This window comes from Kitasatospora sp. NPDC127111 (genome assembly GCF_042677465.1).
GTDB lineage: Bacteria > Actinomycetota > Actinomycetes > Streptomycetales > Streptomycetaceae > Kitasatospora.
Window position 1 is genome coordinate 56,784 of sequence record NZ_JBHXTG010000018.1, and the last position, 54,440, is coordinate 111,223.

Here is a 54,440-nt window from a genome sequence, read left to right on the forward strand (position 1 = left end):
ATCAGCGCCGTCGGCAGGGTGACCACGAGCTGCAGGACGGCGGCTCCGTCCGCACCCCGTTGACGCGCCTTGAGGTGCTTGCGGCCCGACTGCAGGACCAGGTCGTCCTGGTGGGAAGGTACCTCCGCTCGCCCGGGCGGCAGTCGGGGCGGATCCGGCGGGAGCAGGGGCGGCTCCGGGGCGGCCGGGACCGGCGGCGGCGACGGCTCCGCAGGGGCAGCCCGACCGGGCTGCGGAGGCGGACCGGCCTGCGGCGGCGGGACCGGCAGCACGGGTACCGGCCCGGAGTGCGCGGGCGGGGCGCCCTCCGGGACGGCCCCCGAAGCGGTCACCGCGGGCGGCGCGGGGTACGGCGGCGGCTCGGTCATCGGTCGCGGCGGCGGAAGCGGCAGCGGCGGCGGGACGGCCACCGGCGGTCCCGGCTCTGCCGCCGGCTCCGGTCCACCCGGGTACGCCGGCGGCGCACCCTCCGGCCACGACGACACCGGTCCACCCGGGTACGCCGGCGGCTCGTCGGGATACGCCGGGATCGGGCGGCCGGGCTGGCCCGGCGCAGCGTCGCCGGGATACGCCGGGGCGGAGTCGCCCGGGTAGGCCGGGGCAGGGTCACCCGGATACGCCGGGGCGGAGTCGCCCGGATAGGCCGGGGCAAGGTCCCCCGGGGGCGACGCCGGCTCGCCGGGATACGCGGGCGGCGGCTCGTGGTCCCCACTCGGCGGCTGGGGCGGGTACGGCTCGCGGACGGGCATGACGGGCACCTCTGTTGCGGAGCGATCGGATGAGGGAATGCCACGGACGGGCGGGCGGCATCAGCCGGCGAGGAGTGCGGCCGGCAGCAGGACCAGGGCGGCCGTGAAGGAGGCCATGCCCGTCCGCAGCCACCGGTACTTGCCCGCGACGATCCGGCTGTTCTCGGCGAGCGCGGAAAGGGCGGCGGCGAGCGGCGCCCGGTCGGTTTCGTGGAGGGCCTGCTCCAGTGCCGCCGTACCCTGGCCGGCCGCGCTGCGGATGTCGGCGAAGTGGGTGAGGGGCATGCCGGGCCGCCAGACGCGAGTCCGGTAGCGCGGCATCACCGCCATGAGCAGGGCGCCCATCGAGCCCAGGAAGCACCCCACCCCCGCCCACCAGAGCAGGCGTCCGGTGGGTGCCAGGTCAGCCGGGTCCCAGCCGCGCGCGGTGAGGACACCCACGAAGGCCGCTGCGGCCATCCCCTGGGCACCCACCAGCACGGAGCCCTTGGTGTCCGCCCGGGCCGTCTCCTGGCGGAGGTCGGCGAGGAGCCGCTCGGCCGTGCGGGTGGCACCGGCCCGGGCGGTGGCCGACGAGTCCGGCCCCGGCCCCACCGGCGTCACGACCGGCCCCGGCCCCACGGCCACCGGCGTCACGACCGGCGCCGACCCCACGGCCACCGGCGTCACGACCGGCCCCGGCCCCACGGCCGCCGGCGTCACGACCGGCTCCGGATCCACGGCCGTCACGGGGCGGTCGGCGGGTTGGGCACGCGGTAGCCGAACACGGGTCCGGCGTCCGCGGACTCCGCCCCTCCGCCCCCGGTGCCCGGATCGGCCTCGGCGGCGGGGGAAGCGGGCTGCGGCGGCAGGAGCGGGAAGTCCGCGCCGTCGGCGGCGGCGTGCGCCCGGTGGGGCGTGCCCTCCACCTCGGGCCGGTCGACCGCGGCCGCCGGGGCGAGCTTCGCGCTCAGGACCTCGCGGATCACGTTGGCCGCCAACCGCCGCGGCTCGTCCAGCTGGTGCTCCTCCAGCCCGCCGGGGCCGCCGCCGAGCGCCTGCATCGCGACCTGCAACTGGTTCTGCATGGCGCGGAGTTGGTCCTCACGGAGGTTCTCCATGATCAGCCGCGCGTCCTCCGGGTGGCGGGCCAGCTGGAACGCCATCGCCCCCGGCCCGCCGCGCTCCAGCCAGTACGCGTAGTACTCGATCTTCTTCACCTCGATCTCCTGCAGCTCCAGCTCCTGCCGACCGCGGGCCAGCTGCCGTTCGTGGCCGAGGTCCTGGTTCTGCGACGCGATCCAGTGCTGGTGGCGCCCTTGGGCGAGTGCCCGTTCGGCGGCCAACTCGTCCTCCCGCATCCGCAGTTCGTGCTGCGGGTCGAGCTTCTGCCGCGCGTACTCGAGCTCGCGCAGCTCCCGCGCGTGGTTCAACGCGGCCTCGTCCCGGCGGATCTGGACGGTGCAGCGCACGTGCAGTCCGGCCGCCGCACCGAGCGGGCCGGACGCCGCGAGCAGCTCCTGCACCGCCTTCTCGGCGACGGCGCTGTCCTCCATCGCGTACCCGCGCAGCACCGGTCGCATCAGGGTGTCGCAGATCCGCTGCACCATCGCCGGCACGTCCCGCTCACCGCTGGCGACGAAGGCGGCCGGGTCCGCGACCTGCCAGCTGAAGTTCAGCAGCACGTCGAAGAGGAAGGCCTCGTTGCTGCTGGGGAGTTCGACGACGGCGGCCACCTCGTGCAGGCCCATGTCCAGCTCGTACACGCTCGTCCACCGCTTGGTGGCCAGTTCGGTGCGGCTGGGGCGGCGGGGTGGGAGGAAGGTGTCCAGGCCTCCCTGCGCGGTCGTGAACACCAGGGCGTAGTCGATGCGGGTGGTGCGCAGCGGCTTGAAGCGGGACAACTCCTGGATCGTCACGACCGGGTCGACCAGCTGCGTGCCGCGATTCGCGTTCTGCTGCCACTGCGGTGGCTGGCTCATCATGGTGTTGCTCTCCATCGGACGGTCCGGACGGCGGGCGGGCGGTGAGAGGCACGCGCCGCGTCGCGGAGGGGGCAGGGCACCGCCGGCCCGGTGACCTGGTCGGGCTCCGGGCCGGGGCGTGGGTGGAACGGCGGTAGGGGTCGGCGGCTAGCGCTGCGGTGTCGGGACCTGCGCGGGCCGCGGGGCGGACGCCGCCCCCGCCGCCGGGGCGGGGCCGGGCAGGGTCGCGCGCAGCCGGAGGGCCACCGCCGGCGGCGCCGGATCGGACGGTCCGCCGCGCAGGTTCTCCAGCAGGTAGGCGAGTCGCTTGGTGTCCTCGACCGAGACGGCCAGCATCGGCAGCAGGTCCGCGAGGGCCTGTTCGGCGTCCGGGTCGGCGTCCGCGGCCGTGACCCACGTGCGCAGGGCGACCAGCCCGGAGGCCGAGCACGTCGGGTCGTTCAGGACGGCACGCCAGAGGGCGGCGAGCGACTGCCGCAGGAGGGCGCCCGCGGTTCCGGGTGCGCGCTCGGCCCGGGCGAAGTGGTCGAGGAGCAGCGGACGCCCGGTGCCGGGTTCGCCGTCGGCGGGGCCGCACGCGTAGACCATCGTGCGCAGGACGAAGTCCCGGCGCAGGCCTCGCGGCGGCAGCGGCAGCAGTGCCGGCCAGAGTCCGACGGCGGTGTCGGCCGCGGCGGCCGATACCGGCACCGCACCGGGCCTGTCCACCCCACCGCCGTCCACCCCACCGCCGTCCACCCGGACGGTGTCCGAACCGGTACCCTCCGAGCCGGTGCCGAACCGGCCGGGGGCGTCCTGCCCGGCGGCGAGCAGCAGGGCCGCGGCGGACTCCGCGAGCTCGTCCAGCTCCTCGGGCCACCCGGGCGTCGGCTTCCCGCGCTTCTCCATCTTCCGGACCGCGGCCACCAGGGCGCTCACGGCCTCGCCCGGGAAGGAGTCCCCGACCAGGGCGTAGGTGCGGACGGCGGTCCGGCGCAGCCGGTGGTCGTCGGCGGTGCACCAGTCCCGCAGGATCCGGGGCACGTGCGGGGTGTCCAGGTGGTGGGCCAGGGCCAGGGCGTTGGCGGCGGCGAGCCGGGCGCGGAACCGCCGGTCCGCGGCCCACGGGCGCACGAGGAGCGCCATGGCCGACGGGAGGTCGGTCCGGGCCAGCACGGCGGCCGTCGAGGCGGCCCGGGTCCGGACCAGCGGACGCGGGTCGGCGGCCAGCCCGCGGAGCCAGGTCACCAGCGCCGGGCGGGCCGACGGGTGACCGATCCAGACCTCACGGAGCAGCGTGAGGGCGGTCCGCCGGTCACGGAACTGGATCTTCGTCTGGAGCACCGGGCCCCACTCCGTCTCCTCGGCCTCCTCGTACCGGTCGGCCTGGGCCCGCTCGACCCGCTGGGCGCTCGACGTACCGAAGACGGGGATGCGGGCCGGCTCCGTCGGGTCCTCGATCCGCTGCAGCAGCCCGAAGAGGACGTCGCCCAGCTCGGCCGTGAGCGGGTACGGGGCCTCGTCGAAGGCGGCCAGTGCGATCAGGAACGCCTTGTCGTGCAGGGACTGTTCGGCGCTGTCGAACCACTCCCGCACCTGTTGCTCGGCCGCGTAGTGGCCGAACCCGGCGAGGTCCCGCAGGGTGAGCGTGCCGCGCGCGAACTCGGCGATCCGCTCGGCGAAGACGGCCAGTTCGGCCACCGGCCGCCGGTGACCGAGGACGGAGCGGACCTGGGGCAGGTCGAGGAGCTCCTCGATCCCGTGGCCGGCGAGGTCCCGTCCCCGCAGGTGCCCGCGCACCAGCCGTCCCGGCTCGGGCGGCAGCCAGGGAACGTGCCCGATGCCGCCGTGCAGCACGGGGTGCGGCCCGACCACGATGACGAGGTGACCGTCGACCGCGCGCAACTTCTCGCTCAGACCGCGCAGATGGTGCTCGCGCAGCGGCCGCTCGGGGCTGGTGGCGAAGTCGGCGAGCAGGTGGCCGCAGCCCTCGCGCAGCTCCCCGGCCAGCCTGCCGGGCGGGAGTGCCGGGTCGAGTGCCCGGTACGAGGTGGAACCGACGGTGCGCAGCAGCATCAGGGCGGCGGAGCGGCGGCCGGTGGTCGCCGGACCGGAGATGACGGCGACGCGGTGTTCCTCCAGCTGGGCGAGGGCCGTGCCGAAGGGGCTGCCGGGCGACCAGGCGTCGAGGCCGACGTCCTCGGCGGGGCCCGCTCCGAGCAGCCGACGGGTGCCGTCACCGGGCTCGTCCTGCGGGCCGGCCGAGGTGTGCCCCGGACCGGCGGACGCGTCCCCCGGACCGGCCGGCTCGTCCTGCGGGCCGGCCGGGTGGACGAAGTGCGCGGCGAGCGCCTCCACCTCGGCGGCGGGGATCTCACCGGACCGTTCCTCGCCGTCCGCGCCCAGGTGGTACTCCACCTTGCTGCCGCCGAGGATGACGTCGCCGGTGACGTACCCGCCGCTCACCCCGTGCTGGTCACCACCGACCAGCGAGCCGCCGAGGCGGGCGGAGTGGCCGAGCAGGATGCCCGGGGTGTGCCGGTACAGGTCGCGCCGCGAGTCCCAGGCGTGCTCCTCGGAGGCCTCGGCGCCGCCGTCGGGATCGTCCGGTCCGGCCAGCGGTCCCGCCGCCGGCCCGCCGGACGCCGGGGCGCCGTCGGGGTACGGAACCGCGCTGTCGGCGGGGGCGGCGGGCTGCCCGTGGACGGGGTTCACGACGCGCTCCCGGCAGCCTCGGGGCCGTCCTGGCGGGCGTTCCCGCGGAGCGTTCCGCCGAGGACCACGTCCCCGGTGACCTGGCCGCCGCTCACGCCGTGCTGGTCCCCGCCGACGAGGGACCCGTGCACGACCGGCGCGCCGTGGAAGTGGAACACCGCCCCGGGTCGTTCCGCTCCCCCGGACCGGGGCGGAGGGGGCGCCACCGCCGGCCCGCCGGAGGGACCCGCCGCCGCGGCCCGGACTCCGTCGGCCGGCCCTGGCGGGGCCGGCGCCTCCGCCTCGCCGTCGCCGGGCACCTCCGGTCGCTCACCGCCGCCGCGGTGCAGCCAGCCGGCGAGGACGCCGTCCTTGACCGTGACCTCGGTCCGCCGGAAGTGCTCGGGCCGGACCCCTCGGTGGCCGTGCCGCACGACGCCCTCGTACACCACGGGGCTCACCATCAGCACGCACTCGTCCTCGGCCCGCTCCGCCAGGGCGGCACGCAGGGCGTCGGAGTCGAGCAACCGGAAGGACTGGTTGAGGTCGTGACCGACGACCCCGCCCGCGGTACCGGCCTGCGGGTCGTGGGCGATCTCGCCGGCCGCCAGCACCATCCGCAGCCGCATCTGCGCGCCGCGCGAGGCGAGGCGGTTGTGGTCGTGCAGGAGTTCGGGCGTGACCGTCAGGAGCGACCGCAGGACGGCCGTCTTGGCCACCTCGCCGCCGAGCAGCACGATCAGACCGTCGCCGCGGTCCTCGCGGTACTGCTGGGTGACCTCGACCCCGGCGGCCAGCAGCGTCTCGTCCACGACCGACTTGAGGGTTCGCCGCAGGACCGCCTGCACGACGTCGTCACGGCGGCTGAACCGCTCGATGTCGAGGAGCAGGATGGTCCGGTTGACAGGCTCGGGCAATTTGCTGCCTTCCACTGGGAACACGGGGCCGCACACGGGCCCGTCTGAACACCCAAAAGGTGTCAGGGGAACGGAGTGTGAGGCGACGGAACCTAGCACACTCGCAATGTGACCACGTACACAGAGCACACTTGGGAACAGGCGTCCGACGGCTGATCAGCGATTTCCCTGACGGGCCATCATCCGCAGGGCCTCCGGCCGGATCACCACGAGACCGCGCCGCTCGGTGCGCACGATCCCGCGGTCGCGCAGCCCCTTCAGCAGCCGCGCCACCGCCTCCCGCGAGGCGCCCACCGAGCCGGCCAGCTCGCTCTGCGTGAGCCCCGGCGTCAGGTGAACCCCGTCCGGCGTCTCCTGGCCGTGGGTACGGATCAGTTCGAGCAGCAGGAGGGCCAACCGCGCCTGGACGTTCAGCGCCGCGTACTGCACCCGGCGCCGGTCGCTGTCGCGCATCCGGTCGGCGGTCAGCGCGAGCAGTCTCCTGGAGATGGCGGGCCGTTCGTCGAGCAGGGCGCCGAACCGGTCCGCGTCGACGGCCAGTGCCTCCACCCGGCCGAGTGCCGTGACCGTGGCCGATCGCTGCCGGCCGCTCAACGCCGCACCCTCGCCGACGATGTCACCGGGCCCGCGCAGGGCCAGCAGCGCCTCGTAGCCGTTGGCGGCCGCCGAGGTCACCTTCGTCCAGCCCGACAGCAGGATCAGGACGTGCGCCGACGGCTCGTGCTCTCGCAGCAGTACGTGCCGGACCGGGAAGACGAGCGGAGCGCCGCACGCGAACAGCGCCTGCCGGTCCTCGGCCTCCAGCCGGACCACGAACGGAACCCTGTCCTCGAAATCCATCGGCTTTCCCTCTCCCCGCTGCAGATCCACTACCTGGTCAACTATGGGACACCGGACAGGTTTCGGTGGACGGGTCGGCGAACGGGGACCGGCGCCGAGGGGCTGGAGCGGACCGGGCCTCGCCGGCCGGTGCTCGCACCCCCGGCGGGGCCCGATCAGTGCCGGTGGTGGTTGTCCGGCTGGGCGGGGTCGCCGGGGTGTTCCAGGCCCTCGACCAGGGTGAGGCGGCGGGCGCGCTCGTGGTCCAGCCAGCGGACGAAGGCGGCGCGGCGGGCGGCCTCCGTGAGGGCCGGGACGGGGTCGGGGGCGTCGGTGGCGTCGGTGGCGGTACGGGACGAGCGGAGGGCGGCCTTCCAGGGGCCGGCGGTGACCCACTCCCCCGGTGGGGCCGCGCGGAGGGCCTCGGTGAGGGCCAGTGGGAGGGTGTCGGGGTCGGCCTCGAACTCGCCGTCGGGGACGGCGAGTTGCCACACGACCTCGGGCGGGCGCGTCATGGCGGCGCGGTAGTGGGCGACTTCGGAGGCGGACGGTTCGACGTCGGCGGTGACGGCGTCGTAGACGGCGCGGACGGCCGGGCTGCCCTCGTAGGCCGCGGCGGTGATGGAGCCGAGCTCGACGGCGGCCCGCTGGTCGAGGCGGGCGGGACCGGACGGAGCGACCGGCAGACCGCGTTCGGCGGCCACCACCTCGCAGAGGGCTTCCGTCAGCAGCACCTGGGCGACCCACCGCGTCAGCTGGCGGTCCTCCGAACCGCCGGGCTGCGGCAGGGCGCCGGCGCGCGGGCCGGTGCGCAGGGCGGCGAGGCGGCGGTCCAGGGCCGTCCGCGGGAGCGGGTGTCCGTCGAGCAGGCCGAGGGTCATGCCTCCACCACCAGGGCGACGGTGGGCGCGTACTGGCAGCGGCCGAACCACATGACCTTGGCGAGGGCCCAGGACGAGCCGGCGTCGGTGGATTCGGGGGCGGTGATCTCGAAGTCCACGACCGAGGACTCGCCGGCGGGGACGGTGAAGCCGCGGACCGGCGCGGCGATCGCCTCCCAGGTGCCCCAGGGCGCGACCAGCTGCAGCTCACCGCGGATCTCGCCGCGGGTGCGGTTGGTGAGGGTGAGGCCGAGGGTGGTGCGGCCGCCGGGGGCGACGCGCAGGGTCTCCGCGGAGACGGTGACGGTGAGCCCGGTGTCCCGGCCCTCGGGGGACGTGGTTCCCTGGGCGGCGGTCCAGTCCTCCGGGGCGTCGCCGGGGACGGGCAACAAACCGGGCAGGTCGCCGACGGCGAGGGTGACCACGTCCTCGATCTCCTGGCCGTCGTGCGCGATCCGGACGGCGGCGAAGGACAGCCCGGGTTCGACCCCGGCCGGCGGGGTGAGCGTGACCGGGAAGCGCAGGTGCCCGCCCGGCTCCAGCCGGTAGGGGCGGGCGCCGAGGCTCGCCGTCCACCCCTCGGGCGGCAGCACGAGCGCCGTCCCCTCGACCGCCGCGTCCCGCAGCTGCGACGACAGGGCGACGGAGAGCGTGACCGGCTCACCCGCCGTCCTCAGCAGGCCGGGCGAGGTGCCGACCGACACCGGGAGGTAGCCGAGCGGCGCCGGGCCCCGGTTGTGCAGCCAGTAGCGGGCGTGGACGGGCCGGGCCGCCTCGGCGACCGCCCCGAGCACGGGGCCGCCCGGGGCGGAGGCCTCGCCCGGCCGGGCGAGCACGGTGGCGATCTGCGAGCCGGCGAGGTCGAGGTCGGCCGGGCCGAGCGGCCGTTCCAGCAGGTCGGCGCGGCGCAGGTCGGTGAGCCCGAGCGCGCCGCCGAGGACGGCGGTCCGCCCGAGGCCGGTGGACTCGACCAGCCGCAGGGTGAGTTCACCGCCGTCCGGCCGGGCGGCGGAGCCGCGCGCGATCGGGTTCCCGGCCGGCTTGAGCGCGCCGAGCAGCACCTCCCGCGGCGGTTCGACCCGCAGCCAGGACAGGGTGGCCGGCAGCGGGCCGTGCTGGGCGGGGGTGCGCCGGGCGTACAGCGGGTGGGTGAACTCCTGGCCCCGCGCGGGCAGCCCGAGGGCCCGCCAGTCGCCCGCGCCGCCGACCAGCGCGTAGCCGAACTCGTGTGTCCAGTGTTGGAGTTGGAAGGAGGCGCCGTCCGGCAGGGTGCGCCGGGGCGGGTCGATCCAGACCCCGGAGGGCCAGCCGGTGCAGGAGCGCATCAGCGACAGGTGCAGCGCGCCGGTGGCGTCGACGGCGAATCCCGGCAGGCCGAAGCTGAGCAATCCGACGGTGTGGTCGGCGAGTTGCTCCGACGGATGGACGGGGCCCGGGCAGACGGCGGTGATCCGGGCGTCCGCGAGGTCGTCCACCAGCGGGGCCGGGTCGGTGACGACCAGCGCCGGCAGCGCCCGCAGGTCGCGCAGGTCCGCGCCGGGCCGCCACACCTCGGCGAGCGGGGTGAGCGCGGGCACCCAGACGGCACCGCGGTCCTTCAGGACGGCCGCGTACTCCTCCCCCGAGCGCTCGATCAACTCCCGGGCCACAGCGTTGACTTCGGGTCCGCCGACGACGATCCGGAAGTCCGGCAGGTTGGAGTCCACGTCCAGCCAGCCGTAGCGCGCCCAGTCGGCGGCGGAGGTGGTGGCGGTGACGCCGACCCGGGCCAGCGCGACCACCAGGGCCCGGGCGTCGGCCGCGGCGTCCAGATCGGGGACGACCACCTCGGCCACGCCCAGCGCCCGTTCGCCCAGCGCCTCGCCCGCGAGCCCGGTGAGCGCCACCCGCGCCGTGCAGCCCAGGCCGAACCAGGTGTTGGCCGGGTTGTCGAGGGTCCAGGGCGCCTCGGCGGAGTCGACGTCGGGCATCGCGAAGCCGCGCCCGACCACCGCGTCCGCGACCTCGCTGACGGGCAGCGCGCCGGGCAGGTCGACCGGGAAGCGCAGCCGCAGCAGCCGGTCGGCGCCGGAGTGGTCGACCACCCGGGTACGGCAGTCGACGCGGTCGACGCCGTGCCACAGGGTGACGGTCTGCTCGTAGCGGACGCCGTCGACCGTGCCGCCGATCACCAGCCGTTCGCCGAGCGGACCGGTCTCGCGGCGGACGTCGGCCGGCCGCTCGCCGGAGCCGAGGACCGGCCCCTTGGGGACGAGGTGCCAGGGGCCCTCGCCGAAGTCGGGGTGCTGCGGGTACTCCTCGTACACCCGCAGCTCGTTGCCGACCAGCCCCGGCCGGATCAACTCCCGTCCGTGCAAGACGTCCTGGACGGAGCTCAGGCCGCCGCCGCGCGCCGGGTCGGCGGTCACCCGGTAGCGGGCGTTGGCGATGGTGTGGCCCTCGGCGGCCGACCAGGCGGTGTCGCGGTCCGGACCGGGCACCAGCCGCCAGGTCCGCCAGCCCAGCGCCGGCACCCCGGCGGCCAGGAACCGCAGCGTCCCCCGGTCGACGGCGCTCGGCACCGGCGCGCCGGTGTCGTCCAGCACCCGCACCGACCGCCGCCCCCGCGGCAGCCGGACGGCGACCAGGTCGGTCCGGTCGAAGGAGAGCGTGTTGGTGACGACCACCGCCTCCCCCGGACCGGTGGTGTCGATCCGCCCCACGAGCGCGTCCAGCGCCCGGTCGCGGACGTCGGACGCCAGGTCGTACGCCTCCCGCCAGCCGCCGAGCAGGTCCAGGTACACCTGGTCGGACTCGGACCCGGTGATCGCGTCGTGGTGGGCGCCGTACGCGAGTTGGCGCCAGACCTTGTCCAGCGCGGCCTCCGGGTACCGCCCGAGCCCCTGCACCACGGCCAGCGTGGCCAGCTTCTCGGCGTCCACGGCGGCCACCTCGGCCGCTCGCTGGGCCTGCTTGGTGTCGATGTAGGAGACGTCCTTGCCGGTGTAGACCGGGTTCATGTCCCGGCTCTGCGGGCTGGGCCGGCGGCCGCTCGCCGCCAGCTCGGCCCGTACGGCGTCCAGGAAGTCGCGCGGCGTGCCGCAGACGAACCGCGGCCACAGGTACTTGGACGCCCACGACCGGTGGATCGCGGTGACCCACTTGTTCGGCGGGGTGTAGTCCGTCCCCACCGGCAGCAGCAGGTTCCGCGTCGCGCCGACCGGCTTGAGCTTGCGGTACAGCGCGTAGACGGCATGCTCGGCGGTGGCGAGGTCGGGCGAGGAGTCCATCCACCATCCGGCCGAGTAGTGGTGCGGCATGTAGTGGGTGAGCACGCCGTCGCCGGAGGGCGCGATCCATTCGAACTCGCTCGGGAACTGCATCACCCGGGCGTCGTCCTTGGCCTCGCGGAAGTTCTTCTGGATCGGGCCCCACTGGTGGAACGGGCCGCGCGCCCAGGCACTGCCGGTGAGTCCGGCGCCGGCCAGGTGGCCGGGGAACTGCGGGTCGTGGCCGAAGACGTCGAGCTGCCAGGCGGTCCGCGGGTCGCCGCCGAGGACGTCGCGCTGGTAGCCGATGCCGTGGACGAGGTTGCGGATGGTGGTCTCGGCGCCGGTGAGGTTGGTGTTGGGCTCGTTGTAGGTGCCGCCGACGAGTTCCACCTGGCCGCGTTCCAGCAGCAGCCGCAGCGCCTCGCGGCGCTCCGGGTGCTGGTCGAAGTAGGGCTTCAGGTAGTCGACCTCGGCGAGCACGAACGCGTACACCGGGTCGCGCAGCGCCAGGTCCAGGTGCGCGTCGACCAGGGCGAAGCCGTTGCGCTCCCAGAGCGGCCGGGTGGTGGCGTCGGCGGAGAGCAGCTCCCACGGCGAGGTGTAGGCGGCCTGGGTGTTCCACCAGACCGGGTCGTAGTGGAAGTGCGAGACCATGAACATCGTCCAGCCGGGCTCGGCGACCTCGACGACGCCCTCGGCGCGGGCGTCGTCGGCGTGCACCTCGACCGGGATCCGCTGCCCGGGAGCGGCGGCCGCGCTGATCTCCAGGGGGACTTCGACCGGCCCCGTGCCGGCCGCCTCGCCGCGGACCCCGGGGCCGGTGACGGTGATCCGGGTGGCCGGGCCGTCGAGGGTCACGCGCAGCAGTTGGCGCGGCGCGTCCTCGGGGCCGGTGAAGAGGTCCGTGCTCTCGACGGCGGTGATGGTGACCGGCACGGGGTGGGTCCTTCCTCGTGGAACGGCGGGCTACGCGCCCCAGGCCTCGAACTCGTAGATGCGGGCGGCGGGATCGGTGCCCTGGGTGGGCCTGGTGACGACCAGGCGGACGTAGCGGGCGGTGGTGGTCACCGGGTGCGTGGTGGTCCCGGCGGTGTTGCCGGTGACGGTGGCGACGGTGGTCCAGGCGTCCGTGGTCGTGTTGCGCACCTGGACGGAGAAGTCGCGGGTGTTGTAGCCGGAGCTCTCACCGCCGGCCGAGGCGTGCTTGACCACGAACTTCGACAGCGACCTGACCGAACCGAGGTCCACCTCCAGCCACTTGCTGGTCGTGAGCGTGCACCACTTGTCGCCGTTGCCGCCGTTGACGGTGCCGTTGACCGCCTTGGCCGCCGTCTCGTTGGCGTTGCACCGGCCGGAGGCGGTGGCCGGGCGGCCCAGGGCCAGGTTGGTGCCGGCCGGCGGGGTGGTGCTCCAGGAGACGGTGGTGGTGGCGGTCGTGGAGCGGCCGTACTCGGTGGAGACCGCCTCCACCTCGATCACGGTGCTGTTCTCGTCGCCCGCCCGGTCCAGCCGGTTCACGAAGTACGCGTCGGACGGCGTGGCGCCGAGGTAGCCGCGGGTGCCGTCGGCGTTGCGCCGGTACAGCTCGTAGTGGTGGACGTTGCCGCTCGTCGACGCCGTCCAGGAGAGCCGCAGTGACCGGCTGGAGCCGGCCACGACGTCGCTCGCGCCGAGGACGGTCAGCCCGCTCGGGGCGCTCGGCGCGTCCACCGCGCCGTCGTAGACGGCGAGCTGACCGATCCTCACGTCGTAGGCGGGGTCGGAACCGTCGGCCTGCAGGCCGATCTGGGCGATGGTGCGCCCGGCGTAGGCGGCGAGGTCGAGGGTGTGGCGCTCCCATCCGGTACCGGAGTTGGCGCCCAGGTCGAGCGTGGTGAAGCTGGTCGGCGCGTCGGTGAAGGAGATCGCCGCCTTGAGGCCGGTCGCCCCGGCGGCCGGGGTCTTGACCACCACCGAGAGCCTGCTGTCCGGCGCGACCGGCAGTCTGCTCTGGTAGAGCCGGATGGTGTTGGCGGCGTCCAGCCTGCCGCTCAGGCGCAGCGAGGAGCCGCCCTCGTACGCGTCGGTGAAGTCGACGGAGGGGGTGAGGCGGCTGCCGGTGGAGCTGACCAGCCAGCGGTAGGTGGGCGGGACGTCCTGGAGCGAGAGGTTGTTCCAGCCGCCGGTGGCGGTGCGGGTGCCGGCCGTGTTGTGGAAGTCGCCCTGACCGGTGGAGAAGTTGGTGACGAAGGGCTTGGCGGTGATCGGCGAGGATTCCGCGATGTGGTCGGCGAGGCCCTTCCAGCTGGACGGAGTCGTCGTGTCGGAGGGGTCGTTGTTGGCGCCGACCCAGTAGCGGGCGTCCTTGGCGTAGAAGTCGGCGCGGTCGGTGGCGGACTTCCAGGTCCACTCGGGGCGGTAGAGGCCGAGCGAGGTGGTGTGCGGCTTGCCGGCCGGGAACAGCGCGTTCCAGTCGACGGCGGTGTTGTAGCCGTTGGCCTCGGTGTCGATGCCGGAGTAGAGGTCGTACTCGCTGCGGCCGAGGCCGCGGGCCAGCGCGCGGGACGAATCCAGGCCGCCGGAGCTCCAGTTGAAGTTGAGGAACATCGAGTCCGCGGTGCGCCTGGCGCCGTCCTGCAGGAAGGAGTCGTTGACGGAGGTCAGCGCGTTCTGCCAGTTCACCGAGCCGGACTCGGTCATGGCGTCGTACCACATGAACTCGGTGCCGCTCTGGGCCTTGGTGTACTGCATCAGGGTGCGGAGTTCGGTGGCGAGTGCGGTGTCGCCGCCGCCGGTCTCCTGGTTGATGAACCAGCCGTCGAAGCCGTAGTACTGGGCAGCCTGGACCAGCTTGTCGGCGACGGGGTAGCGGCTGCCGGACTTCTGGACGAAGTCGCGGACCCACGGCAGTTGGCCGCCGTAGGCGGCGGGCGGGAAGAAGACCGTGCCGTACACCTTGACGCCGTTGCGGTGGGCGGCGTCGATGACGGTCGGGTTGGGCGCGAGGATCAGGCCCTCGCCGGCCGAGCCGCCCCAGAAGACCAGCTTGTCGACGTACTGCCAGTAGCCGAAGGCGTAGTAGTCGGGGTCGGCGGAGCCCTGGGAGGGGTTGTTGGAGGTCGGCCCGAAGGAGACCAGCGAGGCCACCTTGCCCTCGCCGGCGCGGGCGTTGGGGTTGGCCTTGAGTGCCGGGTCGCTGGTGCGGGGCTGGAGCGGGACGCGGGAGCGGTTGAAGCGGGCGTCCGGGTCGGTGGCCGGGTCCCAGTTCAGGATGGTGCTCGGGTACCAGTACGAGGCGTACGGCTGGGTGCCCGGGGCGGCGGCGGGGGCGGCGGGGGCCGCGGTCACGGCCGTGGGGGCGGCCGGGGCACCGGCGTGGGCGGCCGGGGCGGCGCCCAGGACGGCGGCCCCGAGGGCGGCGCTCAGCAGGTACGGGAGGCGTCGTGACATGCGGTGGCTCCGATCGAGCGGAGGAGGGTGGGGGCGGCCCGGACGGTGGGACCGCCCGGGGTGGGGACGACCCGGGGTGCCCGCGGGCGTGGCGCTGTACGGGAGCGGAGCGGGCGGGCGGGCGAGGCGGGGCGGGCGTGCGAATCGGGCGGACGTACGGAGGGACGTACGGGTGCCGGTGCTGGCAGGCGCGGGTGCCGGTGCGCCGCGAGAAGTACGCGTGCGGGTGCGGGTGCAGGTGCGGGTACGGCTGCCGGGCGTCGCCGGACGGAGCCGGCCGTACGCCGCCCGGCACGCGTGAGCCGGGCGGGTGGGCCGGGCGCGCGGCGCGGCCCCGCGTGACCCCGGCGCGTCCTGGCGGCGCCACGACGGGTGCCCCGGGCGGCTCGCCGGCGCCCGCCCGCGGTGGCGCGCCGAGCGGGGCCCGCTCGGCGCTGCGAGGCTAAACCGGTTCAGACCCGCTGTCAACGGTCGGCGCAACAGCCACCCCGGCGGCTGAACCGGCGGCCGGCGGCGAGGTGGATTCGCGCACCGTCAGCCGTGGCGTCGGCATCTGCAGGTCGCGGCCCGGCCCGGCCCCGTCGATCACCGCGAGCAGGCTCCGGGCGACCTGCTCGCCCAGCGCGAAGGTGTCCCGGCTGAGCGCGGTCAGCGGCGGGTGGACGATCCGGGCGAGCACCGAGTCGTCGAAGGAGACGATCGAGAGTTCGCCGGGCACCGCGACGCCCATCTCGCCGGCCACCCCGAGCCCGGCCACCGCCATCACGTCGGAGTCGTAGACGATGGCGGTGGGCCGCCGGGGCCGGGAGAGCAGGGTGCGGGTGGCCGCCGCGCCCTCGGCGTCGCTGAAGTCGGTGGGCACCGAGACCGCCTCCTCCAGCCCGAGCCGCCGGGAGGCGTCGCGCAGCGCGCGGATCCGGCGCTGGGTGTGCTGGAAGTGCGGCAGTCCGGCCAGGTGCGCGATCCGGCGGTGGCCGATCGCGGCCAGGTAGTCGACGATCGAGAGCATCGCCTCCCGGTCGTCGGCCCAGATCCGCAGCGGGCCGGCGCCCTTGCCCGGGCCGCCCAGCACGACGGCGGGCAGCGCGAGTTCCTCCAGGACCTCCAGCCGCGGGTCGCGGACCTGCAGGTCGACCACGATGAAGCCGTCGACCCGGTGCTCGGAGGCCCACCGCCGGTAGACCCCGATCTCGGCGGCGGTGTCCTCGACCACCATCAGGTGCAGCGCGACCGAGTGGGCGGAGAGCACGCCCTGCAGGCCGGAGAGCAGCTGACTGAAGAACGGCTCCACGCCGATGGTGCGGGCCGGGCGGGCGATCACCAGCCCGACCGCGTCGGCCCGGGCGCCGCCCAGGGCGCGGGCGGCGCTGTGCGGCCGCCAGTTCATCTCCTCGGCGACCCGCAGGATCCGGGCCCTGGTCGCCTCGCTCACCCCGGGGCGCCCGTTGAGCGCGAAGGACACCGCGCCCTTGGAGACACCTGCCTGGCGGGCGATGTCGGCGATGGTCGGTCTGCCCACAGCACCCGACTCCTCTCTTGACAGCCAAGTTTAGGCCGGAGCATAGTCCCAGCCATAGCTAGACCGGTTTAGTGCAACAGCATCAGCCTGAAGAACCCAGCACGGCACATCCCCCACCCCATCCCCCTGGACCGGGAGACCCTCATGCGGAGAATCTGGGCGTCACTGACGACGGCCGCGGTCGCCGCGACCGTGCTCACCGGCTGCGGACTCGGCTCCGACGCCAAGAGCGACGACACCGCGGCGAGTGCGGCCGCCACCGGCGAGGTCAAGGGCAAGGTCTCGCTCCAGACCTGGGCGCTCAAACCGAAGTTCACCGACTACGTGCAGGGCGTGATCGACGGCTTCAAGCACAAGTACCCGGGCGTCGAGGTCGAATGGCTCGACCAGCCCGGCGACGGCTACTCGGACAAGGTGCTCAGCCAGGCCGCGGCCGGCACCCTCCCGGACGTGGTCAACCTCCCGCCGGACTTCGCCCTCCCGCTGGCCAAGCAGAACCTGCTGCTCGACGTCGCCAAGGCCGACCCGAAGCTCGCCGACGAGTACGTGGCCGGCGGCGTCGACGCCTACCGCTTCGCCGGCCAGAACGGCACCTTCGGCTACCCCTGGTACCTCAACACCGACGTCAACTACTGGAATGCGGAGCTGCTGGCCAAGAACGGCCTGGACCCGAAGAAGCTCCCCGCCGACCTGGACGAACTCATCGCCCAGGCCCGGGTGTTCAAGGAGAAGTCCGGCGGCTCGGTCTACCTGATGAGCCGCAAACCCGGCCTCGGCGACCTGGTCAACGCCGGCGTCAAGGTGATGGCCGACGACGGCAGGTCCTTCACCTTCAACACCCCCGAGGCCGCCGCCCTGCTCGACAAGTACCGCGACGCGTTCAAGGAGGGACTGCTCCCGAAGGACGTGCTGACCGACACCTACGCCGGCAACTCCAAACTGCTCAACGCCGGCACGGCCGCCTGGACCACCGGCGGCGCCAACTTCATCACCAGCCTCGCCACCGACAACCCCACCCTCGCCCCGAAGATCGTCCCCTCCCCCGCGATGGGCACTCCGCCGCTCTACGTGCAGGGCCTGTCCATCCCGAGGAACAGCAAGAACCCGGCCGCCGCGGTGGCCCTGGCCCGCTGGGTCACCAGCCCCGAGAACCAGGCCGCGTTCGCCCACCTGACCAGCATCTTCCCCTCCACCAAGGCGTCCGCGAACGACCCGTTCTTCAGCAGGAGCGACGGCAGCAACGCCGGGGACGCCAAGGTGGTCGCCTTCACCTCGCTGGCCAAGGCGAAGATCCTCCAGCCCGTCCAGGTCGACGACGCGATGAGCACCGTCATCAAGCAGCAGATCGCCCTGGCGATCAGCGGTGACACCAGCTCGAAGCAGGCCCTGGACACCGCGGTCGAGCGCTGCAACCAGCTGCTCAAGGGCTGACGCCGACCCGACCGGTCCGCACCGGTGGCGCGGCGGCGCCCACCCCGGGGGCTCCGCCGCCGGCAGCCGCCGCCCGCCGCGGACGACCCGCACCGCACGCCCCAGGAAGGCAAGGCGAACGGCATGACGCACCGGCGTTGGTTCACCCCCTGGCTGCTCGCCGGGCCCGCGATCGTCTGGCTGGCCGTCTTCAACCTCTGGCCGGCCGCCAACACGGTGATCCTGTCGTTCACCAACGCCAAGCCGCTGGGCGGCGGACGGTTCACCGGCCTCGCGAACTACGAACGCATCCTCGACGACGAGCAGTTGGCCGACGCCCTGCTCAACAGCGTCATCTACCTGCTGCTCTGCCTGCCGCTGCTGACCTTCCTCCCGCTGCTGCTCGCCCTGCTGGTCCAGCGGAGGATCCCCGGCATCGCCTTCTTCCGCACCGCCTTCTACACCCCCGTGGTCGCCTCCGCCGTCGTGGTGGCGCTGATCTGGGGCTGGGTGCTGGACGACCGCGGGCTGGTCAACGGCGTGCTCCGGCAGACCGGGCTGGCCGACTCGCCGGTCCCCTTCCTCACCGACCGCTGGCTGCTGCTGCTCAGCGCGATCGCCCTGACCACCTGGAAGGGCCTCGGCTACTACATGGTGATCTACCTGTCCGCGCTGGCCAACGTCGGCCGCGACCTGCACGAGGCCGCCGCCGTCGACGGGGCGGGCGCCGTCCGCCGGTTCTGGCACGTCACCCTGCCCGGGGTGCGGCCCGCCATGCTGCTGATCTCGGTGCTGATCTCGGTCTCCTCGCTGCGCGTCTTCTCCGAGCTGTACGTCCTCTCCAACGGCACCGGCGGCCCCGGCGGCCGGGACATGTCGGTGGTGATGCTGATCCAGATGTACGGCCGCGGCTTCACCGGCCACCTCGGCTACGCCTCCGCGCTCAGCCTGCTGCTGTTCGTCATCACCCTCGGCCCGATGCTGCTGCTGACGCGGCTCAACCGGAAGGCGGCCTGACCCGTGACCCCGACCGCCGCCCCGGCCGGGCCCGCCGCCCCGGCGCCGGCCACCGCACCGCACCGCCGCCGCGCCCGCGGCCTCCACACCCCCACCCCCGCCCGGGCCGCGCTGCGCTACCTGCTCCTGCTGCTCGTCCTGCTCCTGGTCCTCGGGCCCTTCCTCTGGCAGCTCTCCACCTCCCTCAAGGGCCCCGACGAGGACGTCTACACCAGCACCCCGCGGTTCCTCCCGGAGCAGCTCACCTTCTCGAACTACGCCAAGGTCGCCGACACCATCCCGGTCTGGACCTACGCCGCCAACTCGCTGGTCGTCGCCGCGATCGCGATCCTCGGCAACGTGGTCGGCTGCACCCTGGCCGGCTACGCCCTCGCCAAGCTGCGCTTCCGCGGCGCCAGGCTGCTCCTCGGCCTCTTCCTGGCCACCCTGGTCCTGCCCGGCGAGGCCACCGTCGTCTCCCAGTACGTGACCGTGCGCAGCCTCGGCCTGGCCGACTCGCTGGTCGGCGTCGCCCTGCCCGGCGCGCTCGCGATGCTCAACGTGCTGCTGATGCGCACCGCCTTCGCCGCCGTGCCGCCCGAGCTGGACCAGGCGGCCCTGGTGGACGGCGCCAACGTCTGGCAGCGCCTGTGGCACGTCGGCCTGCCGAACGTGCGGGGCATGCTCAGCGTGATCGTCATCTTCACCTTCATCGGCGCCTGGGACGACTTCCTCTGGCCGCTGATCGTGCTCACCGACCCGCGGAAGTACACCCTCACCGTCGGCCTCCAGTACCTCAACGGCACCTTCAGCGCCAACCCCCGGCTGATCGCCGCCGGGACGATGATCGCCTTCCTGCCGATCGTCGTGGTGTTCGCCGTCTGCCAGCGCTTCTTCTTCAAGGGCGTCGAGGAGGGAGCCGTCAAGGGCTGACCGGTCCTGCCCCGCCCAGTCCCGTCGCCGCAGCGCGACGGCCGCACCCACCGAGGAAGCACCGCGCGATGACCGCCGCTCAGGACCCCCGCGCCGAGGCGCCCCGCTTCGGCGTCAACTACACCCCGACCGCCGGCTGGTTCCACCACTGGCTCGACTTCGACCTCGACGCCGTCCGCGCCGACCTCGACTCGATCGCCGGGCTCGGCCTGGACCACGTCCGGGTCTTCCCGCTGTGGCCGGTGTTCCAGCCCAACCGCACCCTGATCCGCCCGCGCGCCGTCGAGCAGCTCGCCGCCCTGGTCGACGCCGCCGGCGAGCGCGGGCTGGACGTCGCCGTCGACGGCCTCCAGGGCCACCTGTCGAGCTTCGACTTCCAGCCCTCGTGGACGCGGACCTGGCACCGGCGGAACATGTTCACCGACCCGGACGTGCTGGACGGCCAGGCCGCCTACCTGCGCACGCTGGCCGCGGCCCTGCACGGGCGCGACAACTTCCTCGGCATGACGGTCGGCAACGAGGTCAACCAGTTCTCCGGCGAGCCGCACCCCGACCCGGACCGGGCCGACCCCGCGCAGGTCGACGCCTGGCTGCGCCGGATGCTCGCCGCCTGTGAGCAGGGCGCGCCCGGCCGGCTCCACCTGCACGCCTCCTACGACGCCGCCTGGTACCTGGACGACCACCCCTTCACCCCCTGGCACTCGGCCCGGATCGGCGCCGCCACCGCCGTGCACTCCTGGGTGTTCAACGGCACCGCGCAGCGCTACGGCGCGCACGCCACCGCCACCGCGCAGCACGCCGCGTACCTGGTCGAGCTCGCCAAGGCCTGGGCGGACGACCCGCGCCGCCCGGTCTGGCTGCAGGAGGTCGGCGCGCCCGCCCCGCACATCGCCGCCGAGGACGCCGCCCGGTTCACCGCGGACACCGTCGCCGCCGTGCTGGACTGCCCGGACCTCTGGGGCGTCACCTGGTGGTGCTCGCACGACGTGGACCGCGCGCTGGCCGACTTCCCCGAGCTGGAGTACGGCCTCGGCGTGCTCACCACGGACCGCCGGGTGAAACCGGCCGGTGCCCGGCTCGCCGCCGCCGTCCGGGAGGTGCGGGCCGGCTGGCGGCCGCCGCGGGCGCGCACCACCGCCGTGGTGGTCGCCACCGGCGACGAGGTCACCGCGCCCGAGCGCGCGGTCTGCGGCCCCGGCGGCGCGGTCTTCGAGGCGTTCATGCGCCTCGTCGAGGACGGCGCCCGGCCGACCACCGTCCTGGCCGAGCGCGTCGGGGACGCCGCCCACCTGGCCGCCCGCGGGATCACCGAGGTGGTCCACCCGCACGACGTACGCTGACGACCACCGCATGACCGATCGGCCCGCCAACTCCGCCCACCCCTCAGTACCGCAACGGAGCCTGCTGACATGCACGATGACCGCACTCTGGTCGAGTCCCGCCTCAAGCGCGTCCTGGACGAGCGCATCCGCCCGGCGGTGCACCCCGCGTCCGTCCCGCTGGAGGTGTCGGTCTGGACGGCGCCCGGCGAGCCCGTCCCCGTCGCCGAGGGCCTGGCCGCGCCGCGCACCCCGATCGCGGTCGGCGACGCCTGGGGCGCGCCCTGGGGCACCAGCTGGATCACCGTGACCGGCACCGTTCCCGCGGAGTGGGCCGGGCGGACGGTCGAGGCGCTGCTCGACCTCGGCTTCGACGCCAACATGCCCGGCTTCCAGTGCGAGGGCCTGGTCTACCGCCCGGACGGCACCCCGGTGAAGGGCCTCAACCCGCAGAACCAGTGGGTGCGGATCGCCGCCCCGGCGGCCGGCGGCGAGCGGGTCGAGCTGCACGTCGAGGCCGCCTCCAACCCGGTCATCCTCGACTACCACCCCTTCCTGCCCACCGAGCTGGGCGACAAGGAGACCGCCGGGTCCGAGCCCCGGTACGAGCTGGCGCGGATGGACCTCGCCGTCTTCGACGAGACGGTCTGGCAGCTGGTGATGGACCTGGAGGTGCTCGGCGAGCTGATGGCCGAACTGCCGGTCGAGGGCGCCCGGCGCTGGGAGGTGCTGCGCGCGGTGGAGCGGGCGCTCGACGCGATCGACCTGCAGGACGTCAACGGCACCGCCGCCGCGGCCCGCGCCCGGCTCGCCGGGGTGCTGGCCGCGCCCGCCGTGCCGTCCGCGCACCGGATCAGCGCGGTCGGCCACGCGCACATCGACTCGGCCTGGCTCTGGCCGCTGCGCGAAACCGTCCGCAAGGTCGCCCGGACCACCGCCAACATGACGGCGCTGCTGGAGGACGAGCCGGACTTCGTCTACACCATGTCCCAGGCGCAGCAGTACGCCTGGATCAAGGAGCACCGGCCCGAGGTGTACGCGCGGGTCAAGAAGGCCGTCGCGGACGGGCGGTTCGTGCCGGCCGGCGGCATGTGGGTGGAGTCGGACACCAACATGCCCTCCTCGGAGGCGATGGCCCGGCAGTTCGTCCACGGCAAGCGGTTCTTCCTGGAGGAGTTCGGGGTCGAGAACCAGGAGGCCTGGCTGCCGGACACCTTCGGCTTCACCGGCGGGCTGCCGCAGATCATCCGCAACGCGGGCTCCAAGTGGCTGCTCACGCAGAAGATCTCGTGGAGCCAGGTCAACAAGTTCCCGCACCACACCTTCCTCTGGGAGGGCATCGACGGGACGCGGATCTTCACCCACTTCCCGCCCGTGGACACCTACAACTGCTCCATGAAGGGCAGCGAGATCGCCCACGCGGCACGGAACTTCAGGGACAAGGGGGTCGCCCGGCACTCGATCGCGCCGACCGGCTGGGGCGACGGCGGCGGCGGTACGACGCGCGAGATGGTCGCCAAGGCCGCCCGGCTGCGGGACTTGGAGGGCTCGGCCACCGTCCGCTGGGAGCGGCCCGCCGAGTTCTTCGCCAAGGCGCAGGCCGAATATCCGCAACCGCCGGTCTGGGTCGGCGAGTTGTACCTGGAGTTGCACCGGGCCACGCTGACCAGCCAGGCGCGGACCAAGCAGGGCAACCGCCGCAGCGAGAACCTGCTGCGCGAGGCCGAGCTGTGGTGCGCCACCGCCGCGCTGCGCACCGGACTTCCCTACCCGTACGAGGAGTTGGACCGGATCTGGAAGACGGTGCTGCTGCACCAGTTCCACGACATCCTGCCCGGGTCGTCGATCGCCTGGGTGCACCGCGAGGCGGAGGCCACCTACGCGGGGCTCGCCGCGGAGCTGGAGGCGCTGATCGGCCGGGCGCAGCGGGCGCTGGCCGGGGACGCCGCGGGCGGGCGCGAGCTGGTGTTCAACGCGGCGCCGCACGCCCGGGCCGGGGTGCCGGCCGGCGCGGCCGGGCCCGGCGGCACCGGCCCCGCGGGTGCCGGCTGCTCGGTCACCGCACGGGCGGAGGGCGGCTTCGTACTGGCCAACGGGCTGCTCTCGGTGACCGTGGACGGCGACGGCCTGGTGGTCTCGGCGGTCGACCTCGCCACCGGCCGGGAGACGGTCGCGCCCGGCGCCCGCGCCAACCTGCTCCAGCTGCACCCGGACTTCCCGAACATGTGGGACGCCTGGGACGTCGACGAGTTCTACCGCAACACCGTCACCGACCTGACCGGGGCGGACTCGGTCACCGTGGCCGCCGACGCACCGGACGCGGCCGCCGTCCGGGTGGCCCGCTCCTTCGGCTCGTCCACGGTGGTCCAGACGCTCACCCTGCGCGCGGGCGCGAAGCGGCTGGACATCGACACCGAGGTGGACTGGCACGAGACCGAGAAGTTCCTCAAGGCGGCCTTCCCGCTGGACGTGCACACCGAGCGGTACGCCGCCGAGACCCAGTTCGGCCACCTGTACCGGCCCACCCACACCAACACCAGCTGGGACGCGGCCAAGTTCGAGGCCTGCAACCACCGCTTCGTGCACCTGGACGAGCCCGGCTGGGGCGTCGCACTGGTCACCGCCTCCACCTACGGCCACGACGTCACCCGGACCGTCCGCGAGGACGACGGCGGCACCACCACCACGGTGCGGTTCTCGCTGCTGCGCGCGCCGCGCTTCCCCGACCCGCGCACCGACCAGGGCACGCACCGGTTCCGGCACGCCCTGGTACCGGGCGCCGGGATCCCCGACGCCGTCCGCGAGGGCTACCTGATCAGCCTGCCCGAGCGCACCGTCACCGGCTCCGTGGAGGCGGTCCGGCCGCTGGTGGAGCTGGACGAGGACGCGATCGTGGTGAGCGCGGTCAAGCTGGCCGACGACGGCAGCGGCGACCTGGTCGTGCGCGTCTACGAGGCGAACGGCGGCCGCGCCCGGGGTCGGCTCACCACCTCGTTCCCGCTGGCCGGGGCGGTGCCCTGCGACCTGCTGGAACGCCCCTGGGACGGCACCCGCGGCGAGATCGCGGCGGACGGCGCCGGGGTGACGCTCGCGCTGCGGCCCTTCGAGCTGGTCACCCTGCGGCTGACGCCCGGGGCGTGAACGCTGGGCGGGTCTGACAAGCCGGGCGCCCGGCGGGAATCGTCAGACACGCCCTACGCTGTCCGTCGGCCCCTCCCGCCGGGGCCGACGGACCCGTCCCGCCCCTTCGTCCTGGAGCGCCCCCGCGATGACCGCCTCGCCCACCGCCGCCCCGCTGTTCGCCGCCGTCGACATCGGCGGGACGAAGATCGCCGGAGCGCTCGTCGACCACCGCGGGGCGCTCTCCCACCGGATCCAACTCACCACCCCCGCCCAGGAGTCCGGCACGGCGGTGCTGGCCGTGGTGCACCGGGTGCTGGACCACCTCGCCGCGGCGCCCGAGTGGGCGGCGGTGACCGCCGTCGGCATCGGCAGCGCCGGCCCGGTGGACCTCGGACAGGGCACCGTCAGCCCGGTCAACATCCCCGGCTGGCGCGCGTTCCCGCTGGTCACCGAGGTCGCCGCCCACCCCGCCGTGGCCGAGCCCGGGCTGCCGGTGGCACTGGCCGGCGACGGCGTCGCGATGGCCGCCGCCGAGCACTGGCGCGGCGCGGCCCGGGACGCCGACAACGCGCTCTGTCTGGTCGTCTCGACCGGCGTCGGCGCCGGGCTGGTGCTGGACGGCGGCGTCCGGCCGGGCCCGAGCGGCAACGCCGGCCACCTCGGCCACATCACCGTCGACCTCGACGGCGACCCGTGTCCGTGCGGCTCGCGCGGCTGCCTGGAGGGCATCGCCAGCGGCACCGCCATCGCCCGGCGGGCGCTCGCCGAGGGCTGGCGGCCGACCGGCGAGGACCGCTCGGCCCGCGCCGTCGCGGCCGACGCGCTGGCCGGCCACCCGGTCGCGCTGGCCTCCTTCGACCGGGCCGCCCAGGCGCTGGCCGCCGGCATCGCCGCCACCGCCGCCCTGGTCGACCTCGACCGGGTGGTGATCGGCGGCGGGGTCGCCACCGCCGGCCCGCTCCTGTTCGACCCGCTCGCCCGCCACCTCGACCGGTACGCCGCACTGCCGTACATCCGCGGCCTCGACGTCCGCCGCGCCGAACTCGGCACCGACGCGGGCCTGATCGGCGCGGCCGCGCTCTGCCGCTGACCCCCGCCGCCGGCACACACCGCGTGCTCGCTGCGCCGCGCCGCGAGCCGCAGGACCGCGGCGGGATCGACGACGAACGTGAACGGCTCGGCCAGTTCCTCCGCCGTCCGCCCGGACACCCATGCCCGGAAGTCCGCCGCCGACCTCACCCGCCACCCCGCGCCGTCCGGCCGCACCAGTTCCCTCAACTCGGTGGGCCCGACGTAGCGGTAGCTCCGCCCCCGCATCTCCATGCGCGTCAGCCTAGGGCGCCCGGGGGCTACGCCCCGTCGAAGCGGGCCTGGGCGGCGAGGACGGTGTCGGCGTGGGTGGCGGCCCAGGAGCCGAGGGCGCGGATCGGGTCGAGGAGGGCGGTGCCGGCCTCGGTGAGGGTGTAGTCGACGCGGGGCGGGGCCTCGGCGTAGCGGTGGCGTTCGACCAGGCCGTTGTACTCCAGCCGCCGCAGGGCCTCGTTGAGCACCTTGGGGCTGATCCCGCCGATGCGGGCCAGCATCGCCCGCGGCCGCATCGGGCCCTGTTCGCCGAGGACGTGGACCACCACGCTGTCCCAGCGGTTGGCCAGTACCTCGAAGGCGATCCGGGCACGGCAGTCCGCCGCGAACACGTCCCCGCCCATCCCGTCGGTCTCTTCCACGGGGTCAATCCTGCCGTGCCGATGCCTACCGGATGGTGTGTTTCGGCCCGCCTACCGTCCTGGCTGCGGCGGTTTCGCCGTTCACGACGTGGCACGACTTGATGGGGAGCAGACGATGCGGATCGGCGTTCTCGGCAGCGGGGCGATGGCCGTCGCCCTCGGCGGGGCCTGGGTGCGGGCCGGGCACGAAGTCCTGGTGGGCGGCCGCGATCCCGGGGCGGCGTCCCGGGCCGCGGTGGCGGCCGGCGGTGCGCGCAGCGGTGCGCTGGTGGACGCGGCGGGGTTCGGTGAGGCCGTCCTGGTCGCCGTGCCCGCCGACGTCGCGGCCGGGCTGGTGGGGAGCCTGGCCGCGGAGCTGGCCGGGCGGACGGTGCTGGACTGCACGGTGCCGATGGTGCCCGGACCGGGCGGCCCGGTCCTGAGCACGGCGGGCGGACGGGACTCCGGTGCGGCCCGGCTCGCCGCGGCCGCGCCGGGGGCCCGGGTGGTGAAGGTGTTCGGCGTCTGCCACGAGAGCATCTGGACCTTGCCGAAGCCGGTGTTCGAGGGCGCGCCGCTGGCCGTCCCGTTCTGCACCGACGATCCGTCGGCCGCGGCGCTGGTGGCGGAGCTCGTCACCTCCACGGGCGGTACGCCGCTGCCCTGCGGCGGCCTGGACCGGGCGGGGCTGCTGGAGGCGGCGGCCGTGTTCGCGATCGGCGTCTGGTGGTCCGGAGCCGAGGCCCGCCACGTCTTCCCGGCTCCCGCGCTGGCCCCCGGCGCCGTGGACGACGACCACCGCTGACGTTCCGGCGCCGGGGTCGGGGCCCGCACGGCCCGGCGGGAGCCGTCAGGCGGGCCCGGGGGACGACCGGGCTCCGTGGGGCTCCGCCGGGCCGGGCGGAGCCCCGGTGTCGGTGGGCCTGGGCGGCTCCGTTGCCGCCGGCGGCGTGACCGACTCCTCTGCTGTCCGTACTGGATCTCGAAGCGGCTGGGTTGCGGCGCCGCTGGGTGTCATCGCGGCTGGGTGTCGTGGGCTCGTGGTCGGACCGCTGATGCCGGCAGCGTCGTCGGTGCCGGCATCGCCACCGCCTCCGTCAGTGCGCCGAGGCGCGGCAGCGTCGGCGGACGCGGTGGGCCGGGACGGCGGCGCGCGGGGCCTTCACCGGTACCCGCTGCGGCGGCGCCGGGGGCAACGGCTCGGCCGGGGCCCCGCCCGGCGCGAACGACTCCAGGAACCGGCGCTCGGACTGGCTGAGCCGGCGGGAACGACCGGATTCCCGGTCGCGGGCGACCACCACGGTGCGCGCCCGCATATAGGTGAGCGGATCGCGGCAGACATTCACCTCGACGTGGGCGGAACTGCGGCCCAGCCGTTCCACGGTCACTCGTACCAGCAATGGTTCCGGCCGGTGGTGGAGCTGCTCCAGGTAATCGATCTCGTGCCGGGCGATGATGAATCCGGACGGGAAAAGGGATTCCCGGACGGCGACCGCGTGGTGGCGGAACAGGTCGTAGATCCCCTCCTGGACGTACGAGACCAGCCGGACGTTGTTGATGTGCCCGTTCTCGTCGACGTCGCTCCACCGGGTGGGGCAGGTCAGGACATGCGCGTTCGGGTTCGGCGCGCTCACTGCTTCTTCAGCCCGGCGTCGCCCCGGCCGCCGGCCGCGGAGGGCAGCAGCGCCCGCTGCAACCTGGCGTAGTAGACGGCGTGTTCGGCGGCCATCCGGGCGGCGGTCCAGCCCTCCTCGGCGGCTTCGGCGGCGGCCTGGACGACCAGGCTGTCGAGCACCCCGTCGACGGCGCGGCACAGCTCGGCCACCGCCGCCAGGCGCTCGCGGACGTCGACGCCGTCGAGGCCGGCCCCGCCCCGGGCCGGGAACGCCGTGAACGAGTCCACCGCGAGCCGCAGATCGTCCACCGCGTCGGGCCGGATTTCCGAAAGGCAATTGCGCAAGGTTTTCTCCCGAAAATGGTACGGCATTGTCTGATTCGTTCGAATTCACCGGAGCTGGTTCGGACGCGGATCGCGTAACCCCCCGGTACGACGGACGCTATCCCAGCCCGGCCACGGCATTCGCCGGTTTACGCGGGCGGACGGGAAACTGCCCACCATTGGAGTAGTTGGGCGGGGCATAAAATCTGCCGCATCAGCCGAATGCGCCCGGCGTGGCGGCACCGCCACGCGGCCGGGACCGTTCGGCGGCACGGCGTCCGCACCGCTCGGCGGCCCGCCGGCGACCGCCCCGGCGCGCGCCACGTTCAGCGGGTGTCGCCCCAACTCGGCCACCAGCGCGCCTTGTACACCTGCGTGCCCGGCAACACGCGGACGCCGCCCGGGCGGTGGAGCGTGAGCACCGAGGTGCACCAGGAACAGGCCCCGGCGTGGTCGGGGGCGGCGGTGAGCAGCCGGCCGGTGCCGGGCTCGTCGCCGACGCTCTTGAGGTCGCGCTCGGCCGCCTCCCCGCCGAGCCGCACCCGGGTGAACCGGCCGCCCGCCGGGTCGTACTGCCACAGGTGGGTGGCGGTGCTCACCCAGAACCGGCCGGGCGCGGCCAGGACCGGCGCCAGGTCGTGCCCGCCGGACTCCGGCAGCGCGACGCTGCGGACGACGGTGAGGACGGGCACCGCCGGCGTGCCGCCCACCCGCAGGGCGGTCAGCAGGTCGTCTCCCACCGCCCAGAGCAGCCCGGTGCGCCCGTCCCAGTGGACGCCGTGCGCGCCGGGCAGCCGGTACTCGGCGTACCCGGTGCTGCGCGGGCCCTGCGAGGCGGTGTAGAGCCGGACCCAGCCTCCGGTGCTGGCCGCGACGGCGACGTTCCCGTCCGGGAGCAGCTCCACGCTGTGCGGGTTGGCGGCGCGGCCGGTGTCGGTGGCCCAGTAGGCGCCGCCGGTCGCGGTGTCGACGACGGCGGCCAGTCCGCCGGAGGCGGTGGTGAGCAGGTGGCGCCGGCCGGCCCTGGTCCGGCTCTTCGCCTCGTCCGGCATCGACCAGGTGCGGGCCGGGGCCAGGTCGGCGAGGTCCGGCGCCCGGTCCGCGCTCCAGGACCACACCACCGGCAGCCGGTCCGGGTGCCGGTGGGCCGTCGGCTCCTCGGAGCTCCGCAGGACGAGGACGCGGCGCGAGACCTGGTCCACCACCGCGACCGCCCAGCCCGGCCGCACCGCCCCGGCCGGGGCGGTCGGCACGCCGAGTCCGACCAGCACCACCGCCACCAGCGCCGCCCGCGCCATCCGTGCCGACCGCAGCCCGCGCATGGACCCTGCCTCTCCGCCGTCCGGTCCTCGGTCCCCGGTCCCCGGTCCACCGTGCGGGGCGGCGGGCCGCGCGGCCGGCGGGCGCGCCCGGACGACCGGCCACAGCACCCCGCCCGGCCCACGCGCTCCGCCCCCACCCGGCCCAGTCGGCGGACCCCGACCCGCCGCCGGCCGATCCGGCACCGGCCCGATCCGACGCCGGCCGGTGCGACGCCGCCGCGGCCCGACCGGCAGACTGCCCCAGCAGGAGATCGAGACCAACACCTGGTGACCCAGCGCCCGTCCGGCCGATCTCGCCGGACAGGCCCTTGCACCGACGACGAGGACCGGCGCCCGCTCACGGCATCAGCAGTGGCGGCCGCCTTCGAACGAACGGCCGAAGCCCCGCGCGCCCGGGTGCACGCCTCCGGCCACTCCGGAGCGGCGACCCGCTACGTCTGGCACCACAGGCAGGCCGGCCGGCTGCGCTGCTCGACCGGCTCCGTGCCGCGCCGCACCGAGCTGCCGTTCGGCGGTGCGCACGTGCCGTCCGCGGAGCTCACGCCGATCGTCGCGGCCTTCCCGGCGGACGACCTGCCGGGCGTCGTGCCCCGCACCGAGGGCCGCGAGGTGGACCGCCCGGACGGTGACGACCCGTGGGCGCACGACGCCGAACCGCCGCCCCTTCGGGTCCGGGTCCGCGACGTGGCACGCCCACCCCGGCCAAGCCCTGACACCCCGACCCCCCTGCCCCCAGCCCTCAATCCCCGCCCCCAGCCCCCGGCCCCCGGTCCCCAGCCCCCGGCACACCGGCACGAGCCTTCCCCCGGTCAGTGGCCGGTGGCGGACGCCTCCGCCGAGGCGCGCAGCAGCAGGTCGCGCAGCGCCGTGGCGGTGTCCGACGGCTCGGCGGGGGTGAGGACGACCTGGTCCGCCGTGGTCGAGGGGCCGGCGAGGGGAATGGTCCGCAGGCCGGGCGGCTGGTGGTCGAGTGCGGACGCGACGGTGATGCCGATGCCCGTCCCCGCGGCGACGTGAGCGGCGATGGCGTGCACGCTGTCGGCGGTCCTGATGATGCGCAGGTCGGCTCCGCCGATCTCGAAGGCGGACAGGAGGCGGTCGCAGAGACCGCTGTTGATCTGGTGGGGCCAGGTGAGCAGGCCCGTGGTGGAGAGTTCGGACGCGCTCAACTCGGTGTGCCCGGCGAGGGGGTGGGCCGCGGGTACGAGGGCGACGAACCTCTCGGTGGACAGCAGCCGCGCGCGTACGCCCGTGAGGTCGTCGGTCGCCCAGCCGATGCCCAGCCCGATCGTCCCCGCCCGCAGCGCGGTGAGCTGGGCCGTGGTCGGCATGGCCTCCGGAACGATCGTCACATCGGGGAACCGGTCGCGCAGTTGCGGCAGGCACCGCAACAGCAGTTGGTGGCCGGTGTATTCGGCGTGGGCGACGACGAGGGTGGTGCGGGTCCGCTCACCGGCGGCCAGGGAGCGTCCGCGCTGCTGGAAGCGGCGCAGCCGCGCCAGCGCGTCGCGGGCGTCGGGCAGCAGCGCCTCACCGAGGTCGGTCAGTGACACCCGGCGGCTGGTGCGGTGGAACAGCCGCCCGCCGAGGGTGCTCTCCAGCCGCCTGACGGCGTCGCTGACGGTGGGTTGCCCCCGGTGCAGCCGCGCGGCGGCGCGGCCGAAGTGGAGCTCTTCCGCGACCGCGACGAACGCTTCCAGTTCCATCCTGTCCACCGGACCAGGCTAACGCGATCGATCGGTGCGACCGATCGCTGCGTGTCGGAGTTCGGCGTTGATGCCGTGCCGTGCCCGGGGTGTGATGGCTGGGCAAGCAAGGGCCCCACGACCGGAACGAGCCGGGGCCCGCGATCGGAAGTGGTGAACAGGCATGACAGTCAAGGACGTCGTTCGCGAGCAGGATGCGCCGGTGGTCACGGTCACGGTGGTCTACCACTCGGTGCACGGGCACACCCGGGTCCTGGCCGAGCACCTCGCCGACGGGGCGCGGGGGGTGCCGGGCGCCCGGGTGCATCTCGTCGAGGTCCGGCCCGAGGACGTCGTCGCGGGCCGTTGGCACGACGCGGAGGTGCTGGCGCTGCTCGACCGCTCCGATGCGATCGTCCTCGGCTGCCCGACGCTGATGGGCAGCGTGTCGGCGGTGTTCAAGGCGTTCATGGAGGCGGCGTTCACGCCGTTCACGACGCAGGCGTGGAAGGACAAGCTGGCCGGAGGGTTCACCATGTCCGCCTCGCAGAGCGGCGACAAGCTGGCGGTCCTGGAGCAGTTGGCGGTCTTCGCCGCGCAGCTGGGCATGCAGTGGATCGGCGTGGGCGACATGCCGGGCAACAACTGGAGCGGTGGCAGCCGCGACGACGTGAACCGGCTGGGCTCGTGGCTGGGGCTGATGAGCCAGAGCCACGCCGACCAGGGGCCGGAGCGGGCCGGATCGCGCGGCGACCTGATCACCGCGGAGCGGTACGGCGAGCGGATCGCCCGGCTGACCCAGCGTTGGGTCAACGCCGTGCCGTACGACACCTCCCGGATGACCGAACACGAGGCCCGCGCGCTGTCGGCCTCCCTCCGGGAGACGGACGGCGCACCGGCGGCGCTGACCGGCGCCTGACCGGCACCTGACCGGCCCGGACCGGCCCCGACCGGCACCTGACCGGCCCGGACCGGCCCCGACCCGCCCCGACCGGCACCTGACCGCTCAGGGGCGGACCGCAGTCCCGGCCCGCACCGCCCAGCGCCCCACCCCCACCCCCTCAGTTCCGCCCCGAGACCAGGTCCGCGAGGCGGGCGATCGGCGAGGTGGTGGGCCGGCCGGTGGACTCCTGGCGGTCGGCGGCGTGGTACGCGGCGTAGAGGGCGTGCACGCCGAACCAGCGCAGCGGTTCCGGCTCCCAGCGGCGGACGGTGTGGCCCACCCAGGGCAGCCGGGTGAGTCCGGTGTCGTGGCCGAGGACGAGGTCGCGGAGGGTGCGGCCGGCCAGGTTGGCGGTGGTGACGCCGCTGCCGACGTAGCCGCCGGCCCAGCCGAGCCCGGTCCGCCGGTCGAGTTCGACCGTGGCGCACCAGTCGCGCGGGACGCCGAGCACGCCCGCCCAGGCGTGGTCGATCCGGGCGTCCGCCGCGCCGGGGAAGAAGCTGTCGAGGACCGCCCGGAGCTGGCGGACGGTGGCCGGCTGGGTGCCGCCGTCCGCGTCGGTGCGCGAGCCGTAGCGGTAGGGGACGCCGCGCCCGCCGAGCGCGATCCGGTCGTCGGCGGTGCGCTGCGCGTACATGTAGGCGTGCGCGAAGTCGCCGAGCACCTCGCGGCCCGCCCAGCCGGCCTGTTCCCAGAAGGACGGCGGCAGCGGCTCGGTGGCGATCATCGCCGAGTTCATCGGCAGCCAGGTGCGCCGCTCGCCGCGCAGCCCGGCGGTGAAGCCCTCGGTGGCGCGCAGCACGTGGTCGGCGGTGACCGTGCCGTGGGGGGTGACGGCGCGGGCGCGGGACCGGCCCGGTTCGGCCGGGTGGACGGCGGTGACCTCGCTCTGTTCGTGGATCCGCACGCCGAGGCCGGCCACCACCCGCGCGAGTCCGCGGGCCAGCTTGGCGGGCTGGATCCGCGCACCGTACGAGGTCCAGGTGCCGCCGAGGGCGCCGGCGATCCGGATCCGGTCGGCGGTCTCCCGGGCCGTGAGCAGTTGGACGCGGTCCGGGCCGTAGGCCGCCTCGGCCGCGGCGAACTCCCGCAGCCGGGCCAGCTGGGCGGGGGTGCGGGCGACCTCCAGGACGCCGCCGCGGACGAGGTCCGCGTCGATGCCCTCGGCGGCGACGGTGTCGGCGACCTCGCCGACCGCCCGGTCCATCTCGCGCTGCATCGCGGCGGCCGGGCCGGGGCCGTGGCGGCGGGCGAAGGCGGACCGCCCGGCGAAGCCGTTGTACAGCCAGCCGCCGTTGCGCCCGGAGGCACCGTACCCGCAGAACCGGCGCTCCAGCAGGGTGATCCGCAGCCCGGGGTCGGCCTTCTTCAGGTGGTACGCCGTCCAGAGCCCGGTGTACCCGCCACCGACGATGCAGACGTCGGCGTCCGCGTCGCCCGCCAGGGCCGCCCGGGGCTCGGGCAGCCCGCTCTCCGCGTACCAGAACGACACACCGCCGTTGACGGCCGGGGTGTCGTCACCGTTGCGTGCCACGGGAAACCTGCCTTCGCTCGATGATCTCCCCGTTTCCCCCGGACGCTACGCCCGGCCCCGCGCCCGGACCACCGACATGCTGCCAGGAACGGGCGGGCCGCCCGTGCACAGTGTCAGGCCCCGAGGCCGTGACGCGGATCACCGTCACGCCCGCGCGGGCCGCGCCGTCCTCCGTCCGTCCTCCGTCCGTCCTTCGACGAACGAACGAGTCCTGGAGCGCACGATGAGGGTTCTGCTCGCCGGTGCCAACGGCGTGATCGGCCGACCGCCGACCCGCGCGCTGGTCGCCGCCGGCCACGAGGTGCTCGCGCTCGCCCGCGGCGAGGAAGGTTCGACGGGCCGCGGGCGGCGACGGCGGGTGGGGGCGCCGGCGCCCCCCCGCCGTCGCCGCCCGCCGTCGCCGCCCCCGCGCGCGGGGTCGCGCGTCCGGGGCGGCCGCGTCAGCCGACCGTCGAGCCCTCGACGGGAGCGGAGAGCGGGATCGTCTCGCCGGCGAAGCCGGTCTTCACGAACTGCCAGGTGAGACCGTTGATCACGCCCTTGTCGAGCGGGGCGAGCCGGGCGAAGGCGGGCTGGCTGAGGTCGAGGTGGGTGGCGTCGCAGGACGGACACTTGTCCTTGACCGGGACGGTGACGGTCTTGCCCTGGTACGTCACCTTGACCGAAATCCCCTTGCAGAGCGGGTCGTTGTTCGGGTTGGCGGCCGTCCACCAGGCGTGCGGGACGGCGACCAGCAGCTGCGAGGCGGCGTTGATCTGGGTGCCGCAGGCACCGAAGCCGGCGTCGTTGTAGTAGGTGGCCTTGCCGCTCATCGGCTTGTTGATGGGTATCGCGGCGCTCGCCGTGCCCGCCGTCAGTGCGACCAGCGCGGCGGCGGCGAGCGGCGCGCCGGCCAGGATCCTGGCGCTCCTGCGGCTACTGAGGTTCCTGAGACTCCTGAGGTCCTTGACGACTCGCATGGTTCCCCTCCGGTTGTCGGTGGGCGTGGGCGCCGTCCGGCGCGCGGCGAACTCCGGGCATCGGCCAAGTCACGTGGGATGCACTGGAGTTCGGCCCTGATGGGCCCGCCCGGAAAGGACGCTATGCCGGACCGGCGAATGAGGTCCAGACCTTTGATGTGTTGTCATGAACACAAGTGAAGATGCTTTACGAAAGCGGCCGAAGGCGGGACGATACGTGACCGCACGACCGCCGGCGCGTTGTCAGGGCACCACCCATACCCCAGGAGGCCCCGTGCACCCCGCACTTCGCACCGCCCTCAGCGCCGCCCTCACCACCGCCCTCCTCGGCGCCGCCGTCCTGGCCGGCACCGGCACCGCCACCGCCGCCTCCCCGCGCGAGGTGAACCAGGGCTACAGCATTCCGGTCGGCGCGATCACCGATCTCGGCGCACTGCCCGTACTCGGCACCCTGGGGCTCGACTTCGCCCGCCTGCTGGGGCACTAGAGCCCGCCCGGCCCGTACGGTTCCACCCGGCCGGTGCCGGTCCGGAGACGTTCCTGTGTGCGCGCGGTGAAGCGTCCGAACTCCCCCGTCCCGAAGCGGTCAGACCCCTCCGAACTGCGGCTATGCTGTCGGGCGGCCTTTTGACGGGCCGTGAACGATACGGGGGATGAACGAATGAGCGACGACTCGGGGGTGGGCTTCACCGCCCACCCGGAGAAGCTGGACTCGGCCGCCGACAAGCTGACCAACGCGGGCAACGACGTGGGGACCGTCCGCGACACGCTGGGCCGGCTCACCATGTCCGGCGAGGACACCTTCGGGCCGTACGGCGCGCCCGAGGCGGCCAAGGCCTTCTGGTCGGCCTGGCAGGACGAGCTGGGTGTCAACACCGACGCCCTGCACGACCTCGGCGACAAGGTCCGGAAGACCTCCGCCAACTACAGCGGCGTGGACGGCAAGATCTCCCAGCACCTCCAGGGGCGGTGACCGATGCCCGACCACGACGCGCACCCGCTCGGCATCGACCCCGGCAGCCACCGGGCCCAGGTCGAGCGGCTCAAGAAGACGATCGACGAGTCGCACGGCATGTGGGGCGCCGGCGACCTCAAGTACGCGGTGCACGACGCCCTGCAGCTGGACGCGCCCAAGGGCGATCCCGGCAAGCTGGGCGAACTGGCCGCCGCCTACCACAACGCGGGCAGTCAGCTCGACCAGGTCCAGCTGGAGGTGGCCCGGACCGCGTCCGAGCGGCTCCCGGAGGCCTGGACCGGCCAGGTCGGCGAGAAGGCCGTCGAGGTGGTCCGGGCCTCCGCCGACGACCTGCAGCGGTGCCGGGAGACCCTGGCCAAGGGCCACGACCACCTCAAGGCGCTGGCGGGCGCCCTGCGGGAGGCGCAGTCCCTGCACGGCCAGGGCGACGCCCCGCTGCGGGAGGCCCTGAAGCTGCTGCACGACATCACCGTCTCCGGCGCGCCCGATCCGGTGCACTGGGACGACGACAAGATGCACTCGGCGCACGCCAAGGCCAAGGACGGCATCAAGTCGATGCACGACGCGGCCGTGAAGGCCGAGGAGGCCGGTCGCGCCGCGGCCCGCGAGCTGAACGGGCTGGCGGGCAAGGCGCTGGCCGGCAAGTTCAAGAACAAGGGGCTGGGCGCGGCCGACAAGCTGGTCCTCGTCGACGCCTCCCTCCTGGGCAGCGACCGGGCCGGCCAGATCCTCACCGCCAACGACGTGACGCGGGCGGGCCAGTTCATGGACAAGATGAGCGACGCGGACCGGGCCCGCTTCGACGAGCTGCTGGCCGGCGCGAAGTCCCCCGAGGAGCGCGCCTACCTGATGAAGGCGCTGGCCGCCGGGCACGGCTACGAGGAGGTCAAGGCCTTCGGCGCGCAGATCCACGAGCACGGCGACGACCCGAACTGGCTGGCCCAGCGGATATCCCCGGTGCAGCTCAACGCCCTGTCGACCGAGCAGGCGAGCACCGGTTACGGGGGCGTCGCCTGGGACCAGGGCCAACACCCCACCTGCGTGGCCGCCTCCACGGTCACCGCCCGGGCGATGGTCGACCCGCTGTTCGCGTTCCAACTGACCACCGGCGGCCACCCCGGCGACCCGAAGTACGACAACGGGCAGGCCGCGAAGGAGCGTTGGGACAAGGAGACGAACCGGGTCTACGACTCGGAGGGGACGTGGCACAACTGGATCGCGGGCGGTAGGTACGACTACGAGTCCAAGGACATGGCGAACGACGAGATCGCCAAGCACACCGGCGCCGAGTACCACACCGTGGACCTGGAGGGCGCCGAACAGCGCCGCAACGTCCTGGCGCAGGTCGAGGCGGCGGTGGACCAGGGCAAGCCGGTGCCGGTGGGCGTCAAGGAGGACACCTGGATCCGGGCGGACGGCCACCAGATGATGATCATCGGGCACCGCGGCGACCAGTTGGAGATCTACAACCCCTGGGGCTACACCGTCTGGGTCAGCGAGAGCGACTTCGTCAACAACCACATGGAGGGCGCCGCCGCCGGTGGCAACATGCCCATCGCCGACCACGTCCAGCTCCCCAAGTGAGGCCGCTGTGAGCACTCCGCAGTCCATGAGCGACGACCAGCTGGCCGCGCTCGACATCGAGATCCTGCTGCGCTTCGGCCTGCCGTCGGAGGGGGCGCACCGCTCGGCCCTGTTCGGGGACGGCGCGGTGGCCGCGGCCATCACCGCCGACCGGCTGGGCGTGCTGCCGCGCGCCGTGGTCTTCCTCGGCGAGGTGGTCAAGGCCGGCGGCACCCGCTACGCGGCGGCCCTGCCCGAGCCGCTGCCGGGCCCGGCGGCCGCGGCGGCCCGCGGGTGGCTGGAGGCGGCCGCGATGGTCGTCCGGGACCCGTCGGACGATCTGCTGGTCGCCCGCTGGCTGGACGCGGTCGCGGCCGTGCTGGCGCTGCGGGTCACCAACCGGGCGGGTGCCTCGTGACGCGCCGGCGGCTGCTGCTGACGGTGGCCGGCGCGCTGGTCGTCGTCCTCGCGGCGGGCGCGGTGGGCGTCCACCTGCTGACGAGCGGCAAGCTGGACCACGGCAAGGTGTTCACCGCCTCCTCGGGACAGCTCACCGTCACGCCCGGTCAGCTCTTCTCGATCGAGATCGACGAGCACCCGGCCTGGGGCGACCACTGGACGGTGGCCACGCCGGGCCCCGACCCGGCCACGGTCCAGGCGTCGGCCGACGAGTACGTCGGGAACCTCCACCTCCTCGAGAAGTCCGACGTGGGCGTGTTCGGTTCGGGCGGCCGCCACTACTTCGTCTTCCGCGCGAACGGCCCCGGCCGTACGGAGATCGCCCTGCACAACCGCTACGCGGGCGGCGCGATCGCACCCCCGGCCGACCTGGCGCCCGACCAGGTGGACCGCCGCGTCACCGTGGAGGTCCGGGGGTAGCGCGGACCCGTCGAGCGCACCACGTGGGGGCGGCCTGCCACAGGCCGCCCCCACGTGCGTCCGCTCAGCCCGGGAGGACGTCCGACAGGCGGGCGAAGCGGCGGCCCGCGGCCAGGAGGGACGGGAGGGCGGCGGCGAAGCCGGGGGCGGTGCCGCCGGCCGGGTGGTTGAGGTGGGCGATCACGATGGCCCCGGGCGGGGTGGCGTCGAGCTCCGCGCGGACCTGGGCGGAGGTGAAGGTGGCGCCGCCGTCGGCGTTGACGGTGAAGCCGGCGACCTGCTGGCCGAGGTCGGCGGCGATCCGGGTGGCGACGTCGTCGTAGTGGGCGGTGCCGGAGCGGAAGAACCGGGGCGGGCGGCCGAGCAGGGCGGTGAGCTTGGCGAGGTTGCCGGCGACCTCGTCGTACGCCTCGCCGACGTCGCCGGTGCCGGCGATGCCGTAGGCGGAGCGACCGGTGACGGAGAGCGGGCGGTGGAGCGTGCCGTGGTTGCCGATCTCGAACAGCGGGTCGCCGGCCAGACTCTCGAACTCGGCCGGATTGGCGTCGATCCAGCGGGCGTTGAGGAACAGGGTGGCGGGCACGTCGTGGGCGCGCAGGAGGTCGATCAGGCCGGCGTCGTAGCCCGAGCCGCCGGAGCCTCCGCAGGCGTCGAAGGTGAGCGCGGTGGCCCGCTGCCCGGGTGGCAGCTCGCTGGTCACACCGGAGACGTCCAGGCCCCACCGGGCCGGCTCGACGCCCCGGTACCGGGCCAGCACCTCGGCCCGGCCGATCGGCGCGCCGGGGGCGGGGGCCGGGCCGGGGCCGCCGGGGACAGCGGTCGCGGCCACCGGTTCAGGACCGGCGGTCGGTGAGGAGGCGGCGGCGGTCGGTGAGGCAGGGGGGCCGGTGGTCGGCGACGAAGCGGGGCCGCCGCTCGGCGGGGGAACGGCCGGCACCGGAGCGGCCGGCACCGCCCCCGTCACCCGTTCGGCGGGCTTCGCGGCCGCCCGGCATCCCGCCAGGGCGCTGCCCGCCGCCGCCAGCAGCAGGGTCCGCCGACTCAGCGACATGCCCACCTCCACGCATTTCGGACGTTCCGATCATCTGTTTCCATGAACCGATCGATCGTCACCCGCCGCAACCCCACCCGGTCCCGGCACCCCCGCCCAGGGAGCACCCCATGCCCGACGCCTCCGCACCCGCCCCGTCCCCGCTCCTCACCGGCCTCGTCCTCGGCGAGTCCCCCCGCTGGCACGACGGCCGGCTCTGGGTCTGCGACTGGGGCGCGCGGGAACTCCTCACCGTCGACGCCGACGGCAGCCCCACCGTGGTCGAGCGGGTCCCCTCGTTCCCGTTCTGCATCGACTGGCTGCCCGCACCGGACGGCCGGCTCCTGGTGGTGGCCGGCGGCGACCGCCGGCTGCTGCGCCGGGAGGCGGACGGCACGCTCGCGCCGTTCGCGGACCTGCGGCCGGTGCGTGACCGGCCGTGGAACGAGGTGGTCGTGGACCACCGGCGCGGCAACGCGTACGTCAACGGCATCGGGTTCGACCTGATGGGCGGTGAGGCACCCGGGCCGGGGCTGATCGCCCTGGTCACGCCGGCCGGCGCCGTCCGGCCGGTGGCGGCGGGGCTGGCCTTCCCCAACGGCATGGCGGTGGCCGGGGACGGCACCACACTGATCGTCGCCGAGTCGTACGCCGGCCGGCTCACGGCGTTCACCATCGCGCCCGACGGCGGCCTGACCGACCGGCGGGTCTGGGCGGAGGTCCCCGGGTCGGCGCCGGACGGGATCAGCCTGGACGCGGAGGGCGCGGTCTGGTTCGCCGACGTCCCGGGCCGCTGCTGCGTCCGGGTGCGCGAGGGCGGTGAGGTGGTGCGGCGGATCCCGCTCGACCGGGGCTGCTTCTCCTGCGCGCTCGGCGGCCCGGACGGCCGGACGCTCTTCCTGACCGCCGCCGAGTGGCCGACCCCGGAGGGCACCCGAACGGGTCAGGTACTGGCCGTGCCGGTCGACGTCCCCCGGGCCTGACAGCTCCCCCAGGCCCCTTCCCCGTTCCGCCGCACGCCGGTGGGGCCCGGCTCACCGCGGGTTCACCGGCGCGGGTAGGGACGCGGGCGAGCCGGCCGGGAGCCCGCCCCGCCGCCGCCCCCGACCGGAGGCCATCGATGACCGCCAGCGACCAACCAGCCGACGAGCACCCGCAGTTCGACCGCCGCGACCTCCTGCGGACCGGCCTGGCCACCGGCGCCGTGACCGCCCTCGGCCTGGCGTCCGGCGCCGGTCCGGCCCACGCGGCGGAGCCCGCGCCCGACCGGATCATCACGCTCACCGGCCATCTCCCCACCGGCGCGCCGGACTTCGCCTACCTGCCGTTCGAAGTCCCGGACGGCGTCCGGGAGATCGCCGTCTCCTACGGCTACGACAAGCCGCCCGTGCCCGCCGGCACCCCCGGCAACTCCTGCGACGTCGGCCTCTTCGACGAACGCGGCACCGGCCTCGGCGGGCGCGGCTTCCGCGGCTGGTCGGGCGGGTTCCGCACCGAGTTCACGGTCGCCCGCGACCGGGCCACGCCCGGCTACCTCCCCGGCCCCATCCGCCCGGGCCGGTGGCACGTCGTCCTGGGCCCGTACCAGGTGGCGCCGCAGGGGCTCGACTACCACGTGACGGTCACGCTCCGGTTCGGCGCGCCGGGGCCGGAGTTCACCCCGTCGTACCCGCCGGAGCGGGCCCGCGGGCGCGGGCGCGCCTGGTACCGGGGCGACTGCCACCTGCACACCGTGCACTCCGACGGCCGCCGGCTGCCCGAGGAGGTGGCGGCCGGCGCACGGGCCGCCGGGCTGGACTTCATCGTGTCGACGGACCACAACACCAGCTCCTCGCACGGGGTCTGGGGGCCGCTGGCCGGCCCGGACCTGCTGATCGTGCTCGGCGAGGAGGTCACCACCCGCAACGGGCACTGGCTGGCGCTCGGCCTGCGGCCGGGACGGTTCGTCGACTGGCGCTACCGTTCGCGCGACGGGGCGTTCCCGCGCTTCGCCCGGGAGGTCCGCCGCCAGGGCGGCCTGGTGGTGCCCGCGCACCCGTACTGCCCGTACGTCGCCTGCCAGTGGAAGTTCGGGTACGGGGAAGCCGACGCGGTCGAGGTCTGGAACGGGCCCTGGACGTACGACGACGAGTCGGCCGTCGACACCTGGGACGCGCAGCTCGCGGTCGCCCTGCGGGAGGGGCGGTCCTGGCTGCCGGCCGTGGGCAACAGCGACGCGCACAGCGCCCCGCAGGTGATCGGCTCGCCGCACACCGTCGTCAAGGCCGAGGACCTCACCCGCGACGCGGTCCTCGACGGCCTCCGGGCCGGCCGCAGCTGGCTGGCCGAATCGGCCGCCGTCCGCTTGGAGTTCACCGCCACCGGGCACGGCCGGCAGGCGGGCATCGGCGAACGGCTCACCGTCCCCGCGGACGCGCCGGTGGACGTCCGGCTCGACGTGTCCGGCGTGCCGGGCGGGACGGTCCGCTTCCTCACCGACGAGGGGCAGCTGCACCAGGAGTCCCTGCCCGCCGACGGCACGGGCACCGTGGTCTGGCGGACGACGGCCTCGCTGGCCGCCTTCGTCCGGGCCGAGGTCCGCCACCCCCGGGCCGACGGCTCACCGGGCCGGGGCAACGCGATGGGCCCCGAGCTGCCATGGGGTCCGATGGCGGCGCTCACCAACCCGATCGTGCTGCGCGTGGAGGGGGAGGCGGCGGGGGGACCGGCCGAGCACTCCGAGGCCCCCTCCGATGACCAGCCCGAGCACCCGCCCGAGCACCAGTCCGAGGAGCGGTCCGAGGAGCGGTCCGAGGACCGGTGGGGGACGACTCGGGGCGCCGCCGTGGACTAGGTTGATCTCCGACAGCAGTTAGTCGTACAGGCGAGGCGCTCGGCTGTCCGTACTCGGGCCCGCTCCTGCCCCGACCCCGTCCGTCCCCGGCCCGCGAAGGGATCAGCAGCTGTGAACCGTACGACCGTAGGTGGGCCGGAGCTCGGGGGCGGCCGGGGCGCCGGCGGCGTCGTCGTCCTCGCCGACCCGACGGGGACCGGGAGCGGCACGGTCGCGTCCCTGCTGGCCGACGCCCTCCACCCGAGCGTCCACCTGCGGGCGGACGACTTCCAGCGGGCCGTCCGGCAGGGGTACGTCCCGCCCCACCTGCCGGAGGCGCAGCGGCAGAACACGACGGCCCTGGCGGCCACCGCCCAGGCCGCGTTCGCGTTCGCGACCGGCGGGTACCAGGTGGTGGTCGAGGCGGCGGTGCCGCCCGCGGCCCTGGACGCGTTCCGCCGGGAGAGCCGCACCACGGGGGCGGCGCTCCACTACGTGCTGCTGCGCTCGCCGGAGGCCCCGGCCGGGCTCGGCGCGCTGGGCCCGCTGGAGCGGCACGCCGTGGACGCCGGGCCGGCGGCGCCGGAGGCGACGGCCGGGGCCGTCCTGGCCGGGCTGGCGCAGCGGGCGTTCCTGCTGGGCTGGTGAGGAGCGGCCCGGCTGGGGTGAGCGGCCCGGCTGGGGTGAGCGGCCCGGCTGGGCCGGCGTGAGCGGCCCGGACCGGACGGGAGGGGGGCGAACCCGGCGCCCGTACGGCGGAACTCCCCGGGCCGCCCCTCCCCCGACGGGCGGTCCTACGCGCCCACCTCGCCGTCGATCGCCTCGCGCAGGAAGTCGGCGTGCCCGTTGTGCCGGGCGTACTCGTGGATCAGGTGCAGCATCACCAGCCGCAGCGAGACGTCCGACTCCCACCTCGGCATGTAGCCGGTCACGTCCAGCGACGCCGCCTCCCGTTCGATCCGCCGGGCGTGCTCGACCTCCTCCTGCCAGGCCGCGAACGCCTCGGCGCGGTCGGCGCCGGTCGCGTCGTAAGCGGCCTGGAAGTCGCCCTCCGGCGACCAGACGAGGGCGATGTCCTCCTTGTTGATGACCCGGCGGAACCACGTCCGCTCGACCTCGGCCATGTGCCGGACCAGCCCGAGCAGCGACAGCGTGGACGGCGGGCTGGACCGCAGCCGCAGCTGCTCGTCGGTCAGGCCGTCGCACTTCACCGCCAGCGTGGCCCGGTGGAAGTCGAGGAAGGCGCGCAGCATCTCGCGCTCGCCCCCGGTCAGCGGCGGCGCGATCCGTTCGGTGGTCATGTCGGTCTCCCCTGTTCCTCGTCGGCGGGTGCCCCACGGCCCCGCCGCCCCGTCGGAACCCTAGTCGCCGGAGTCCGGGCCGGCGGGCCGACGGCCCGGGCGGCACCGCCGCGCGAGGAACCGCCCGCGGGGACCGGGCGTCGGTCCCCACGGGCGGTCTCCGCGGACGGTCTCCGCGGACGGTCCTCACGGACGGTCTCCGCGGGTGGCGGGTGTCAGGCCTCCGCGAGTGGCGGGTGTCAGGCCGCGACCAGCGTGGCCTCCGGGACGGATGCCTCCTCCGTCGCCGCCGGGGCGGGCCTGCGCAGGCCCTTGAGGACGATGACCGTCCCGGCCGTGACCACCGTGCCGGCCGCGATCGCGACCACGTACAGGACCGGACTCCCGATCAGCGGCAGCACCCAGATCCCGCCGTGCGGGGCGCGCAGGGTGGAGCCGAAGGCCATCGTCAGACCGCCGGTGACCATGCTGCCCGCCATCCCGGCCGGGATGACCCGCAGCGGGTCGGCCGCCGCGAACGGGATCGCGCCCTCGGTGATGAAGGAGGCGCCGAGCACCCAGGCGGCCTTGCCGTTCTCCCGCTCCTCGCGGGTGAAGAGCCGACTCCGGACCACGGTCGCCAGGGCCAGGCCGAGCGGCGGGGTCATGCCCGCGGCCATCACGGCGGCCATCACCTTGAGGCTGCCCGCGTCCGGGGTCGAACCGGCGGCGGTCAGCGCGCCCGCGGCGAAGGTGTACGCGACCTTGTTGAGCGGGCCGCCCATGTCGAAGGCCATCATGGCGCCGAGCAGCACGCCCAGCAGGACGGCGTTGGTGCCGGACAGCCCGTTCAGCCAGTCGGTCAGGCCGTTCATCGCGGTGGCGATCGGCGAGCCGACCAGGACGAACATCAGCAGGCCGACGGCCGCGACCGAGAGCAGCGGGATCACCACCACCGGCATGATGCCGGCGATCGCCCGCGGCACCCGCCAGCGCACCATCCAGAGCACCAGGAAGCCGGCGGCCAGGCCGGAGACGATGCCGCCGAGGAACCCGGCGCCCACCGCCACGGCCACCGCGCCGCCGACGACGCCGGCGGCCAGGGCCGCGCGGTCCGCGACGGCGTAGGCGATGTAGCCGGACAGGATCGGCACCAGGAAACCGAAGGACGTCTTGCCGGTCTGGAACAGCAGCGCCGCCCAGCTGTGCGAGGAGGTCCAGTCGAAGTGCCCGAGCACGGAGGGCGCGGAGGCGATCCCGTAGCCGCCGATCGCGAAGCCGAGGGCGATCAGCAGACCGCCGGCCGCGACGAACGGGATCATGTAACTGACGCCGGTCATCAGGTACTTGCGCAGGCGCGAGGCCCAGTGCTCGTTCGTCCTCCGCGAGTCCCCCGGGCCGGCCGACCCCGCGACCGGCGCGACGGTGCTCGGGGCGGCGGTGCCCGCTGCCACGGTGCCCGGCCCGGCCTGGGCGGCCAGCCGGGCCGCCTCGGCGACCAGCTCGTCCGCCCGGTTGACGCCGGCCTTCACCCCGACGTCCACGGTCGGCTTGCCGGCGAACCGCGCCCGGTCCCGGACCTCCACGTCGTGGGCGAGGATCACCGCGTCGGCGGCGGCGATCACGGCCGGGTCGAGCGGGGTGGAGCCCGCCGATCCCTGGGTCTCCACCAGGATCTCCGCGCCCGCCCGGGCCGCCGCCTGCTCCAGGGCCTTGGCGGCCATGTAGGTGTGCGCGATCCCGGTCGGGCAGGAGGTCACCGCGACCAGCCGCAGCCCGCCGTGGCCGGGAGCCTCCGGCGCCGGTCCGGCGGCCGGCGCGGGAACGACGGCCGGCGCGGGAACGACGGCCGGCCCGGGCGGCGGCGCCGTCTCGTCACCGTTGACCAGCGCGGCGACCGAGCTCGGGTCGGTGGCCTCGCGCAGGGCTCCGGTGAACACCGGGTCCATCAGCCGCCGGGCCAGCCCCGCCAGGATCCGCAGGTGGTCGTCGTCCGCGCCGTCCGGTGCGGCGATCATGAAGACCAGGTCGGCCGGCCGCCCGTCCGGCGCGTCGAAGTCCACGCCCCGGGCGCTGCGCCCGAAGGCCAGGCTGGGTCTGGTGACGTGCGCCGAGCGGCAGTGCGGGATCCCGATGCCGTCGCCGAGTCCGGTCGGCGCCTGGGCCTCGCGGGCGGCGATGTCGGCGAGGAAGCCGTCGAGGTCGGTGACCCGGCCCTCGGCGACCAGCCGCTGGGCGAGGGCGCGCAGGGCCTCGCTCTTCTCCTCGGGGGCGAGGTAGAGATCGACGAGCGCGGGTGTGATCAGTCCGCCGGTGTCGTTCATCGTCTTCGGTCCTTCGACTGAGGGTGCCTGTGCTTTGCGGTGCCCCCGGGAGGTGCGCCCGTCCGTTCCCACGCGAGTCGTTCCCACGCGGACGGGCGCCCCGGTTCAGCCGCGCAGTGCCCGTTCCAGCGGGATGTCCGCCGTCACGGCCACCGCGGCCGAGTTCAGGTGGGCCGGGGTCGGCATGACGCTCCCCGGCAGTTGGACGGCCGCGGCGCCGTGCGCCAGGGCCGCCGCGAGGGCGCCGGGGCCGCTGCCGCCGGCGCCGAGGAAGCCGGCCAGCGAGGCGTCGCCGGCTCCCACGTCGCTGCGGACCGCCACCACCGGCGCGGTGCCGAACCAGCTGCCCTCCTCGGCGAGGAGCAGCATGCCGTCGGCGCCGAGGCTGGCGAGCACCTGCTGGGCGCCGAGCTTGCGCAGTTCGCCGGCCGCGTCGACGGCGTCGCCGACGGTGGCGATCGGGCGGCCGACGGCTTCGGCGAGCTCCTCGCGGTTGGGCTTCACCACGTCGGGGCGGGCGGCGAGGGCGGCGAGCAGCGCCGGGCCCGAGGTGTCCAGGGCGATCCGGGCGCCGCCGGAGTGCACCTGGGCGACCAGTTCGGCGTACCACTCGGGCGCCAGGCCGCGCGGCAGGCTGCCGCAGCAGGCCAGCCAGTCGACGTCGGGGCCGGTGAAGTCCTGCCCGACCACGGCGAGCAGGGCGGCCGACTCCGCGGCGGTGAGCTCCGGGCCCCGGGCGTTGACCTTGGTCAGGCGGCCGCCGTCCTCGACGATCGAGACGTTGATCCGGGTGTCGCCGGAGATCGCCACCGGCGCGGCGTCGATGCCCTGGCCGCGCAGCAGTTCGGCGAGCAGCCGGCCGGAGGGGCCGCCGAGCGGGAGCACGGCCGTGGTGCGGTGGCCGGCGGCGGTGAGCGCGCGGGAGACGTTGACGCCCTTGCCGCCCGGGTCGAGCCGGTCGGTGGTGGCCCGGTGGACCTCGCCGAGGGCCAGGTCCGCCACCTCGTAGGTGCGGTCGAGGCTCGGGTTCGGGGTGATGGTGACGATCATGCGCGGATGACTTCCGGTCCGTGGTTCTCGATCTCTGCGGTCTGCTCGTCGGTCAGTCCAGTGTCCGTGACCAGCACGTCGACCTGGTCGAGCGAGCCGAACCGGGCGAAGTGGCGGACCCCGTACTTGGAGGAGTCGGCGACCAGCACCACCCGGCGGGCGCCGGTGAGCATGGCGCGTTTGACGGCCGCCTCGGCGAGGTCCGGCGTGGACAGCCCGCCCTCCACGGCGAAGCCGTTGGTGGCGACGACCGCGACGTCCGCGTGGACGTCGGCGAGGTCGCGCAGGGCCCAGGCGTCCACCGCGGCCTGGGTGCGGTGGCGCAGCCGGCCGCCGACCAGGTGCAGCGCGAGGCCGGGGTGGTCGGCCAGGCGGGCGGCGACGGGGAGGGCGTTGGTGACGACGGTGAGGGTGGAGTCGACGGGCAGCAGGGCGGCCAGCCGGGACACGGTGGTGCCCGCGTCCAGCAGCACGCTGCCCTCGGTGGGCAGCAGGGCGAGCGCGGCCCTGGCGATCCGCTCCTTCTCGACGGCGGCGGTGGAGTCCCGCTCGGCCAGCCCGGGCTCCAGGTGCAGCGCGCCGACCGGCAGCGCCCCGCCGTGCACCCGGTGCAGCAGTCCGGCGCGGTCGAGGGCGCTGAGGTCCCGCCGGATGGTCTCCTGCGTGACACCGAAGTCCTCGGCGAGCGCGGGCACGTCGACCCGGCCGCGCTCCTGGGCGAGGCGGAGGATCTGTTGCTGCCGCTCGGGTGCGTACATGTGGGATCAGGTCCGTTTCATGTCTGTTTACGCCTGGTCAGGCCCGACCTTACGCCCCCCGGCTCGAAAAGCAAGCGCTAGGAGGCGAATCCGGGCAGATCCGGGCCCATTCGGAAGCCGGTGCCCGTTTCTGGGGATCGGATTGCCCGAATCTGTTGACATCGCCACACAACCAGGCGTAGAACCAATCGAAACCACAGGTTCACGGGCGTGAAACCACACACCCCGGCCCGGCTCCCGCGCCCCCGCCCCCGGATCGCGGCCGCCGGGCCGGCCCTGGCCCCGCACCCCACCCCACGGCGCGGGTCCCGGTCCTCCCCCCTCTCACCCTCCACCCCGGCTCGTCGCCGGCCGGCCTCCCACCCCGGCCGGCGACCAGCACCTGCGGCCCCCAGTTCCGCCCCCGGTTCCGCCCCCGGTTCCGCCCCCGACCGCCCCAGAGCGAAGGAAGAAGCCCCTCATGCACCGACTCCTCGTCACCGTCGCCTCGCAGAGCGGCCTGCACGCCCGGCCCGCCTCGGCCCTCGTGAAGGCCGCCGCCCGCCAGCCCGTCAAGGTCACCCTCGGCCGCCCCGGCCAGCCCGGCGTCGACGCCCGCAGCCTGCTCTCCGTCCTCGCCCTGGCCGCCGGGCACGGCGAGACCCTGGAGCTGTCCGCCGAGGGCGACCAGGCCCAGCAGGCCGTCAAGGAGCTCGCCGACCTGCTCGCCACCGACCTCGACGCCACACCGACCCCGGCGTGACACCCACCCCGGTGTGAGGCCCCCCGGATCGCAACAGGAGCCCGCTGCGAACGCCGCACGGCCCGGTGGGCCTCCGGCGGTCAGGCGGTCAGGCAGTCAGGCGGTCAGGCGGTCAGGCGGACCGGGAACGTGCCGCGCCGCGGGTCGACGGGCGGGCGGCCCGCGCCGAACGCGTCCAGCAGGTCGTTCGGGTCGGTGCCGAGGCGGACCGTCCGCGGCGCGTCGTCCAGCCGGACCCGGCCGGGGCACCGGCACACCCGCGCCCCGGCCGGGGCACAGCTTTCCGCCCCGGCGAACGGGCCCACCGGGTGCGCGCCCGAACCATCACCCGGACCGGCCACGCTCCCGGCGAAGCGGACCGGGTGGGAGGCTGGATACCAGGAGCACTCGACCTCAAGAGACCGGCGGGAGACCGGCGGGAGACCGGCACGACACCGGCGGGAGACGGGCCGGGGGCCCACCACCGTCGTCCCTGCCACGGAGCGCGTGATGCCGACGAGGATCCTGATCGAGGGCCGCCCCGGCAGCGGGAAGACCACCGCGATCCGCCGGCTGGCGGCACTGCTGCACACCCGGGAGGCGGCCGGCTTCACCACCGAGGAGATCCGCTCCGACGGAGCCCGGGTCGGCTTCGCCCTGGAGACGCTGGACGGCCGGCGGGCCGTGCTCGCCCACGTCTCCTTCCCCGGGCCGCCACGGGTCGGGCGGTACGGCGTCGACCTGCGGGTGATGGCGCAGCTGGCGCTGCCCTCCCTGACGCCTCCGGCGACCACGCCCGTCACCCCGGCGCGGGAGCGGGTGCTCCTGCGGGAACGGCTGGTCCCGCAGGAACGGCTGGTCCCGCGGGAACGGCTGGTCCTGATCGACGAGCTCGGGCGGATGGAGCTGGCGTACCCCCCGTTCCAGGACGCCGTCCGGGCACTGTTCGCCGCCGAGGTGGACGTGGTCGCCACGGTGCAGGCGCAGCCGGGCCCGCTCACCGACGCGCTGAAGCGCCGCGCTGACGTCGAGCTGATCCGGCTGGCCCGGGCGGGCCGGGACGCCCTCCCGGCACAGCTGGCGGCACGCCTGGAACCGGCGGCGCGCTGAGCCGCGGGCCGGGAGAGGACGCGACCGATGGACCGTCACGACCGGACCGGAGAAGCGGTCCCCCGCCGCCGCGACGGGCGGCGCGCCCGGCTGCTGGGCGCCGCCACCCGCTGGGCCGGGCGCGCCGACCGGTGCGCGGGCTGGACCGGCCGGGGTGTCGAGCGGTGCCGCCGCTGGGCGCGGGAGGGTGCCCGGCGGCCGGGTGAGCTGGCGCCGCCGTCCTGGTTCGCGATCGCCCTGCCGTTCGGCATCGCCTGGTACCGGGTGCTCGGCGCCGCGGCGCGGACGTGGTGCCGGGTGGCCCGCCAGGCCTGCCGGCTCTTCGCCCGGGCCTTCCCCCGGAGCGTCCCCGCCGACCGGGAGCGCGGCGAACGAGACGTTTCCTGACAGGCTGCCTCACTCCGGCCGAAAACCGTCCCAGCACAGATTTTCGGGGCGGCCGCGGACTTCTCAACTCCGTACGCGGAGTGCCAGATTGACTGCCTTCGGGCGGCCGGTCGGACCGGGCGCCGCCCGCGGATTCCGGCCCGCGTCGAACGGAGAGCCATGACCGCACCCACCGCACCGACCGCCACCCCCTCCTACCGCACCGCCCGGGCAGCGGGCGCGCTCCCGCTGCTCGGCCACGCCCCGGCGCTGGTCCGCAATCCGCTGCCGTTCCTGCGCTCGCTCGCCGAGCAGGGTGACCTGGTGGAGCTCCGGCTCGGGCCGCAGCGCGCGATGATGGTCTGCTCCCCCGAGCTGTTCCACCAAGTCCTCACCGACACCCGGCACTTCGACAAGGGCGGCCCGCTCTTCGACAAGCTGCGGCCGTTCCTGGGCGACGGCCTGGGCTCCACGCCCCACGACGTGCACCGCCGGCAGCGCCGGCAGCTCCAACCCGCGTTCCGCCCGGACGCGTTCACCCGCTACCTGGCGGTGATGCGGGAGGAGATCCTCGCCGCCTCGGCCGGCTGGCGGGACGGCGCGGTGATCGAGGTCGAGCGGCACGCCTATCCGCTGATCGCCAGGATCATCACCCGGACGATGTTCTCCGCGGACGGCTCCTCCGCCGCCGTGGCGGACATCGCCGACGCCTACCCGGACTTCCACCAGGGCATCGGCCGGCAGATGCGCTCGCCGTTCCGGCTGCTCGACCTGCTGCCGACGCGGGCCAACCGCCGCTTCCGCCGGGCGTGCCGCATCGTCGGCCAGGTGGTCGACGGCGCGATCGCGGACCGCCGCCGCGGCGAGGACACCGGCAGCGAGCGCGACCTGCTGACGCTGATGGTCGCGGAGGGACTGACCGACCGCGAGATGCACGACCAGGTCGTCACCATGCTCACCGGCGGCATCGGCACCTCCGCCTCGGCGCTCGGCTGGGCGCTGCACTTCCTCTCCCGGGACGAGGTGCTCGCCGACGCCGTCGCCCAGGAGGCGCGCACCGTCCTCCCGCCGGACACCGCCCTCCCGCCCGACACCGGGCTCCCACCGGGCACCGCCCTCCCGCCCGGCGACGGCAGTAGAGCCGGCGCCGAGGCCGGCCCCCTCCCGCCGCTCACCCTCGCGGACGTCACCCGCCTGGACCTCGCCCGCCGCGTGGTGGCGGAGACGCTCCGCTTCTACCCGTCCGCCTGGTTCTACAGCCGCACCGTGACCGCCCCCGTCGAGCTGGCCGGCCGGCACCTCCGCCCGGGCACCCCGGTCCTGCTCTCCCCCTACCTCGTCCACCACCGCCCCGACCTCTACCCCGAGCCCGAACTCTTCGACGTCGACCGCTGGTTGCCCGAACGCCACGCCCTGCTCCCGCGCCAGGCCTACGTCCCCTTCGGCACGGGCTCCCGCAAGTGCATCGGGGACGTCTACGCCCTCACCGAGATCACCCTGGCCGTCGCCGTGATCGCCTCCCGGTGGCGGCTGGAACCGCCGCCCGGGCCGGTGCCCCGGCACCTGGTCGAGCCCCGGCCCTGGACCGTGATCCATCCGGCCCCGCTGCGCCTGCGGCTGCACCGCCGCGCCTGAACCGCGCCGCAGTGGACCGCGCCGCAGTGGACCGGCCCGAAGGAACGCGGCCCGAAGGAGCCCGACACCGCATGACGACACCCCGTACCGTCCCCCTCGACCTCCGGCTGCTGCCCGGCCCCGACCACGTCCTCTACCGGCTGCCGCCCCGGATGTCCCCGCACCGGGAGGAGTTGGAGCGGCTCATCCTGGACTGGGCCGACCGCTACGGCCTGGTGGACAGCCCGCGCGCCCGTCAGCGGCTCGCCGACACCCACCTGGGCGAGCTCATCGCCCGCTGCTACCCGCACCTGCGCGCGGAGCGGCTCGAACCGCTCGCCGGCTGGTTCACCTGGGCCTTCGTCATCGACGACCTCTACGACGGCTGCGCGTCGGCGGAGGCGGCCGGCCACACCCGCGCCACCCTGCGGATGCTCGCCGCCCTCTCGCTGCGGTCGGGCGAGCCGTCACCGGCCCGGGACGTGCCGCCGCTCGCGGTGGAGCTCGCCGAGGTGTGGCGGCGGCTCGCCGGCCGGCAGAGCCTCCAGTGGCAGCTGCGGTTCATCACCCACATGGGGCAGTTCCTGGACGCCTTCCACTACGAGGCGGCCAACCGCGAGCACCGGCACGTCCCCGCCCTCAGCGGCTACACCCAGCTGCGCCGCGCCTCGGGCGGCATCACCCCGTCGCTGGACCTGCTGGAGTACGCGGCCGGTCTGGAGGTCCCCGCGCTGTTCCACGAGTCCGAGCAGTTGCGCACCATGGTCAACAAGGCCGCCGACGTCGTCGTCTGGGTCAACGACGTCCTCTCGCTGCGGAAGGAGCTCGTCGTCGGCGAGGTCACCAACGGCGTGCTGGCGGTGAGCCGGGAGCTCCGCTGCGGGATGCAGGACGCCATCGACCACGTGTACCGCAAGGTCGCCCGTGACATCGACGCCTTCCTGCACGCCGAGGAGTCGCTCACCACCCTGTGCCGCGGCTGGCACGGCCTGCGGGAGTCCGACCGGGCCGCGATCGGCGCCTTCACCGACGGCATGAAGGCCTGGATGCGCGGCAACCTGGAGTGGGCGCTCAACTCCCGCCGCTACCTGGAGGTCGACACGCTGCGCCTCACCGGCACCCCGGCCCTGCCCGCCCCGCAGGCCCCGGCCTGAGCCCGCGCCCCTCGGCCGACTCCCCTCGGGCCCGGGTCCGGCTCACCGCCCGGACCCGGCGGTGAGCCGGACCCGGGCGGGACCGCGGCGATCAGCGGTCAGCGGTCAGTGGTCAGGGTTCAGGGGTCAGTGGTCAGGGGTCAGGGGTCAGTTCACGTGCACCACGGGGCCGCCGGCCTGGCTGCTGTCGGTGACCGGCCCGTACGTGGCGGAGAAGTACCCGTCGCCGGGGCACAGGCTCGATCCGCCGCTCTTGACGAAGTGCTCGTTGCGGAAGACCAGGCTGTGGGCGGCGTTGTCGGCGCTCCCCGTGAAGGCGCCACTGAGCTGGTAGCTGCAGGTGAGGGTGCCGAACCACGAGTTCAGCACGGCCGTGGCCTGGACCGGTCCGCCCACCCCGGCGGTGATCGCGACCGGGTAGCCGGCGGAGTCCCCGACCGACACGGTGTACGGGAGGTTGCCCACGGTGAGGCTCCGGACGGACGTGACCCCGGTGACGTTGCTGGTGCACGAGCCGAACGTGTGCCCGGTCAGGGACTCCGTCGCCGTCCCGGGGGCGGCGGGGTTGCCGAGCACCCGAGCGGTGAACTGCGAGACGGCGCAGGTGACCCCGGTCGAGCCGGTGGCGGTCGAGTAGAAGGTGGCGCGCGTGTTGGCGGCGAGCGGCGCGACCAGGACGTCGCCGACCGCGACCGGGGTGCCGCCGGCGTCGCCGGTGGTCAGCACCGCCGTCTCGGCCGCCGTGCCGCCGGCCGAGGCGGATGCGGGGGCGGCGCCGACGGCCAGCGTCGCGGCGACTGCGGCCAACGCCAGGCAGGAGCGAGTGCGCATGGGGGAGCCTCTCTCGGCGAGGGGTGAGGGAAGACGAACTTCCGCGGCTGCCCGAGTAGTTGGGGACATCCGGCAGCTGACAACGTTGTAGAGCCGTGTCAGTGCACCGTCAACCCATCGCGCAGGAGTTGCTGACAAATCCGTCAGCAACAGGACCCCCGATCACCCCGGAACGGCCAGGCCGCCGACACGGAGAGTCACCGACGCCGATCGCCACCCGAGCGCGACACGCCGTACCGCCCAGGCGCCGCTTGCCCTCAATGGACTAGACCATTGACGTCAGGCCTCGGGCCGGTTTCAATGGCCGGACCACCAGTACGCAAGGGGGACGTACCGACCGGAACCGGTACGACGCACTGGAGCAACAGCCGGCCTCCAGCCGGTCACCCTCGGTGAGGGACCGGCGGAGCCCCCGAAAGGCGGTGCCATCCGTGGACGCTGTTCCCTCCGACGCTGCTCGCGCGCGAGGCCGCTCCCCCTTCGCCACGCCCCCGGACCGGGCGGCCTGGCGGACCACGCCGTTGTGGATCGTCGAGATCCCGATGGCGGCCGGCCCCGGCGCCGGGCGGCGGAGCGGCCGGCAGATCTGCGCCGTCCGCGCACGGTCCGACCGGGAGGCCCTCCACGAGGCGCTGCGCCGCACCCACGACCCCGCCGCCGTGGCCCGCCGCCGCGGCGCCGCCCTGGACCCGGGCCGCGCCACGGTCACCGCGTGGGACTCGCGGCAGACCCTGTTCTGAGCGCCCGCACGGGCCGGGGGCGCGCCTCCTCGCTCTGAGCGCCCGCACGGCCCGGGGCCGCGCCTCCCCGTCGTCCGGGGCGGCGCGATCCACCCGGACGTGGTGTTCGGCCGCGATCCCGTTGGGGTACGTACCGCGGCGCCCCCGACGCCCGGGACGACGACCCACGAGGAGACCGAGCCGCCCATGAGCCAGGACCGCATCCCCGCAGCCGTACGGCAGACCTACGGCGCCGACGACCTCTCCCAGGCCGCGAGCTTCGCCGGCGGCTTCATCAACTTCGGCGACTGGAGCGGCATCGACCTCACCGCGCCCACGCCCGACGACCGGGTGCGCAGCCAGGAGCAGCTCTACCGGCGCGTGCTGCGCACCTTCCCGGAGCCGCGCGAGCGGCTGCGGCTGGCGGAGGTCGGCTCCGGGCGCGGCCTGGGCGCCGCCCTCGCGCTGCGCGAGTTCCGCTTCGCCGCCGTCACGGGCGTCGACATCCACCCCGACCAGGTCGAGCGGGCCCGCGCCGTCAACGCCAGGGCCCTCGCCACCTACCCCGACCGCCTCTCCTACACCCTCGGCTCGGCCGAGGAACTCCCCTTCGCCGACGCCTCGCTGGACGGCCTCTACTCCGTCGAGGCCGCCCAGCACTTCCGCGCGCTCACCGGCTTCGCGCACGAAGCCGCCCGCGTGCTGCGCCCCGGCGGCCGCCTCGCCGTGACCACCTTCTTCACCGCCGACGGCCCCGACACCGCCGAACGCCTCGGCCTCCTGCTCGCCAGCTTCGCCGACGGCCTCGACGTCCCCCACACCCTCACCGGCTTCACCACCGACCTCGCCAAGGCCGGGTTCGCCGACGTCGGCACCGAGTCCATCGGCCCCGACGTCTGGCCCGGCCTCGACCGCTACCTCGCCGACACCGTCCCGCCCGGTCACTGGACCCGCAACTTCCTCCGCGCCTGGCAGGACGGCCTGCTCGACTACCACCTGGTCACCGCCGGCCGGCCGTGACCCCGGCCGGGCGCCGACGGCGGGGTGGGGCGGTGGGGGGGCGGGGGTGCGGGGGGGCCGCGGGGGCGGGGCCCCGGGGGGGGGGGCGGGGGAGCAGGGGGGGGGGGGGGGGGGGCGGGGGGGGCGGGGGGGGGGGGGGGGCGGCCCGGGCGCCGGGGGGGTCCC

The 54,440-nt window shown here is 75.0% G+C and carries 47 protein-coding genes (1 of these 47 only partly in view); 23 read left to right on the forward strand and 24 right to left on the reverse strand.

The annotated features are described in order from the left end of the window. The 10 genes from ACFVHB_RS14345 to ACFVHB_RS14390 form a co-directional block, all read right to left on the reverse strand. Positions 1-26: the beginning of a M48 family metalloprotease gene (locus ACFVHB_RS14345; protein ID WP_380320379.1), read on the reverse strand. The gene continues 850 nt to the left of window position 1, outside the view; only the first 26 of its 876 coding nucleotides appear in the window; its start codon is at positions 24-26; its stop codon lies beyond the left edge, outside the window. A 783-nt stretch (positions 27-809) separates the two neighbouring features. Beyond that, positions 810-1,352, reverse strand: a complete 543-nt coding sequence (locus ACFVHB_RS14350) for a Pycsar system effector family protein (protein WP_380320382.1) — start codon at positions 1,350-1,352, stop codon at positions 810-812. A gap of 122 nt (positions 1,353-1,474) precedes the next feature. Further along, the gene (locus tag ACFVHB_RS14355; protein ID WP_380320385.1) at positions 1,475-2,728 is read right to left on the reverse strand and encodes a PE-PGRS family protein; all 1,254 of its coding nucleotides are present in this window, start codon (positions 2,726-2,728) and stop codon (positions 1,475-1,477) included. Positions 2,729-2,860: 132 nt separating this feature from the next. Then, positions 2,861-5,407 carry a hypothetical protein gene (locus ACFVHB_RS14360; protein ID WP_380320388.1) on the reverse strand — a complete coding sequence of 849 codons (2,547 nt, stop codon included), beginning with the start codon at positions 5,405-5,407 and terminating at the stop codon, positions 2,861-2,863. Next, positions 5,404-6,303, reverse strand: a complete 900-nt coding sequence (locus ACFVHB_RS14365) for a hypothetical protein (RefSeq protein ID WP_380320391.1) — start codon at positions 6,301-6,303, stop codon at positions 5,404-5,406. Before ACFVHB_RS14365 ends, ACFVHB_RS14360 begins: the two co-directional genes overlap by 4 nt. Positions 6,304-6,459: 156 nt before the next feature. Next, positions 6,460-7,143 carry a Crp/Fnr family transcriptional regulator gene (locus ACFVHB_RS14370; RefSeq protein WP_380320394.1) on the reverse strand — a complete coding sequence of 228 codons (684 nt, stop codon included), beginning with the start codon at positions 7,141-7,143 and terminating at the stop codon, positions 6,460-6,462. A gap of 155 nt (positions 7,144-7,298) precedes the next feature. Further along, positions 7,299-8,003, reverse strand: a complete 705-nt coding sequence (locus ACFVHB_RS14375) for a hypothetical protein (RefSeq protein ID WP_380320397.1) — start codon at positions 8,001-8,003, stop codon at positions 7,299-7,301. Then, positions 8,000-12,190 carry an NEW3 domain-containing protein gene (locus tag ACFVHB_RS14380; RefSeq protein WP_380320400.1) on the reverse strand — a complete coding sequence of 1,397 codons (4,191 nt, stop codon included), beginning with the start codon at positions 12,188-12,190 and terminating at the stop codon, positions 8,000-8,002. The genes ACFVHB_RS14375 and ACFVHB_RS14380 overlap by 4 nt, the downstream gene beginning before the upstream one ends. Before the next feature lie 30 nt (positions 12,191-12,220). After that, on the reverse strand, positions 12,221-14,683 hold the full coding sequence (locus tag ACFVHB_RS14385) for a discoidin domain-containing protein (protein ID WP_380320403.1): 2,463 nt from the start codon (positions 14,681-14,683) through the stop codon (positions 12,221-12,223). Positions 14,684-15,125: 442 nt separating this feature from the next. After that, on the reverse strand, positions 15,126-16,202 hold the full coding sequence (locus tag ACFVHB_RS14390) for a LacI family DNA-binding transcriptional regulator (RefSeq protein WP_380320406.1): 1,077 nt from the start codon (positions 16,200-16,202) through the stop codon (positions 15,126-15,128). 144 nt (positions 16,203-16,346) lie between these two features. Here ACFVHB_RS14390 and ACFVHB_RS14395 point away from each other — a divergent pair, with 144 nt between their 5' ends. The 6 genes from ACFVHB_RS14395 to ACFVHB_RS14420 all read left to right on the forward strand — a co-directional run bounded on the left by ACFVHB_RS14395 (position 16,347) and on the right by ACFVHB_RS14420 (position 25,073). Beyond that, positions 16,347-17,633 carry an ABC transporter substrate-binding protein gene (locus tag ACFVHB_RS14395; protein WP_380320409.1) on the forward strand — a complete coding sequence of 429 codons (1,287 nt, stop codon included), beginning with the start codon at positions 16,347-16,349 and terminating at the stop codon, positions 17,631-17,633. Positions 17,634-17,756: 123 nt separating this feature from the next. Beyond that, positions 17,757-18,629 (forward strand): carbohydrate ABC transporter permease, encoded by an 873-nt coding sequence (locus ACFVHB_RS14400; protein WP_380320412.1) that lies wholly within the window; start codon positions 17,757-17,759, stop codon positions 18,627-18,629. A 3-nt stretch (positions 18,630-18,632) separates the two neighbouring features. Continuing rightward, positions 18,633-19,541 (forward strand): carbohydrate ABC transporter permease, encoded by a 909-nt coding sequence (locus tag ACFVHB_RS14405; RefSeq protein WP_380320415.1) that lies wholly within the window; start codon positions 18,633-18,635, stop codon positions 19,539-19,541. 68 nt (positions 19,542-19,609) lie between these two features. Continuing rightward, positions 19,610-20,881: a glycosyl hydrolase gene (locus ACFVHB_RS14410; protein WP_380320417.1), complete on the forward strand. Its 1,272-nt coding sequence runs from the start codon at positions 19,610-19,612 to the stop codon at positions 20,879-20,881. 69 nt (positions 20,882-20,950) lie between these two features. Further along, positions 20,951-24,001 (forward strand): alpha-mannosidase, encoded by a 3,051-nt coding sequence (locus tag ACFVHB_RS14415; RefSeq protein ID WP_380320420.1) that lies wholly within the window; start codon positions 20,951-20,953, stop codon positions 23,999-24,001. A gap of 127 nt (positions 24,002-24,128) precedes the next feature. After that, the gene (locus tag ACFVHB_RS14420) at positions 24,129-25,073 is read left to right on the forward strand and encodes an ROK family protein (protein WP_380320423.1); all 945 of its coding nucleotides are present in this window, start codon (positions 24,129-24,131) and stop codon (positions 25,071-25,073) included. Between the two features lie 259 nt (positions 25,074-25,332). Here ACFVHB_RS14420 and ACFVHB_RS14425 read toward each other — a convergent pair whose 3' ends face one another. Further along, positions 25,333-25,689, reverse strand: coding sequence for a winged helix-turn-helix transcriptional regulator (locus tag ACFVHB_RS14425; RefSeq protein WP_380320517.1), 357 nt, complete (start codon positions 25,687-25,689; stop codon positions 25,333-25,335). A gap of 133 nt (positions 25,690-25,822) precedes the next feature. Between ACFVHB_RS14425 and ACFVHB_RS14430 the strand changes: the two genes are divergently transcribed. Next, on the forward strand, positions 25,823-26,491 hold the full coding sequence (locus tag ACFVHB_RS14430; protein WP_380320426.1) for an NADPH-dependent F420 reductase: 669 nt from the start codon (positions 25,823-25,825) through the stop codon (positions 26,489-26,491). 292 nt (positions 26,492-26,783) lie between these two features. On the opposite strand, the gene ACFVHB_RS14435 is transcribed toward ACFVHB_RS14430, so the two are convergent. The 4 genes from ACFVHB_RS14435 to ACFVHB_RS14450 all read right to left on the reverse strand — a co-directional run bounded on the left by ACFVHB_RS14435 (position 26,784) and on the right by ACFVHB_RS14450 (position 30,653). Continuing rightward, on the reverse strand, positions 26,784-27,320 hold the full coding sequence (locus tag ACFVHB_RS14435) for an acyl-CoA thioesterase (RefSeq protein ID WP_380320429.1): 537 nt from the start codon (positions 27,318-27,320) through the stop codon (positions 26,784-26,786). Further along, positions 27,317-27,646, reverse strand: coding sequence for a hypothetical protein (locus ACFVHB_RS14440; RefSeq protein WP_380320432.1), 330 nt, complete (start codon positions 27,644-27,646; stop codon positions 27,317-27,319). Before ACFVHB_RS14440 ends, ACFVHB_RS14435 begins: the two co-directional genes overlap by 4 nt. Before the next feature lie 305 nt (positions 27,647-27,951). Further along, a complete protein-coding gene (locus tag ACFVHB_RS14445; protein WP_380320435.1) occupies positions 27,952-28,947 on the reverse strand; it encodes a DUF6528 family protein in 996 nt (331 codons plus the stop codon). A gap of 809 nt (positions 28,948-29,756) precedes the next feature. Beyond that, on the reverse strand, positions 29,757-30,653 hold the full coding sequence (locus ACFVHB_RS14450) for a LysR substrate-binding domain-containing protein (RefSeq protein WP_380320519.1): 897 nt from the start codon (positions 30,651-30,653) through the stop codon (positions 29,757-29,759). Positions 30,654-30,816: 163 nt separating this feature from the next. Here ACFVHB_RS14450 and ACFVHB_RS14455 point away from each other — a divergent pair, with 163 nt between their 5' ends. Then, positions 30,817-31,551, forward strand: coding sequence for a flavodoxin family protein (locus ACFVHB_RS14455; RefSeq protein ID WP_380320438.1), 735 nt, complete (start codon positions 30,817-30,819; stop codon positions 31,549-31,551). A gap of 142 nt (positions 31,552-31,693) precedes the next feature. Here the strand turns inward: ACFVHB_RS14455 and ACFVHB_RS14460 are convergent, their stop codons facing one another. Both ACFVHB_RS14460 and ACFVHB_RS14465 read right to left on the reverse strand, forming a co-directional pair. Further along, positions 31,694-33,109 carry an NAD(P)/FAD-dependent oxidoreductase gene (locus tag ACFVHB_RS14460; RefSeq protein ID WP_380320441.1) on the reverse strand — a complete coding sequence of 472 codons (1,416 nt, stop codon included), beginning with the start codon at positions 33,107-33,109 and terminating at the stop codon, positions 31,694-31,696. A gap of 440 nt (positions 33,110-33,549) precedes the next feature. Then, a complete protein-coding gene (locus tag ACFVHB_RS14465) occupies positions 33,550-34,068 on the reverse strand; it encodes a cysteine/serine endopeptidase inhibitor (protein ID WP_380320444.1) in 519 nt (172 codons plus the stop codon). A gap of 274 nt (positions 34,069-34,342) precedes the next feature. Here ACFVHB_RS14465 and ACFVHB_RS14470 point away from each other — a divergent pair, with 274 nt between their 5' ends. From ACFVHB_RS14470 to ACFVHB_RS14490, 5 genes are all read left to right on the forward strand, one after another. Continuing rightward, on the forward strand, positions 34,343-34,555 hold the full coding sequence (locus ACFVHB_RS14470) for a hypothetical protein (protein WP_380320447.1): 213 nt from the start codon (positions 34,343-34,345) through the stop codon (positions 34,553-34,555). 174 nt (positions 34,556-34,729) lie between these two features. Continuing rightward, entirely contained in the window at positions 34,730-35,041 is a 312-nt protein-coding gene (locus ACFVHB_RS14475) for a WXG100 family type VII secretion target (protein ID WP_380320450.1), read from the forward strand. Positions 35,042-35,044: 3 nt separating this feature from the next. Further along, positions 35,045-36,628, forward strand: a complete 1,584-nt coding sequence (locus tag ACFVHB_RS14480; protein ID WP_380320453.1) for a peptidoglycan-binding protein — start codon at positions 35,045-35,047, stop codon at positions 36,626-36,628. Between the two features lie 25 nt (positions 36,629-36,653). Then, positions 36,654-37,025 carry a hypothetical protein gene (locus ACFVHB_RS14485; RefSeq protein WP_380320456.1) on the forward strand — a complete coding sequence of 124 codons (372 nt, stop codon included), beginning with the start codon at positions 36,654-36,656 and terminating at the stop codon, positions 37,023-37,025. Beyond that, positions 37,022-37,486, forward strand: coding sequence for a protease inhibitor I42 family protein (locus ACFVHB_RS14490; RefSeq protein WP_380320459.1), 465 nt, complete (start codon positions 37,022-37,024; stop codon positions 37,484-37,486). Before ACFVHB_RS14485 ends, ACFVHB_RS14490 begins: the two co-directional genes overlap by 4 nt. Positions 37,487-37,550: 64 nt before the next feature. Here the strand turns inward: ACFVHB_RS14490 and ACFVHB_RS14495 are convergent, their stop codons facing one another. Next, on the reverse strand, positions 37,551-38,537 hold the full coding sequence (locus ACFVHB_RS14495; RefSeq protein WP_380320462.1) for a polysaccharide deacetylase family protein: 987 nt from the start codon (positions 38,535-38,537) through the stop codon (positions 37,551-37,553). Positions 38,538-38,647: 110 nt separating this feature from the next. On the opposite strand from ACFVHB_RS14495, the gene ACFVHB_RS14500 reads away from it, so the two are divergent. The 3 genes from ACFVHB_RS14500 (at position 38,648) to ACFVHB_RS14510 (ending at position 41,976) form a co-directional block, all read left to right on the forward strand. Then, positions 38,648-39,499 (forward strand): SMP-30/gluconolactonase/LRE family protein, encoded by an 852-nt coding sequence (locus ACFVHB_RS14500; protein ID WP_380320465.1) that lies wholly within the window; start codon positions 38,648-38,650, stop codon positions 39,497-39,499. Positions 39,500-39,636: 137 nt separating this feature from the next. Beyond that, complete coding sequence (locus ACFVHB_RS14505; RefSeq protein ID WP_380320468.1) at positions 39,637-41,349, forward strand: CehA/McbA family metallohydrolase; 1,713 nt, start codon at positions 39,637-39,639, stop codon at positions 41,347-41,349. Positions 41,350-41,460: 111 nt separating this feature from the next. Next, positions 41,461-41,976, forward strand: a complete 516-nt coding sequence (locus ACFVHB_RS14510) for an ATP-binding protein (RefSeq protein ID WP_380320471.1) — start codon at positions 41,461-41,463, stop codon at positions 41,974-41,976. Between the two features lie 146 nt (positions 41,977-42,122). On the opposite strand, the gene ACFVHB_RS14515 is transcribed toward ACFVHB_RS14510, so the two are convergent. The 4 genes from ACFVHB_RS14515 to ACFVHB_RS14530 form a co-directional block, all read right to left on the reverse strand. Beyond that, entirely contained in the window at positions 42,123-42,629 is a 507-nt protein-coding gene (locus ACFVHB_RS14515; RefSeq protein ID WP_380320474.1) for a DinB family protein, read from the reverse strand. A gap of 239 nt (positions 42,630-42,868) precedes the next feature. Further along, positions 42,869-44,932, reverse strand: coding sequence for a fructose-specific PTS transporter subunit EIIC (locus ACFVHB_RS14520; protein WP_380320477.1), 2,064 nt, complete (start codon positions 44,930-44,932; stop codon positions 42,869-42,871). 105 nt (positions 44,933-45,037) lie between these two features. Then, positions 45,038-45,982: a 1-phosphofructokinase gene (gene pfkB, locus ACFVHB_RS14525; RefSeq protein WP_380320479.1), complete on the reverse strand. Its 945-nt coding sequence runs from the start codon at positions 45,980-45,982 to the stop codon at positions 45,038-45,040. Further along, a complete protein-coding gene (locus ACFVHB_RS14530; RefSeq protein WP_380320482.1) occupies positions 45,979-46,740 on the reverse strand; it encodes a DeoR/GlpR family DNA-binding transcription regulator in 762 nt (253 codons plus the stop codon). The genes pfkB and ACFVHB_RS14530 overlap by 4 nt, the downstream gene beginning before the upstream one ends. Positions 46,741-47,200: 460 nt before the next feature. Here ACFVHB_RS14530 and ACFVHB_RS14535 point away from each other — a divergent pair, with 460 nt between their 5' ends. Beyond that, on the forward strand, positions 47,201-47,482 hold the full coding sequence (locus ACFVHB_RS14535) for an HPr family phosphocarrier protein (RefSeq protein ID WP_380320485.1): 282 nt from the start codon (positions 47,201-47,203) through the stop codon (positions 47,480-47,482). Between the two features lie 104 nt (positions 47,483-47,586). Here the strand turns inward: ACFVHB_RS14535 and ACFVHB_RS14540 are convergent, their stop codons facing one another. Further along, on the reverse strand, positions 47,587-47,739 hold the full coding sequence (locus ACFVHB_RS14540; protein WP_380320488.1) for a hypothetical protein: 153 nt from the start codon (positions 47,737-47,739) through the stop codon (positions 47,587-47,589). A 232-nt stretch (positions 47,740-47,971) separates the two neighbouring features. On the opposite strand from ACFVHB_RS14540, the gene ACFVHB_RS14545 reads away from it, so the two are divergent. From ACFVHB_RS14545 to ACFVHB_RS14560, 4 genes are all read left to right on the forward strand, one after another. Continuing rightward, a complete protein-coding gene (locus tag ACFVHB_RS14545; RefSeq protein WP_380320491.1) occupies positions 47,972-48,571 on the forward strand; it encodes a nucleoside-triphosphatase in 600 nt (199 codons plus the stop codon). 27 nt (positions 48,572-48,598) lie between these two features. Then, complete coding sequence (locus ACFVHB_RS14550; RefSeq protein ID WP_380320494.1) at positions 48,599-48,958, forward strand: hypothetical protein; 360 nt, start codon at positions 48,599-48,601, stop codon at positions 48,956-48,958. A 159-nt stretch (positions 48,959-49,117) separates the two neighbouring features. Next, positions 49,118-50,572 (forward strand): cytochrome P450, encoded by a 1,455-nt coding sequence (locus ACFVHB_RS14555; RefSeq protein ID WP_380320497.1) that lies wholly within the window; start codon positions 49,118-49,120, stop codon positions 50,570-50,572. A 71-nt stretch (positions 50,573-50,643) separates the two neighbouring features. Beyond that, positions 50,644-51,705 (forward strand): hypothetical protein, encoded by a 1,062-nt coding sequence (locus ACFVHB_RS14560; RefSeq protein ID WP_380320500.1) that lies wholly within the window; start codon positions 50,644-50,646, stop codon positions 51,703-51,705. A 147-nt stretch (positions 51,706-51,852) separates the two neighbouring features. On the opposite strand, the gene ACFVHB_RS14565 is transcribed toward ACFVHB_RS14560, so the two are convergent. Then, the gene (locus tag ACFVHB_RS14565) at positions 51,853-52,536 is read right to left on the reverse strand and encodes a Tat pathway signal sequence domain protein (RefSeq protein ID WP_380320503.1); all 684 of its coding nucleotides are present in this window, start codon (positions 52,534-52,536) and stop codon (positions 51,853-51,855) included. 431 nt (positions 52,537-52,967) lie between these two features. Here ACFVHB_RS14565 and ACFVHB_RS14570 point away from each other — a divergent pair, with 431 nt between their 5' ends. Together ACFVHB_RS14570 and ACFVHB_RS14575 are read left to right on the forward strand one after the other, a co-directional pair. Next, a complete protein-coding gene (locus ACFVHB_RS14570; RefSeq protein ID WP_380320505.1) occupies positions 52,968-53,276 on the forward strand; it encodes a hypothetical protein in 309 nt (102 codons plus the stop codon). 186 nt (positions 53,277-53,462) lie between these two features. Beyond that, on the forward strand, positions 53,463-54,275 hold the full coding sequence (locus ACFVHB_RS14575) for a class I SAM-dependent methyltransferase (RefSeq protein WP_380320508.1): 813 nt from the start codon (positions 53,463-53,465) through the stop codon (positions 54,273-54,275). The last annotated feature ends 165 nt before the right edge of the window (positions 54,276-54,440 follow it).

Bases quoted from the DNA above. Each gene is read 5' to 3' on its own strand.
- ACFVHB_RS14465 (WP_380320444.1), bottom strand. From the start codon at position 34,068: ATGCGAGTCGTCAAGGACCTCAGGAGTCTCAGGAACCTCAGTAGCCGC.
- ACFVHB_RS14410 (WP_380320417.1), top strand. From the start codon at position 19,610: ATGACCGCCGCTCAGGACCCCCGCGCCGAGGCGCCCCGCTTCGGCGTC.
- ACFVHB_RS14425 (WP_380320517.1), bottom strand. From the start codon at position 25,689: ATGGGCGGGGACGTGTTCGCGGCGGACTGCCGTGCCCGGATCGCCTTC.
- ACFVHB_RS14575 (WP_380320508.1), top strand. From the start codon at position 53,463: ATGAGCCAGGACCGCATCCCCGCAGCCGTACGGCAGACCTACGGCGCC.
- pfkB (WP_380320479.1), bottom strand. From the start codon at position 45,982: ATGATCGTCACCATCACCCCGAACCCGAGCCTCGACCGCACCTACGAG.
- ACFVHB_RS14480 (WP_380320453.1), top strand. From the start codon at position 35,045: ATGCCCGACCACGACGCGCACCCGCTCGGCATCGACCCCGGCAGCCAC.
- ACFVHB_RS14515 (WP_380320474.1), bottom strand. From the start codon at position 42,629: ATGACCACCGAACGGATCGCGCCGCCGCTGACCGGGGGCGAGCGCGAG.
- ACFVHB_RS14530 (WP_380320482.1), bottom strand. From the start codon at position 46,740: ATGTACGCACCCGAGCGGCAGCAACAGATCCTCCGCCTCGCCCAGGAG.
- ACFVHB_RS14565 (WP_380320503.1), bottom strand. From the start codon at position 52,536: ATGCGCACTCGCTCCTGCCTGGCGTTGGCCGCAGTCGCCGCGACGCTG.
- ACFVHB_RS14445 (WP_380320435.1), bottom strand. From the start codon at position 28,947: ATGCGCGGGCTGCGGTCGGCACGGATGGCGCGGGCGGCGCTGGTGGCG.
- ACFVHB_RS14355 (WP_380320385.1), bottom strand. From the start codon at position 2,728: ATGGAGAGCAACACCATGATGAGCCAGCCACCGCAGTGGCAGCAGAAC.
- ACFVHB_RS14555 (WP_380320497.1), top strand. From the start codon at position 49,118: ATGACCGCACCCACCGCACCGACCGCCACCCCCTCCTACCGCACCGCC.
- ACFVHB_RS14430 (WP_380320426.1), top strand. From the start codon at position 25,823: ATGCGGATCGGCGTTCTCGGCAGCGGGGCGATGGCCGTCGCCCTCGGC.
- ACFVHB_RS14455 (WP_380320438.1), top strand. From the start codon at position 30,817: ATGACAGTCAAGGACGTCGTTCGCGAGCAGGATGCGCCGGTGGTCACG.
- ACFVHB_RS14485 (WP_380320456.1), top strand. From the start codon at position 36,654: ATGAGCGACGACCAGCTGGCCGCGCTCGACATCGAGATCCTGCTGCGC.
- ACFVHB_RS14500 (WP_380320465.1), top strand. From the start codon at position 38,648: ATGCCCGACGCCTCCGCACCCGCCCCGTCCCCGCTCCTCACCGGCCTC.
- ACFVHB_RS14505 (WP_380320468.1), top strand. From the start codon at position 39,637: ATGACCGCCAGCGACCAACCAGCCGACGAGCACCCGCAGTTCGACCGC.
- ACFVHB_RS14495 (WP_380320462.1), bottom strand. From the start codon at position 38,537: ATGTCGCTGAGTCGGCGGACCCTGCTGCTGGCGGCGGCGGGCAGCGCC.
- ACFVHB_RS14560 (WP_380320500.1), top strand. From the start codon at position 50,644: ATGACGACACCCCGTACCGTCCCCCTCGACCTCCGGCTGCTGCCCGGC.
- ACFVHB_RS14385 (WP_380320403.1), bottom strand. From the start codon at position 14,683: ATGTCACGACGCCTCCCGTACCTGCTGAGCGCCGCCCTCGGGGCCGCC.
- ACFVHB_RS14450 (WP_380320519.1), bottom strand. From the start codon at position 30,653: ATGGAACTGGAAGCGTTCGTCGCGGTCGCGGAAGAGCTCCACTTCGGC.
- ACFVHB_RS14420 (WP_380320423.1), top strand. From the start codon at position 24,129: ATGACCGCCTCGCCCACCGCCGCCCCGCTGTTCGCCGCCGTCGACATC.
- ACFVHB_RS14415 (WP_380320420.1), top strand. From the start codon at position 20,951: ATGCACGATGACCGCACTCTGGTCGAGTCCCGCCTCAAGCGCGTCCTG.
- ACFVHB_RS14545 (WP_380320491.1), top strand. From the start codon at position 47,972: ATGCCGACGAGGATCCTGATCGAGGGCCGCCCCGGCAGCGGGAAGACC.
- ACFVHB_RS14395 (WP_380320409.1), top strand. From the start codon at position 16,347: ATGCGGAGAATCTGGGCGTCACTGACGACGGCCGCGGTCGCCGCGACC.
- ACFVHB_RS14550 (WP_380320494.1), top strand. From the start codon at position 48,599: ATGGACCGTCACGACCGGACCGGAGAAGCGGTCCCCCGCCGCCGCGAC.
- ACFVHB_RS14375 (WP_380320397.1), bottom strand. From the start codon at position 8,003: ATGACCCTCGGCCTGCTCGACGGACACCCGCTCCCGCGGACGGCCCTG.
- ACFVHB_RS14520 (WP_380320477.1), bottom strand. From the start codon at position 44,932: ATGAACGACACCGGCGGACTGATCACACCCGCGCTCGTCGATCTCTAC.
- ACFVHB_RS14535 (WP_380320485.1), top strand. From the start codon at position 47,201: ATGCACCGACTCCTCGTCACCGTCGCCTCGCAGAGCGGCCTGCACGCC.
- ACFVHB_RS14475 (WP_380320450.1), top strand. From the start codon at position 34,730: ATGAGCGACGACTCGGGGGTGGGCTTCACCGCCCACCCGGAGAAGCTG.
- ACFVHB_RS14370 (WP_380320394.1), bottom strand. From the start codon at position 7,143: ATGGATTTCGAGGACAGGGTTCCGTTCGTGGTCCGGCTGGAGGCCGAG.
- ACFVHB_RS14400 (WP_380320412.1), top strand. From the start codon at position 17,757: ATGACGCACCGGCGTTGGTTCACCCCCTGGCTGCTCGCCGGGCCCGCG.